Genomic DNA, 56,505 nt, shown 5'->3' on the forward strand with positions numbered 1-56,505 from the left:
GTTTTCATCGGTATATTTCTTGTTGAATTCAAAACCAATAGCTGTAAAAAATTCCACCGATTTATTTAAGTCACGTACAGGAAGATTAATATAGGTTTGGCGTCCTTGAAGTGCCATCATTATCATCCCTTTCTTTTTACCAATCTATAATTCGGTAAAACATTCCAAATTCCTGCTTTTTATAATAAAATTATTGTGTGTCAGATGTATAATTAGACTGGAAAATTACATTTTTGGGTTAGGAGAAAGAATGATGTACATATACATTCAAAAAATGTGTGAAGAAGATGCAAGAGAAGTGTTTAAGTTTGAGTGTGAAAACAAGGAGTACTTGATCTAAAGATTATTTCACATATGAGAGTTACTATTCGATCCATCTAGATTTATTAAAGGAACAAGCAGAAGGATTGTGCCATTTCTATCTAATCAGGGACAATGAACAGGACATAATAGGTAGAATAAACTTGGTTGATATTGATGAAGACAACCAATCTGCTCATCTGGGTTATAGAATTGCTGAGAAATATGCTGGGAAAGGGATGGCAACAGATGCATTAGGTAAGCTGATCGAAGAGGCAAAAACAATTCCAGTAAGAACGATATATGCAAAAACGACAACAACAAATAGGGGATCGCAATTGGTTTTAGAACGAAACAATTTTAGAAAAACAGAGTTAAATGCGAAAGATGTATTAAAATGGAATGGTGAAACACATAAATTTGTGAACTACATTCTCCATCTAGAATAAAAACGCTACCCTTTATGGGAGGCGTTTTCTTTTGAATCACGAAATCTAGCTTATGACCTTCAGGATACATAAAGTTTAGTCAAGCGGACAAAGTATAGGTAAAAAGATTGTGGTGTAGTTGATGGAAAATTATGATGTGATAATTATAGGGGCTGGCCTGGCGGGTTTAACTTGTGCTTTTGAACTAGCTAATAAAGGAAAAAAAGTTATTCTTTTAGAAGCAGAGCCTGTAGTAGGTGGCAGAACCTCCTCTTATCAGGATGATGGAATGGAAGTGGAGTCAGGATTCCACCGATATATTGGTTTTTATTCTGCGATGCCAAAATTATTGAGAAAAGCTGGAATTAAATTAAACGATATTTTCACCTGGGAAGAAAAAGTTGAAATACGCATTAGCCATAGTAAACAAGTCGCGAAAATAGGGTTAGCGCCTTTTTTTGGTCCAATCAAAACAATCCGGGGGATAATAGGGAATAATTCGATCATATCTCCCCGGGATAAAGCTTCGTTGATATCTTTTTTCTTAAGTGGTTATAAGGATTATGTTTTGCACCCAAAAAAGTTAGATAAGTGTAGTGTACGAGAGTATGCCAGTAAGCACGGCGTAACCGAAAAGGCGTTCCAACACTTGTTAGTTCCGCTAAGCTCTGGTCTATTTTTTTTACCACCAGAGCGTTACTCGGCATATGTTTTCTTTGGATTATTCGCACCTGGGATCCCGAAGTTTCCAAAAATGCGTATCGGCGCTTTTTTAGGAGGGATGACTGAGATTATGTGCCAACCAATTGCTAATGCGATTGAAAAACGAGGTGGGATTGTTAAGACAGGACACAAAGTAACACATCTAACTACAGATAATCGACGAGTGGTGGGGGTAGAAACAGAAGATGGAAAAATTATTAAAGGCACTCATACGGTTGTGGCAACAACGTTACATACTGCGAAACAACTGGTGAAGCCTGACTTTGGTGAACATCCGTGGTTTAAGCCAATGCTTCAGTTAGACGTCATGCCTGCGTCAACTCTTCAAATGGATTTAATGCAACCAGCTCTGACGAAGGATATTACGACTTTTGGACCAAATACCTGCTTATCTAGCTTTGCAGAGCAATCTCGAACTACTTTTCGAAGATCTGCTGGTAGGTTATCCGTTATATTAGCAAATCCTGAGAAGTTTTTACAAATGTCAGCAGAGGAGACATTGCAGGTAGTACTAGCCGATGCAAAAAAACTAGGTATAGAACTTGAAGAAAATGTAATCGATTATCGGAAAATTGACCACCACTATGATTTTCATTCCTTGGAGCCAGGAAAGAACTGGTTAAGACCAGAACAACGAACCCCGATTAAAGGACTTACCCTTGCTGGGGACTATACAATGCAACCTTATTTTGCAACAATGGAAGGTGCAGTGGTATCAGGGCAAAAAGCAGCTAAAATTATTTTAAATGAAAAAGAGGAATAGTGAATTTCTCACTTTCCTCTCTTAAAATTACTCTTCTTCTCGATTCTTCTTGGTATTGGGTTCAATTTCCTCGCTAAATTCTGTCTTCAACTCACGGTCATAATAGCCAGGCATGGTTGCCTCTCCATCCATAAATCGTACTTTCATAAACCAATGCACAAGCAGCTCACCAAGTGCCACACCTGTAGATGCCACCAAAGCTGCGTTAACAAGATCTATTGGTTCATCGTATAATACCAATCCTAACAGCCAAATCCCAGTTGCTGTCAGAACAAAGTCCATCATTGCTGAACCTATATTTCCGATCTTAGGTAGCATTACAAGATCGCCCACAACAAACGAAACTGCGGTTAATACGACACTTGTGATAAGGATATTTCCAAACGAAACACCAAATATTAGTCCTAGTGTAACCCAAAGAACTCCTGTCATTAGTACGAATTTAATTAGAATTGCTGTTACATATTTCATTTAAAGTTCACCTCCTGTCTTAATGTAAAATATCGTCGGTATAATCGATTGCTAATGTGCCATCCTTTTGGACCTCTGCATAAAAAACATCTGATACAGAATCAACGCCAGCTAATTTTAGCTGTTCATCCAACCATTTTTTATTAAGGTTTAGTTTACGTAAATTAGCTTGATTTATTTTTCCATCCGCTATAACTTCTGTCTCAATTGGATAACTTCCAGGATGTTTCTGAATGTTCATGTCTGCTTTGGTAACAGGCATTTTTGTTTCTTTTTTCATGACGGATAATTTTCCACTTGTTTCAAAAATAGCGTATTCTACATCGGTAATTGAGAAAACATTTTTTTGACGTAGCAGAGCATTCAACGTGTCTACATTGAGACGTGCTTTTCGTAAAGCACCCTCCATTATTTCACCTTGCTTGACGACAATTAATGGTTGTCCTTCGATTGCATTTCGAGCCGTTTTTGACTTAACATCTAAAATTCCGAGTGCGATAGTAAAAGCACTCCATACACCTAAAGCAATGACCCCATTTTGTATGCTTAACGAAGAATCAATAGCCAAAGAGGCTCCAATTGTACCAATGGCAATACCGGATATAAAGTTAAAAAAGGTCATTTGCGATATTTCTTTTCTCCCCATCAACCTAGTCAAGATTAAGAGAGTGAAAAAAGCAATTGCAAGTCGTAATAGTAAGTATGGTAGATCCATCGTTTAACTCCTTTCCAAGTTTTCATAGGTTAGCTTATCCATTTTACAGCCTTTCATTCTGTACATAAGTTCAGGATGTTTGGTTATTCTAATCATGAATAATCAAATATAGGAGCGTGAAAATATGTTCTATCATAAAAAAGAGCTTCAATACAATGCAAAACCAGAACGTCCTGATCCCGTGTATGCGAAAAAACTTCAAGAGGTACTAGGTGGGCAATACGGTGAAATGACGGTAATGATGCAGTACTTATTCCAAGGATGGAACTGTCGCGGGGAACAAAAATATCGTGACATGTTATTAGATATTGGCACCGAGGAAATTGCTCATGTTGAAATGCTGGCGACGATGATTGCACAACTATTGGACAATGCGCCTGTTCAGGATCAAGAACAAGCTGCCAAGGACCCTGCGATTGGGGCAGTATTAGGTGGTATGAATCCGCAGCATGCGATCGTGTCAGGTTTAGGTGCAACACCTACTGATAGTGCTGGTTACCCGTTTAATTCGCGTTATACCATAGCAAGTGGAAACCTTCTCGCAGACTTCAGGGCGAATCTAAACGCAGAGTCACAAGGACGTCTACAGGTTGTAAGGTTGTATGAAAGTACAACAGACAAAGGCGTACGCGATATGCTTTCCTTCTTAATTGCCAGAGATACCATGCATCAAAATCAATGGATGGCAGCGATTGAGGAGCTTGAGCAAAGTCAAAAGGCACTTGTGCCTGCTACATTTAAACAGCAATTTGAAAAACAAGAGGTTTCCTATTCATTCATGAACTTTTCAGAGGGTGAAGAAAGTAGTAAAGGTCGCTGGGCTAGTGGTAAAAGTATGGATGGACAAGGAGACTTTGAGTATGATGGAGATCCACAAGCAATGGGTCAAAACCCAAAGTTAAATCCAGCACCTCCATACATTCATGGAACTCCTCCAACGAATGCAAATCCAGCTGATTATTAAAGATTTCATAAACAAAAAAGCCCTGGTAGGGCTTTTTTAAATAGTATTTATCTATTCCCTAGATGGAGGGGTATCATGAACGTCAATTGGTGCTGGAGAAAGTGTAGCCTTACTTCCGTACGGTTCAGGCCTAGACACATAATTGAATGTACCTCTTCTGTCTGGTGCTACACCTTGTGCCCAAGGGCCGTCTGCATCTTCATGTCCGATGGAGGTATTATAAAAGTCATACGCTACCTCTTGCTTTTCATATTCTCTAGGGAATGTTGTAGGAACAACGACATCTTGGGCTTCTTCCACTAGTTCCCCAATTGCTTCAATCCATTGATTTTGATGTGCAGTGTCCCGTGCCAAAAGAAAGCTTAATGTATCCTTAACTAACGGATCATCCGATATTTCATATAAACGCGCTACCTGTAGCCGTCCTTGGGATTCTGCATTTAAATTAGCCCGGAAATCAGCCAACAAATTACCACTAGAAATAATATAATCTGCTGCCCATCTATTTCCTACACTATCAGATGGCATAGCACCAAGCCCAGAGACAATCGCATGTTGTGGATTCATCCCACCTAACACTGCTGCCACTGCTGGATCTGTCTTATAAGCGTTCTCTTGTCCTTCCAAAGCTTCGAGTGACGTATCATCTAATAACCGTGCAATTAATGTAGAGAGAATTTCGACATGTGCAATTTCCTCAGTACCTATGTCCAAAAGTAAGTCGCGATACTTTGGGTTAGCCCTTACATTAAAGCCTTGCATGAGATACTGCATCATAACAGATATTTCTCCCCATTGGCCGCCTAGAACCTCCTGGAGCTTTTTTGCGTATTCTGGATCTGGACGGGTAACTCGTGCCTCATACTGCAATTTTTTCGAATGAAAAAACATTACATATTCACTCCTTGTTAAGTACATACATTACAATTGTTACCTTATGTAAGAGGAGTGAAATAGGTGTCTGTCCCGAAAAAAAGTACCTAGCACTTTCCGATATTGGAAAAGTACTAGGCACCATTTACTTTTGGTTATTTTTATTTTTGTTATCTTTTACTTTCTTTTCAAGATCTAGAAGTTCATCTGCAAATTCAACGTTGTCTACCTCTTGGTTTTGCTTGTTATTGTTGTTATTGTTGTTCCGATTTCTTTCTTTGTTATCCATAATTGACCCTCCATTTTTTTATTGGTTAAAATTTGTCGGAGAAATTTTACCGAACTTAGTTTAACTAACTTGCAGGATAGTATGCATAATTAATCTTCTTTCGTTTTTGCCACATGTAACGGTGGATGAATTAACCAACCTTTTTCTTTATTCAATTGTAATAGTTTTGCACCCATTTGTGCTTTTTTCATGTGAAATTGTCCAAACATCATTGCAATATCTTCACGAATGCTTTGTCCAATGACCGTACTGTCTGCGATAAGTCCTTGTGCGATATCTTTAGATAAGGTTGCTGAAATTTCTGGATCCATTATGCGTGCTCCAACTGGAATATCATCGGTGTTTGCTTCTGGACGTTCAGGAGGGCTTGGAGGAAGTCCAATCCCATTTTCTTTTAGCAGTTTTTCTGTTTCTTCTATACCCGGTTTAACAATTGTTTGTAAAATGTTTTCTATAAATTTCTTTAAATCCTTATCTCCTGCATGATTATACAATACTTCATATGCCGCAATCTGCGCTTTTCCCATTGAAAAAGCGTTCCAAATTGCTAACACCTCACCATAGTGCATAGGTTCTTCTTTCGGATTACCACTTAAAATTCCCACAGTTGTTCCTCCTAAAATTTATTTAACTAACAATAGTATCTGATTAGATGTCTTTTTTATTCATTTTTTTAATTCTATCCACCATTGCTTTTACAATAACTCCAATCAGAAAATAAATAGGACCTGAGTACCACAATTCCCATTTTAATGGTATGTACATGTTGAAATGGACAAAAAAAGGTTCAGCTACGTAAACAGCAAATATTGTCAACAAAAACAATACAATTAAATAGGGTTTCCATCTAGTGAAATACTGATATAACAGCATATAAAATACTGGAATAATAGCAATATTTACAGGATATAGACGTGTTGCAAAAGGTACAAGATTATAAGGATAAGACCACAAAGCGAGTGATAGGCCAATATCATCCAAGATGATTGCCCATAAGCTTGTGAATAGTCCAACCAGTAAGATTCCACTCAATCTTTTCTTATCGACAAGGACAATCCATATAATCCATAGTACTACAGTAATAATTACTAAAATCCACCACTGAGGAGAAAATAGCACGTTTTCAAAAAAGTGGTGGGATTTGATTCGAATGTATTGATCTTGTATAGTTAAATACTTATTCATAATGGAAAGAATCATCTTGATTTCTCCCCTCAGTTTAGGGTGTATTAAATAATAGGTTTTGTTCTTATGAAAAAATTATTCAACCATGGAATCTGTTAAGATTGTCTGGGCTAAGTAGTGTGATAATGCCCATTTTATTTAATCTCCACATCTGTCCCTTACTTTCATTAGAATTTTTCATAGTATGTTAGTAGATCAAGAAAAGAGGGGAGGAATTAATCCATGAGTTATGCAGGTGCTGGTAATGGCTTTGCATTAATCGTTGTACTGTTCATTCTGCTTATTATTGTAGGTGCAGGTGGCTACGTAGGCGGATACGGTGGATATTAATTTTTAACCGCTAACTAACACAAAATAATATTCCTCTAATTAATATACGTTCGTTATAAGCTAGTTCCATTTCACTTGGGGCTAGCTTTCTGTTTTTTCAAACCTTAAATCATTAGAGTCCTTCATTTACCTATGATAACCTATTGTTAGGATCAATTTACTAGACATTGATTTAAACAAACAAAAAAGTAAGGTGGAGGAGATCCTATGAAAAAGATTTTGCTCGGTGCATTATGTGGCGCGCTAATTGTTGGCGCTGTATTTTTTGCCCTGAATATGAATCAAGAAGATGCAGAAGCAGACGAAGAAAGAGGGGAGCGAACTGTTTCTTCTAATGCAGAATTAATGAATGAACAACAAACAACCGAGAATCTCATCAAAACAACGTATAGCCAACGGCAGTATAATTTTATGAATCCACTTGTTTTACCTGATCCGTATGGAGCGGCACCACTAACTGCACTTGTAAAATTTGAAACAGAAGAACCAGTTGAAATTACAGTGAGCGTGCAAGGAAAAACAGATGAAACGGATATTGTAAAAACATTTGAAGGCTATAAGACGACACATGAAGTTCCTGTTTTAGGTTTATATCCAGATTATCGTAATACAGTTATCTTAACCGGTGAAACAAAAGATGGACAAGTTATGGAAAAAGAGCTTTCCATTACAACTGAACCGGTTCCAGAGAAATTGTTAACGACAACACTTGTTACATCACAACCATCCAAAATGGAAAACGGTTTAACGTTCCTAATTCCAAGTAGCGATTATCCGTATTCAGTGGATAGTAACGGAGATGTTCGTTGGTATTCAACCTTTCCAAATAGCCACGTGTTAAAACGAATGGAAAATAATCATCTTTTATATGTAACCAAAAAAAGTGACAAGTATAATCAAATCATCGAGATGGATATGCTTGGACAAGTTTTTCATTCATATGTTGTAACGGTGAGCAACTATGAGGGTTGGGGAATCATTCACCACGATGCCATTGAACTAGAAAATGGTAATATACTCGCGACTGCACACGATGGTACACAGTACATTGAGGATGAAATGATTGAAATAGATCGTGAAACGGGGGAGTTAGTGGATCAGTTTAATTTCCGCAAGATCATGCCTGAAGATTTTTATCAAGAATATGATGGACCATCTGCAGAGGATGGAGATTGGTTTCATCAAAATTCAATCTGGTTGGATAAAAAGGAAGGAGATATCCTTGTAACGAGCCGTCATCAAAGCTTAGCGATGGAGATGAGTTATCCAGAAGGCGAGATTGAATGGATATTAGCGGAACATGAAGGCTGGCCAGATAATTATCAAAAATATCTGCTTGATCCTGTAGGAGAAGACTTTAAATTTCCAGGTGGACCGCATTCTATTCAAGTGTTACCTGACTTTGATGATAATGACGCGACAAAAGATATTATGCTATTTGACAATAATATCGCTGTTACCCGTGGCGATGAAAGTGTAAGTGAAGAATATAGTCGTGCAGTTCATTACCGGATCAACACAGAAAAGATGACCGTAAAAGAAATTTGGGCATACGGTAAAGAACGTGGAGAGTCATTCTTTTCGAAATACGTAAGTGACGCTAACTATTTGAATCAAACAGGAAATCGTTTGGTTACATCTGGTTACACATTTGGAAAAGAAGGTAACATGCGCAGTATTGTCGTCGAGGTGACTGGCGGAGAGAATCCAGAAGTAGTGTACGAAATAAAAGTAACAGGATTTGAAAAAGGTAGCCACCGTCAAGTTTATCGTGCGAAAAGAATGCCATTATATCCAGAAGATTGGAGCTATGAAATGGTTTCAAACGAGTAATGCTCATCTTTTTCCGAAAATTAGACAGACTATTGGTGAAGGAGGGTGTTACATGAGTCACAAAGTAAAAAAACAAAACAAAAGTAAAGAAGAATTAAATGGGAAATCACTGAAAAAAGGTGATAAAAAATTAAACGGACCAAATCGTCCGTCAACGTAGGACGTTTTCGCCTGGCACATTTTCAAGTATGTGGGAATGTGCCAGGCATATTTGTTATTTAGTGATCAGAATGGACGGATTTTGAAATACTGACCGATTCCCCAACATACTTTTGTGAAACACGATCCGAATTTCTAATTTACGATCTGTATTTCAATTTTACGCGCCGGATTTTACGATTTACGATCCAGTTCCGAAAAACATGATCCGAATCAATCAGATTACGATCCCAATGCAACTTTTTAAATATTCATGTAAAATAAACACAAAAAGGAGTGTTTTACATGAATAAGCGACAGGAAGTCTTATTTAATCAACTAAGGGAATATCGCGGTTACTTATTAGAGATTGTTGAAGATGTCTCGGACTCCGATGCTGGGATAATACCTTCTGGCTTTAACAACAATATTCGTTGGAATTTAGGACATGTGTATTTAGATCAATATGATTGGATTAATGCTGTTACTGGAGAGAAGGATGGTCCAACAGAGTTCCGGAAATGGTTCGGATTTGGTACAACACCAAAAGAATTTGATGATGCAACCCCTTCTATGGATGAGTTAAAGCGGCTGTTATCTGATCAAATAACAGATATTCAAGCAAAGTATGGAGACAGATTGGACAAGGAGTACCCGCCTACGGAAATGGGAATGCATACGATTGAACAAGTGCTAACACGAACCATTTTTCATGAGGGAATGCATTTGCAAACAATAATGGATATAAAGAAGTTATTGTAAGACCAAAAGCTGTGTATGGAATACAGGAATTGTCAAATACTACAAATAGACTTTGCTTGATTTGGAGGTATAGTGCATGACAAATCCTATTGCTGCAGCTATCAAAACAATTAAAACGCTAGTAGATAATGAACCCAAATCTCCGCTACATGTAGGGGAAGTGATGTCTATATGGACATACTACACCACGATACATGAGTCGGTATTATATATAAAGGCAGGATTAAATACCACAACGGATGATGACTTGGTAAAAATATTGAAGGATAGCAAAAAACAATGCGAGGAAACAACGATAAAAATGAGTGACTTTATGATTAAAGAGGGGGTACCCTTACCTTCGTTGCCACAGGAAAAACCTGATTCGGAGCCACATGCTGTACCATTAGGAGTTAAAATGACTGATGATGAAATAGCCAACGGTGTGTCACTTAAGACAGCATATGCCGTATCAATGTGTGCAACTTCTGCTTCACAAACTGTTCGAAATGATATCGCTTTAATGTTTATGGAGTTCTTAGCTGAAAAGGTTGTGCTTGGTGCCGAATTAAAGACATTGATGCGAAAACGTGGATGGATTCGTGTGCCTCCATACTATTACCCGCCTGGGATGCCAAAAAGTAATTCATAAATCGAAAAAAAAACATCTCCACAGTTATGAGTTGGAGATGTTTTTTTGTTTATTGCATTGGAACTGGATTGAATAGGCTACCCATCGTTTGAATACTTTCCTGTGGTGCAGGTGATAAAGGATAGTAACCCTTTTGCACCATGTATTGCCACATTTCATAAGCATGACGGTTACTGTTCATAAATGCCTTTTCCAAGAAATGGCGAAGTTCAGGATTTGCACATTCTACGGAAGCAGAAGCGTAATTTTTGGCAGATTCCTTCTGATTTAGTAAAAAAGCCGTTGCGATCTCCCGATCTGTATGCGTTTGAACTGCTGTTCTTGGTTGTCCAGGCTGAACTGGGGTAGTTGCAGTCGTAAAGTCAGCTAGCTTTCTCATTTGCTGGTCAGGTTGAAATTTATTTATATCGGGGGTTTGTTCATTCTGTAAAAATTCAACCTTTAAATTGTAATCAGCAACGTGTAGTGGAAACATCCGAGTAAGCATATTCTTGAGCTCTGGATCCTGTGCCTGTTCAATAAAGCTTGCCATACAACCAATTGTATTGTAGCAACCCATCGTCAGCTCTGCTAAATCATGTAATTCGTGTGATGCTAATTGCATTTTTTAATTCCTCCTAGTTGATAATTTAATTTCACCGCCTTATTATGTGCAATTAATCAAGGAATACTATAAAAAATAGCAATTAATAGTCTGTACAAACGGTCTAAATAAAACAAGGTTAACAAATTTCGTTAGCCTAAACTACTGTGCTTTAATCTTTCTTTATCTTCGTACATTTTTTCATCCGTTAGCCTATAAAGTTGTCTGAACTCCTGTGATTTTTCAGTAATTAATACTGATCCCACGGAAGCTGTCAATGAAATCCCAAGTGTTTCACCAGCTTTATGAATATGTTTCTGAATGAAGGAGCTGCTATCTTTTTCTGACAAAATGTTTGTTTGGGAAGCGGGAAGATGGAAAACAAATTCGTCTCCACCAATTCTTCCTAAATAGATTGTTTCGTTCGTTTCCATAAACGACTTGGCTATTTCACGTAATACATTATCGCCAAATTCGTGTCCATAATCATCATTTAATTGTTTAAAATTGTTTAAGTCAAAAATACCAAATACTCCCTGTTTATTAGGAAGTCTATGAAATGATTGAATGAAACCTTCTCGATTAAGCAAACAGGTTAGATAGTCAGTTAGTGCACGTTTTTGCCATCGTGTATATGAATCATCGTAATGATTAACTGCATAGGAAGTCAAAAATCCAACAATGATGGTTAATAGATTTACAACAATCATACTTATAAATATGTCAACTGAGTCAACAAATATGGATGGGAACAAAACGAAACTTAAAATAACTGTAATAATATAGCTGATTGCACCAAACGCATTCAATAAATACGATCCAGATAGTACATTAATCATTAACAAAATACTGATAAAATAAAAGATCGAACTGTTCATACTGGTAGATTGTAATATAGAAGCAGACCACCAAATAAAACAGCTCATTAGATAAAGACAAAGAATTGTTGTATCTTTACGCGTGGCCGTATAGTGTATGATCCAGATGCCGAATAGAACATAGATACTCCATAATATTATGATAAAAGGAGAAAGGTTTAACAAAAAAATACTGTCTACAATTAGCAATATTGAAAATAGGAAATAGATTATATATCCGATTTTAAGTTGGTTCATTTTATGGAATAAGCGAATAATATACAGCAAGCCAGGTGCATGCAAATTACGTTTTACCATTTGTTCTGTTCAACAGTTTCTAAGGGTATTTCTTCGGGTTTACCAAAATAATAACCTTGGAATAGTTCATAACCTAGATCTGATAAATAATCAATATCTTCCTTACGTTCTACCCCCTCTGCCAGGGCTGTTGACTGTATCTCATTGGCAACCTGCAGAACCGATTTTGCCACAACTTGCTTGTTTTCGTCCGTACTTACACCATCAGCATATTCCCGGGCAAGTTTTACAAAGTTTGGTTCCAAATCAGCTAATTTCTTTAAATCGTTGAATCCTGTGCCAACATCATCTAATGCATACTTAAATCCATGCGATTTATAGTAGTTTAAAATTCGTTTTAGATGTTCAATATCACTAACCTCGTCTGTTTCAACAACCTCGAAAACAACTTGTTCTGGATTAATACCTATTTGTTTAATTAACTTAAATGTTGTTGATAAACAATGCTCGGGTACATAAATGGCAGTTGGTATAAAATTAATAAAAATTAGTTTGTCTGTTATTTGGGATGCATTTTTGACAGATTCCATTCTGCATACACGGTCTAAAGCAAAGGTTTTATTACGCACACGTGCTGCTTCAAACATTTTGAATGGTGGTATGATATCTCCATTTTTATCTATGCCCCTCGACAATAATTCGTGACCAACAATAGAAACAGATTTATTATGTAAGCTGACAATTGGTTGATAATGCGTTTTAATCATTCGTTTTTTAATCAACTGGTCTACCCAACTTGTTTCTTTTTGCACGTGCAGCGTATGTAATGGTCTTATGTCATTTGTTTCTATTGATTGTTGCTCACTATTAGTAGGAGCTACAAAAATCTTATTCGTATCATAATGGGCTTCTAGATAATCTATTAAGTCAAAGACGATTGATTCCTCAGCCCAAAAGCTTGTTTCGTTAATAATGAACCAATCTTCATTCGTGTAGGTGGAAAAGTAATCTACCAATTTATCAATTGATTGTTCTTCGAAATAAACAGTATATCCTTGCTTTTTTGGTATACAGATATCACAGCCATTTAACATAATTACGCCCCCCTTTTCGTTCTTTTTTTATATCGGATAGTTTATTGTAGTACTTTAGTCTTATGTAGGAAATAAATAAAAAAACCGAGCAGTACACTCGGTTTTATCTGTTAAAGCTCCAACGTTTTTGGTTCCAATCCTGTTTTGTTCAATAAACGTATCTGCTCTGGTTCAATTTCAAGCACAATATAATTAGGATCTTGTGGTCCTTCAAACCAATTTTCCAAGTATGGGTTCCATAGCTCTTTTTTTAACTCCTCGGAATTGCTTATTTTCGCTTTTCCTTCGTACTCCACATATTCATCACCAAATCCTTCACCTTCATATCCTAATAAAATATGAGTATAAGGATTTGCTTCAATTTCTTCTGCTTTATGTGTTTCCTTGCTTGTTGCTGTAAAAAGCTTCAGACTTTTATTACGAAATGTCATATATCGTGAATGTGGCTTGCTCTGCTGAACAGTAGCCATTGTTCCAACAGCACTATCCGTTATGATTTTTTCAACAGTTTGTTTCAATTCTTGTTGACTCAAAGCGTAAGCACTCCTTTCTAGTTGTACTTACATTATTCCTTTGTTACAGGAAAATAAACTATACGATCTTAATCTTTTTTCTTCCACAGTTTACCTGGCCAGAAGGCAAATCTCCCGAGTACGGTCGTAATAGCTGGTACAAGAAGTGGTCGCACAACAAATGTATCTAACAAGACACCGATTGCCGTTACCGTTCCAAATTGAACAAGAACTTGTAAGGGTAATACCGCCAAAACGGAAAAAGTACCAGCTAATATTAATCCTGCCGAACTGATGACACCACTTGTTTCACCCACTCCTTCTGAAATTGCTTTCTTCATAGACATGTGGTGGCGGTTTTTCCAAATATTTGAGACCATGAAAATATTATAATCTTCGCCAAGAGCGACAAGAAACACAAATGCATATAATGGAATCAAGCCTTGCAAAGCTGATGCTTCAAAACCATAATGAATGACTAACCAACCTAATCCAAGTGCAGATAAATAGGATAAACCAACTGTTAGCAATAGATAAATCATAGCTACAATCGAGCGAAGATATGCGAGCAGTAATGCAGCTATTATAATAAGCACAACTGGAATAATGATCTGTTGGTCTTGCGTTGTAACTTGTTCTGTGTCATAAAGTGTTGCAGTTTCTCCACCAACCCAAACATTATTGGAGGTATTGTTCATACCTGATTCTATAAGCCATTCTTGAACTTTATCCTTGATTTTGGGAATATGATTTATTGCTTCCTCTGAGTAAGGGTCAATCGCTAATGTTAATTCGTACGTTTGGAATTCTGCATTTTTTTCTCCAATTTTAGGTTCACTTACACTTTCTGTTATACTTAAGGAAGCAAGATTATCTTGTAACGAAAAATCATTACCATCTGTATCGACAATCACCTGTACAGGAGCAATTTTTCCAGGTGGATAGTGATCAGCAATAATTTCAAATCCTTCCCGTGACGGCATATCTTCCGGAAACGAATCAAGTATACCGTATGTAAACGAAATTTTCGGTACTACCAGTGCGAAACCTCCTAAGAAAATGGTACAAATTACAATAACCCGCCATGGTTTTTCCGTAACGATTTTACCAACTGCCTTGCTAAAACGACTTCTTGTTTTAGGGTGACGAACTGGTTTACCCTTTTTCTCTTCTAATTCTTCTGCCATTTTTTCCGTGCGAGGAATGAAAGGGAAGAAAGCAATCCTTCCAAATAAAGCCAAAATTGCTGGTAAAAAGGTGAGAACGGCAACTCCCATAATGAAAATAGCTAAACCAAATGGAACTGCAAATCGATCGTAGGATGCATACTGTGCTAATGATAACGATAATAGACCAATAACGGTGGTCAGCGCGCTCATCATTATTGCGCCCCCTGAGTGACCAATAGCTTTTTGTAGTGCCGTGTATTTATTTGTTTCCATTTGCAACTCTTCTCGATACCTAGAAATTAGGAATAAACAGTAATCCGTCCCCGCTCCGAATAGTAAAACCGTCATGATCGAAATAGCCTGTGAATCCACTTCAATCCATCCCTGGTTTGCCATAAATCCAAGTAACGGACTAATTAAGCCATAGGCGATTCCTACGCTAATTAATGGAACGATAGCAAGAATAGGGGAGCGATACAAAACAATTAATAAGACCAATACTAATATAACTGTGGCAATTAATAGCGTGATATCAGCTTGACTAAATAGTTCCGTTGCATCCGTTTGAATGCCAACAGGACCTGTAAGGCGTACATGTAGATTATTACTGGAAATACCTTCACCAAAAGGATTGTCGGTTGGTAATTTTTTAATATCCTTTTTCAACGCTTCTAAAGCCTTTTGTAATTCTTCTGTAGCGGTACCTTTTTCAAAAAATATTGGTGTAGTAAGTGCTTCTCCATCATCGGAAGCTTGTTCTTTCAATGCTTGAATAGGTATATTTGAAAAATCTGGTACCAGTGATTGGTGGTCTAATGGTTCTTGTTTCAATTGCTGATAGACAGTCTTTACAGCTTCGTAATCATTTTCTGTCAAACCACCATTTCGGTACCAAACTACTAATAGTGGCACACCTGTGTTATTTGGAAATTGTTCTTCCATGATTTTTGATGCTTCTACGGACATGGCATCTTCAGGTAGCAAATTTGTGGATGCAGTTTCTTCTTGATTTACCTGTGGCCATATGGATGTCAAGATTCCTATCACAAGAATCCAAATGACAATGGTTGCGAAGCGACTTTTTCTGCCTGCAACAACTTTTCCCCATTTTGTTAATACATTCATCAAATCTTCCTCTCTATCAACTTATTGCCGACTAACAGCTCGCTTAGCACTTGTTGCTGCAAAAAGTATCGTAATCATAGATGTAACCGTAATGACAACAAAAGATTTTACTAAATCTGTCATAATTAAACCGTCAATTAAAAGTGAACGCATTCCTTCGAATATATACGTGGTTGGATTAATTGTTGCAGCAAATTTTAACCAATCGGATTGGATTAATTCATAAGGAACAAATGTAGTGCTCAGGAATAATAATGGGAAAAAGATAAACGTTCCGGCCTGAGCTGCTTGAGCATTCTTTGTCTTTAATGCAAATCCTACTGAATAGCCAGCAAAAGCTAATCCCCAGCCAATTGCTAGTAATAAAAGTAATAAAACGCCTAAAAATCCTGCTTCAATCTTAAGGCCCATTAAAAAAGCAACACCTAAAATCAGTAGTGTCTGTATCAATAATTGGAGCATTCCAGCTATGATCGGTCCTAATACAATAGCCAGCCTAGAGGCAGGAGTTGTTAATAATCTGGAGAAATAACCATTTTCCAGGTCTTTAACCAATGATTGCCCTGAACTGCCCGCTCCACCAATGGCACTGGAGACAATTGATACGGGAAGAATAAAGGCAAGATAACTAGCTCCTTCAAAGGCGGGGAGTTGTGAAATACCACTCAGCCCTGCTTTGTATACCAATAGGAAAAATAAACTAATGATTAAATTTGGTATAAGTGCAAATGGATTACGTAGTGTTGTTATAATACTTCGTTTGGCGAAGATAACTGTATGCAATAGAAAAGTTTTCATTGCATATTCCCCCCTTGATGTACCTCTGGTCTATATTCTTCTCCTGTTAACTTAAGAAAAACGTCATCTAACGTAGGTTTAAGTATATTCAAACCTGCAGGATATATAGAGTGATAATCAAGTAGACGGATAATTTTAGGTAATTCAGCAGAACCATCATCTAAATAAAGTTTCACTTGATTGTTAATGATTTGTTGTTCTTGTGTAAGTTCTAGCAATTTTTTATGTGCTGATTCAGCTTCTTCATTTTGTTCAAATGTTAATACAACCATTTCCTTTCCTGTCATGCGTTTTAGTTCTGTAGCTGTTCCACTTGCAATAATCTTTCCTTTATTTATAATTGCAATTCGATCAGCCAGTTGATCTGCCTCTTCTAAATATTGGGTTGTCAAGAAAATGGTCGTATTGTGTTGTTTGTTTAATTTTTTTATTTCATCCCATATAGCTTTTCGGTTAGTTGGATCAAGCCCCGTAGTAGGTTCATCTAGAAATAATAGTTTTGGTCGGTGCACAAGAGTCATTGCTAAATCTAATCTTCTCCGCATGCCCCCAGAATAATTACCGCATTTACGATCAGCATCCTCTGTCAAATCTACAAGATTTAACAATTCTAAGGTTCGTTCTTTTGCGGCTTGCTTTGAAAAACCAAACAATCTTGCTTGCATGTGTAGTAATTCTCTGCCAGTCAAATCAGGATCAATGCCAGTCTCCTGAAGTGCAACACCAATTTGCTGTCTCACTTTTTCTGGTTCACTAACAATTTCAGATCCAGCAACATTGCCAACTCCTGAGGTGGGTTCTAATAAAGTCGTTAACATCTTAACTACAGTTGATTTTCCAGCTCCGTTCGGACCGAGAAAAGCAAAGAATTCATTTTCGGTAACATCCAATGAAACGCCATCTACTGCTGTTACTGAACCTTTTTTAAAAATCTTTGTTAAATTTTCAACATGAATAATTGGATTTTCCAAAATTACACCTCTTTTCTTTGTTTATAATTATATATACTGGTTAGTTAATTATCAACCAAATAATAAAAAATATGATATAATTTAATAAAGTAAGTGTTCAAGGAGAGAGAATTGTGAAGGGTAAGCAGCAACGTCCGTTAGGTAGACCACGCGTGAGTGAACAAACAAAACCGACAACAGAACTAATAATTGAAGCAGCTACCCGTTTATTTATCGAAAATGGGTATCAACATGTATCTGTAGATGACGTGGCAAAGAAAAGTAATGTTACGAAAGCAACCGTCTATTACTATTATGCTAGTAAAGCTGAATTATTTACGGAAACAATGGTTCAAATGATGATTCGTATCAGGGGCCGTATTAATTCCTTGTTAAAGGAATCAATACCGCTGAAGCAACGTTTGTTAAAAATTACCGAAACACACTTAAAAGCAACAGTAGATATAGACATGGATGGATTTATGAAAGGGGTAAAAAATACCCTATCAAAAGAACAGGAAACAAAAATAAGTAAAGCTGAATCAAAAATGTATCAATCAATTGAACAAGCCTTTGAGGATGCGATAAAGCAGGGAGAGATACGTACAGTAAATCCAAAGTTTGCAGCCCATGCTTATTTATCGCTACTGAAGGTTGGTTATTATAATTCGGAGAAAGAGCAATTATTCCCTTCGATAGAAAAAGTCGCAGAAGAAATTATTGAACTGTTGTGGCAAGGGATTCAAACAAAGGGGGAAAAGTAACATGCGATTATGGCACGAAGACCTTCTCTCAAGGTTACCTCGACAACAGCTTCTTGGACAGCATCGTGAATGCTGTGCATTACGAGGGAATGGATGGGGTAAAAGACATGCAACTGTGAATTATGTGTTTGATTATTCACCATATAAGCTTTACCTTTATCATTTGAAGGTTATGAACGAAATGAAAAGAAGGGGCTATCGTAATGATCCATTATGGGAGGATCCAAACTATCGTGGTAAGATTAGTAACCCCCACAATAATGATAGCTTAGGTGAAAGGGACATGGAAGAACGGTACCCTGAGCATGATGATAACTATTTACAAGAATGCGTAGATAACTTACGTGAAAAAGGAATTGATATCTAAAATCAGCTACTCAGCACAAAAAGGGGCTGATTTTTATTTTTGTATAAGTTGATTTTCTTCCCAAATCAATGAATAAGAAGGGTACATTTCTCCTTCCGCATGCAATCGAATAGGAACTTCGTTAAAAACAGATTTACGGTTCCAGAGCCGACAACTCATGAGATAATCAATTTGATAATACGTCGTATGTTTTTCAAGAGATGCTATCGCGTTTCCTGGATTCTCGACGATTAGATGATTCAAATGGTGGCGATCCTTTCTAGATAATATGTTTTTGAAGTAACCTAGTATATGGTATAGGGCGTTGGAGAGTTCAGGTAGTTCGCTGCTTGAAATGGAATGAAATTCTTTTTCGACTTGTGCTAATAAAATATAGGACATACGTAAATCTGTCGTATCCCTAAAGGATTTTCTAATTTCGCGGTACCAGTTTTGCCCACAAGCCATTACAAAATATTTATTAGCAGCCCACACGGACTCTGCCCCTTTTTTAACATGCTTAGGTATAGTAATTGATTGATTGTTAGTCATATAATTGCCACCAATCTTAATCTGAGTTTTAAAATTTATTCCACATTACAGCTTATTTCAAACGTTTAACTAGTTTGCTTTAGGGAATTTGTTTACCAAATCGTTCAGTTAGTAGAAGGGAAGATATGGATTGAAAATTTATTCGTTTGAAACGACACAACAATTGCCGCTTACATTGGAAGAATCGTGGAAGTTTTTCTCCGACCCAAATCAACTTTCAGACATTACGCCGTCTTGGATGCGTTTTGAAACTAAAGGTGAACCTCCTCAACATATGTATCCTGGTATGATTATTAAGTACCAACTAAAGCCGCTGTTTGGTGTCAAATTGAATTGGGTCACGGAAATCACACATGTATCAGCTCCAAATTATTTTGTGGATGAACAACGATTTGGACCGTATCGATTTTGGCACCATCAGCACCATTTTAAGGAAACGACAAATGGAACAGAGATGAAAGATATTGTCCATTATGCATTACCTTTTTCAGTAATTGGAAGAACCGTGCATAAATGGAACGTCGAAAAAAAGTTGAGAGAAATTTTTCAGTATCGTGAAGATAAATTAAGGCAACTATTCAATAAGTAAAAAGGAGAGTATTGATGTGAATATACTTTTATTGGGTGCAACTGGCAGAGTAGGTAATGTGATCCTGAAAAAAGCGTTGGCCGATGGTCATCATGTTGTTGCTCTAGTGCGTTCTCCTGAAAAGATAGCAGTGTCAGGCGCTAACTTACATGTCATCGAAGGGAATGTGCTAGATAAGGCTGTTTTAAAAAAGGCAATGGGAAGCTATCCTATTGACGTTGTGTTGAGCGCGTTAAACACAGATAAAAATAACACCTTATCACAGTGTGCACCATTATTAATTCAGTTAATGGATAAGCAAAAGATTTCTCGAATTATTACAATCGGAACTGCTGGTATTTTAGATAGCAGAACGGAATCTAATGTATACCGCTTTCAATCGAGTGAATCGAAGCGTAAATCGACCACTGCAGCAGAAGATCATTTAGCAGCATACCATGAACTAGAAAGATCTAACTTAAATTGGACCATTGTCTGTCCAACATACTTACCAGATGGAGAAGAGCATGGGAATTATCGAGTGGAAAAAAATGTTCTGCCCGAAAATGGTAAACAAATTACGGTAGGGGATACGGCTGCTTTTGCTTATGCCCAACTTTCGACTAATGATTTTTTAAAGGTTCGAGTTGGAATTGCCTACTAACTATTGTGTTGGGGTTTTTAGAATTAAGAGCGACGGACACCAGGGCTCTTAATTGTGCAAAAGTAGGTTGAATGTGAGTGTTTCCGGACACAGAATCTCTAATTAACTAAAAAAATAGTAGTTTCGGTGTTTTCTAGCTAAATGAGGTATTCTGTGTCCGCGCAGCTCTCGAAACATGCCTGAAAAGTAAAAATAGCGAATCCTGTGTCCGCTGATATTAAAAACACCGACTAAATGAATCTTGGCCAAGTACCTACGCATGATAAGTACTTGGGCTTTTTTGTTAGAAGGAAAAACGTTATCTTATTGCTACTCTTTTTCAGTCACATTATAAATTTTATGATATGGCTTGTCTTGCAATACTCCCGCTTCCTGATCAATTCCTTTTTTGGTTCCACGGTTCTTATGAGCACTAGAGTACGCGGATGATTGTTGCCAATTTCTGAAAGAATTTTCCGATTCCCACTGGGTAAGGATGACATATGTATTGCCATCAAGTGGTTTCATTACTCTAATAGCTATGAAACCATCCTCATTCTCTATCTTTTTCGGCCTGTTTAAAAACCTTTCTTCAAACTTCATACGTCCTTCTGGTTTGACTGGGACGTTATTTAGGATAATAACGCCATTGTGCTCAAGATTCCCAGTTCTATCAATAATGTGATACTTTTTGTTGTCTATTGTGCAACTTAAATCTTGTTCTTGTAAGAAAAGAGTTTCTGAATCATTTACACTTGCAAGAAATACGTTGATACTATTCACCCCCATATATTGGCAGAAACTTAAAGCGATTGAAATCCAAATTTCTCTATTATTGTATCATGCGGTTAGAAAAAATATAAACATACAAGAATGCTAATAGAACGGTTATAGTTGCATTAATTTATCCAATTTAAGGATAACAAACCTCACTGAGTGTAGTTTAATTTTATAGAATATTTGATTATGTCTAATACTTTTATTGGACATATTTTATATTATAGTTTAATCTATTAATTATACTCAAGAGTATAATTTTTTCGGTTTAGAACGTGTAGTAGATAAAATAACTATTAACAGGAGTTATAAGAATATGAAAAAAACAGTTATCGTTATTGGAGCAGGTGTCGCGGGACTCGCTAGTGCAGTTCGGCTACAGCAGGCAGGATATCAAGTAACCATCTATGAAAAAGAGTCAATGCCCGGCGGAAAAATGCACCGAATTGAAAAAGATGGGTATACATTCGATCTTGGTCCAACTATTGTCATGATGCCTGAATTATACAAAGAAGTGTTTGAGTTGTGTGGACGTGACCCTGACGAATACATACCAATGAAGCAACTTAATCCAATGTATCGTGTTTACTTTGGGGATGATGCGGATAATCCTTACGATATTTCTTCCGACTTAACGGAACTGACAAAAACGATCGAAAAAATTAGTGAGGAAGATGCGAAAGGTTTTTTGGACTATCTGCAAGAAATTTATAAACGTTTCACAGTTGCAAAAAAACATTTTATCCAGCGGCCGTTTCGTAATCAATCAGACTTTTACAACCCTTTCATGCTAAGGCAAGCTTTGAAACTACGAACGTTAGACAGCGCTGACCATTTTATTTCCAAATACATGCGTAATGAACGATTGAAACAAATGATCAGTTTCCAGACTTTATATATCGGCGTCTCTCCATATAATGGTCCTTCTCTTTATACGATGATTCCGATGATTGAATTTTTGTATGGGGTTTGGTTCATTAAAGGTGGCATGCACACGATGGCCACTGCAATGGAGCGTCTGTTTCAGGAACTAGGCGGCGAAATTCATTACAATATGGATGTATCAGAAATAAAAATTCAAAATGGTGCAGCAAAAGGTGTTCGTGTGAATGAAGAAATAATAGAATCTGATTTCGTCATGTGTAACGCTGATTTTCCTTTTGCAATGAAAAATCTCGTTAGGAGTGAAAAAGCAAAAGGGAAATACACGGATAAAAAGGTAGATAGCATGAAGTACTCCTGTTCCTGTTTCTTAATGTACTTAGGGATGGACAGGAAATACGATGAAATCGATCACGTACACAATTTTATTTTTAATGAGGAATTAGATAAAAATCTGCATGACATATTTGCTGGAAACAAGTTGGAAAGCGCATCGTTTTATGTTTATATCGCATCGAAAATGGACCCATCCCTAGCACCGAAAGGAAAAGATGGTCTGTATATTCTAATGCCTGTCTCTGAACTATCGACAGCGAAATACGAATGGAATGAGGACACGATCAACTATTATCGTGATTATATCTTAAATTCTCTGAAAAGAATTAAGGGCTTTGAAAACATTGAGCAGGAAATTGTAACAGAAACCCATATGACTCCAAAAGACTTCGAATCTAAATTCAATGCATATAATGGAGCTTGCTTCGGATTGCAACCAACACTATCACAAAGCAATCATATGCGGCCCCAGAGCAAAGCAACACACTGTGAAAATCTATATTTTACAGGGAGTAGTACACACCCGGGGGCAGGAGTACCTATCGTCTTGCTGTCAGCCAAGATTGCCGTACAAGAATTAATACATGATGACAAGGGAATACTATTTGACTATCAATAGTTCAGGAGGAAATCAATATGGAAGACAAAGAGAGGCAAGCGGACTTTTATTATTGTGAACAAATAATAAAAAGTCGCTCCAAGAGCTTTTATTATGCTTTTTCTCAACTCCCCCAGGAAAAAGCAAATGCTGTCTATGCCATCTATGCTTTTTGCAGAATCGCAGACGATTGCGCAGATGGCAATCAGTCGTCAGTAGAAAGGCTACAGGCATTAAATCAATTAAAAAAAGAGCTGAATTTATTCAAAGATGAGAAAGAACTGAACAAACCGCTATGGCGTGCACTTAGGTATGTGTTTGTTGAATACGACATGGATATTCAGCCGTTTTATGATCAATTAGATGGTCAATCCATGGATGTAGACTTTACCATACCAAAAACGTTACTAGAACTGGAAAAATATAGCTTCTATGTAGCTGGTTCTGTTGGCTTAATGTTGCTACCGGTAATTGCTTCAGAAAATGCTGCTCAATTGCATACTGCAGCAGTCGATCTAGGAATTGCCATGCAACTAACCAATATACTTCGTGATGTTGGGGAAGACTTTCACCAAAAACAACGCATTTATTTACCAAAAGATGAATTAGAACATTTTCACTATACACAAAAAGATCTCCAAAATGGCACCATTAATAAACAATTTATCAATTTATGGGAGAAGTTGGCTATTCGTGCGGAAGCATTGTATGACAATTTTTTGGAAAACACTGAACACTTTGACAGAGATAGTCGTTTACCGGTCTCTTTATCTGCTCAAATTTATCGAGGCATTTTGGACGCCGTGCGGAACAATAATTATGACTGCTTATCTAAAAGAAACTACGTTAGTAAAGAAAGAATGACAGAAATCAGCGCTACTATTAGCAACTGTTCTTAATTTAGGAAAGGTGTTGTGTTAATTGCAGAATAATAAATCCGTACTAATTATTGGCGGTGGACTTGGTGGTCTGTCTGCTGCTATTTCACTAGCACAAAACGGTTATAATGTCTCTTTATATGAAAAAAACGATCATTTAGGTGGAAAAGTAAATCGATTGGAGCAAGACGGATTTGGTTTTGATCTTGGTCCATCTATTTTGACAATGCCAGAAACCTTTGAAAAACTCTTTGTTGCCAGCGGAAAAAGAATGAAGGACTATGTTCCTACTATAAAACTGGACCATCAATGGCGTTCCTTTTTCCCTGATGGTAATATCATTGACTTATATGAAGACTTGGAAGAAATGGAAGCAAAAAACCCGTCACTAAAAAAACGGGATATGCGCCAGTACAGTAAACTACTTAGCTATACAAAGAAGCTTTATGACATGACTGAACAGAGTTATTTTAAAGGAGCTGATAACACGAAAGACATGATGCAATATCATGGAATGTTCAGTGCTTTGAAAAACTTTGATTTATTTTCAACCATGTATCAAGGTATTGATAAGCGAATTAGTAATAAACAACTGAAGCACATGCTGTCTTATTTTATTAAGTATGTTGGCTCTTCACCTTACGAAGCACCAGCAGTCATGAACATGATGATCTATATGCAGCATAAGCAAGGTGTATGGTATGTACCTGGTGGTATGCACATGCTTGCTAATGGTCTAGTGAAGCTAGGAAAGGAAGTCGGTGTGACATTTCATACTGGGAAATGTATCACCAGGGTCGAGAAACAAAATGGTAGAATTACGGGAGCGTTCTTGGAAGATGGAACAGAACTGACTGCAAATTACTATATTTCCAATATGGAAGTCATTCCATTTTATGAGCAACTGCTTCAAGAAAAAAAGCAGTATGTCAAAAAACTGAAAAAAAAGTTTGAGCCTGCAAGTTCTGGACTCGTGATGCATTTGGGTGTGAAGAAAACGTATCCGCAGCTTGCCCATCATAACTTCTTCTTTGCAAAAAATATGAAGCGACAAATGGATAAGATATTCCATCGTCACGAACTGCCAGATGACCCGGTTATTTATCTGGTGAATGTCAATAAAACAGATCCATCACAGGCTCCTGAGGGGTATGAGAATTTAAAAGTCTTACCTCACATCCCATACATACAGGACAAACCATTTACTCCCAAAGACTATGACCGTTTTGCGGAAAAGGTTTTAAACAAGTTAGAGAGAATGGGCTTGGATAATCTTCGAGACAATATTGTTACAAAAGATATATGGACACCAGAAGATATCAAAAGGGTTTATGGTTCTGACCGTGGTGCGATTTATGGTACGGTGTCAGATCGTAAAAAAAATAAAGGGTTTAAACATCCAAAGCAAAGTGAACGCTATAATAATCTATACTTTGTTGGAGGAACGGTAAATCCAGGTGGTGGAATGCCAATGGTCACGTTAAGTGGACAGCAGGTGAGTGATAAAATCGTCAAGCGGGATACATACCATGGCTGACAAGTTAGCACTGGATGCATTACTAGAGAGGCAACGTACCGATTTTCTCAATAAGCCCGTTCCCTCCGCAAAAACACGGAAAAAATTACTCTTGCAGTTGAAAAGGTTACTTTTAGATCATGAAACAGAATGGATAGATGCACTTCTTTCCGACATGGGGAGATCGGCGTTCGAAGCTTATTCTCTTGAAATTGCGGTCTTATTAAATGAAATCGACTATGTTTGCAAGCATATAGAAAGATGGTCCAAACCAAGAAATTCCTGGCATCTAAAGTTTGGTTATATGGAAGCAATCAAAAAAACACGAAAACCCTATGGCAGTGTATTGATTATCAGCCCGTGGAACTATCCACTTCAGCTTGCATTAATGCCTGCCATTAGTGCAATTGCGGCTGGGAACCGTTGTATAATCAAACCATCAGAATATGCACCAGCCATAAGTAAGCTGCTCAAAGAGGTTATCGGTAAAACATTTACACCCGAATATTTAACAGTTGTAACGGGGGATGAACAAACGGGTAAAATATTGACATCATTACCTTTCGATATGATCTTTTTTACAGGTAGTAAACAGGTTGGAAGATTGGTAGTGCAACAGGCAACTAGAACAAAGAATATTCCAGTGCTATTGGAACTTGGTGGGAAAAATCCCTGTATAATGGATGAAACAGGTTTTTCGGAAGCCGCAATGCAAGAAATCGTGTGGGGAAAATTTCTCAATGCTGGACAAACTTGTATTGCTCCCGACACACTTTTTGTGCATACATCCGTTTATGAGAAAACACTTTCACATATTGTTGCAACGGTTAAGGATTTTTACGGTGATCAACCTGAGTTCAGTGATGATTATGGGAGAATCTCACATGCCAGACACTTTGAAAAAGTGGTTGGTTTCATCGAACAGGGCACGATACGGTATGGCGGTACGAACGATAGGCAAAAGCTGTTCATAGCCCCGACGATAGTAACAGATATGAAACCAGGCAGTACCATCTTGCAAGAAGAAATTTTTGGTCCTGTTCTTCCTGTTGTGCCTTACACTGATTTAAATACTCTATTAGCACAGCAGATTATCGAACGTGATGCTTTGACAGGGTATCTTTTTAGTAAAAACAAGCAACACATCAAAACGTTTGAGCAATACATGCGTTCCACATGCATTAGTATTAATCAAGTAATCCATCACGCTGCTAATCCTCGTGTTGCATTTGGAGGGATTGGAGGTAGCGGGCACGGTACCTATCATGGTAAAGCGGGTTTTCGAGCTTGTAGTTATGAGAGGACAGATTACAAGGCATACCATTACAAGCATGTACCAGATAAATTCCCACCTTATTCGGATAAAGATTTGCGGTTCTTGAAAAAATTTCGCAAATGGTTGTTGTAAAAGAAGTGTTAGATATACAACTGACTTAGGAGGATTGCAATGCCAGTAGTTTCCTTATCAGTAATTTGGATCATCGTCATTGATATTTTTGCATGGACTTTTTTTCATTTATTCATTTCGTTCATTTGTTTAAAAATTCCTTTAACTTTTTTTGAAAAGGATAATTTTTGGTTTCAAATCTTCTCTTGGGAAAAATCAGGGAGAATATGGCAACGCCTATTTCACGTAAAATCATGGAAGGAAAAAATTATAGATGGGACTATTTTTCTTCGCAAAGGGTATGAAAAAAAAACGTTACATGGCACTGGGAAAGTGGAATTGAAAACTTTTGCTTCCGAAACCAAACGGGCGGAACTAACACACTGGTTATCCATTCTGCCTGCTCCGCTATTTTTTCTGTGGAACCCGTTTTGGGCAGGGTGTGCAATGATTGTGTATGCCATCGTTTTCAATCTGCCAATTATCATCGTCCAGCGTTATAATCGTGGTCGTATAACTGCAATCATAACTGGAAATAAGATGAAGTAATGGAAAAAATCAATTCTATAACTTCTCTATATTGAAGTTTACTATATCTTTTTAGCAGGTGATAAAGTGAAAGTTGTACTGATAACGGCCATTATTTTACTACCTTTGGTTATGTTTTATGGTCGAAGTCGCTGGGATATCGTAAAGCGGATTTTAAATTTAGCTGCGATTCTGTCACTCGTTATTTTTGGAATTATATCTTCCTTTTCCATCTATAAGATTATTCAAGAAAATACAGTCTTCATGACCACAATTCATGCAGTTTTTTTGAACCCTTATTTTCTCTTTACTGGGGGATACCTCGGTGTTTATTCTTTGTATCTACTTATGAGTTGGAGCTGGAAAGATTGGTGATGAAAAGGTGTTTATGGTATTTAAACAATTAATCTATTTACGTTATTTAGCCTAACGAAAAGAGGGGTATATATGGGAAAGAAGGTAATCGTAATTGGTGCAGGTGTTGCTGGACTAGCTAGTGCAATTAGACTACAGAATGTTGGTTATCAGGTGGAAATATATGAAAAAGAATCAACACCAGGTGGAAAGATGAACCAAATTGAAATGGATGGTTACAAGTTTGATCTGGGGCCGAGTATTGTCATGATGCCTGAATTGTACCGAGAGATATTTGAAATCTGTGGACGTAACCCAGATGATTATATTCCAATGGAAAAGTTAGATCCAATGTACCGGGTATACTTCCGTGATATTCCAGATGAACCTTTCGACATTTCTTCTGATCTCATAGAATTGACAAAAACAATAGAAGCAATTAGTAATGCTGATACAGAAGGATTTTTTCTCTATCTCCATGAAATATATAAACGTTATATGGTTGCAAAACAAGATATTATAGAGAGACCGTTTCGCAAGCGTACAGATTTTTATAATCTGCCTATGTTAAGGAAGGCACTGAAAATGAAGACCTTTGACACGGCTGATTATTTTATCGGTAAATATATTAAGAGCGAACGGTTAAAACAGATTATTGGCTTCCAAACATTATACATAGGGGTTTCCCCATATAAAGGTCCTTCTTTCTATACAATGATTCCAATGATTCAATTCTTATATGGTATTTGGTTTATTAAAGGTGGGATGTACACCATGGCATCATCTATGGAAAGACTTTTCAAGGAACTAGGTGGTAAAATTTTCTATGATAAACATGTTCAGGAAATCTGTATAGAAAACCGAAAGGCAACAGGCATTATTGTAGACGACGAGGAAGTACCAGCTGATTTTGTGCTTTGCAATGCTGACTTCCCATATGCGATGAAAAATCTGGTGAAAGATCCTGTTTCTAAAGGAAAATATACGGACAAAAAGATTGATAACATGAAATACTCGTGTTCTTGTTTTCTATTGTACCTTGGCATGAACAAGAAGTATGAGGAAATCGAACATGTCCATAACTTTATATTTAATGAGAAACTTGAAAAAAACATGCATGATATTTTTGAGGGAAATAAACTGAAACACGCTTCTTTCTATGTATATATAGCATCGAAAATGGACCCTACCTTGGCACCCAAAGGGAAAGATGGATTGTATATTTTAATGCCGGTATCCAATATTGATGTGGCGGACTATGAGTGGACAAATGAAACAATTGACTATTACCGTAGCTACATCCTAAATACACTAAAGAAGATACGTGGGTTTGAAAACATTGATAAAGAAATAGTTACAGAAACCTGTATAACACCAATGGATTTCGAGTCTAAGTTCAATGCATATAATGGGGCTAGTTTTGGGCTACAGCCTATCCTTTCTCAAAGCATCCACATGCGTCCACAAAGCAAGTCAGCTAATTGTTCCAACTTGTATTTTACTGGGAGCAGCACGCATCCTGGTGCAGGGGTGCCAATTGTTTTACTATCAGCTAGGATTGCCGCACAAGAATTAATGGCTGATGATAGAGGGATATTGTTTGACTATTCAGGTGTATGAGATAGCGCTTGACTCTTGATTTTTTATTTAGGCTGTGTTCTAAAGATGTGTTTCTTTTGACACACAATCCGTAGACTGTGAACTAACTGTTGGGAACTAAGACCACCGCTACGGAAAAACATTTCGCTTTCCCGCAGGAGTCTCCGTGAATTTCTTCCGCTAGGTTTGTGTTTCATAACTCTTTTTTCTTTTTTATGCTTGGTGGAAAAATAATTACCTGCTATTTTGGCAGTCGATTGGAGCGGAGGGCAGTCGACTCCTGCGGGAAAAGTACGAGTCTGAAGACCCCGCAGAGTGGTTTTCCCGAGTAGGCTGAAGCCGTGCCTGCGGAAAGCGACTGCCCGCAGCGGAAATCAGCGTTGCTGTTATCATAACCATGAATTTTCTTTAGTACGCAATATACTTCAACTGTAAACTAAAAAATCTGAACGAATAGTACGCCAAGGACACTGCTTGATATCGGACTGACGATGCCTTATTTACCTTTTTTGCCTTTATTTTGAGGATTAACGGACACACGATTCCTTATTTAGCTAGAAGACATTATTTTTAACTGTTTTTACCCAAATAAGGAATCCTGAGACCGATAACAACCGCATTTAACCTTATTTTTCACAAATAAGGAATCGTGTGTCCGCTAGTTGACATTCTGCATGTAATCATTCCAGTACACTTGATTCACTAGCCTTGCCCAAAGCGGAAATCAATGATCTAGATACTATAGGCACTATTCACAGTTTACATTTCGAATTAAAGAAAGCAACAAGTTTTTCGAAAACAAGCTTTGAATTAAAAGGTATTCTTTTCTACTGATAGTAACATTGAAGGAGGGAATTTTATGACAGTATCCATTGCAGTCAATCTTATTTCAGGTCTTATAGCTGTTATTATTGGGGCAACGATGTTCTGGTCATTACCATTGCCCACAAGACAAAATAAGCGTACCCGTTTACCGTTTGTTTCTATTATTATTCCTGCTAGGAATGAAGCTAATCGAATATCCCCATTACTGCAATCATTACAACAACAACATTTCCAGTCATTTGAAGTTTTAGTTGTTGATGACCATTCAACAGATGATACGGTACCTGTTGCGGAATCTTTTGGTACAAAAGTTCTACAGAATAAGACAGAGGAGAATGGATTAGGAAAGTCAATGGCTTGCTGGTATGGTGCAAAACAAGCAAAGGGAGACTGGCTTCTATTTTTAGATGCCGATACTACCTTCACAACTGAAAATAGCCTCGAAGATTTACTCGTTTTCTATCAACAGAAGGGTGCACGGGGAAGTGTATCGTTGCAACCATTCCATAAGATGCACCACCTGTATGAAAACCTCTCTGCAATTTTTAACATTATTGTAATTGCAGGAATGAATATCTATTCGATTTGGGGACGTAAATTTAAAACTGCTGGCTCATTCGGCCCTTGTATCCTATGCAATAAACATGATTATTTTTTATCGGGTGGCCACAAAAAAATTCAAGGAGCAGTTATGGATGATTTAGAACTTGGACAGGCGTTCCTCGATAAGAAAATTCCGGTATATTGTCTAGGAGGTAAGGGCGTCATTTCATTTCGCATGTACCCTGAAGGATTTAAAAGCCTTGCAGAAGGTTGGTGCAAAAGCTTTGCAATCGGATCGAAATCTACAAATTCGTTAATCATGTTGATGATTATTATCTGGATTTCTGGAAGTTTTATTAGTACCGGAGCACTGATATCTTCAATCGAAGTAGCCAATCCTACGGCAATCACTCTAGCAGGAATGTTATATTTTCTCTATACCGTACAGACATTTTATTTTGCACGTAAATGCGGTAATTTCAGATGGTACATTTTCATTTTTCATCCTATTTTGTTTTCGTTTTTTACAATAATTTATATATATTCTCTGTTCCGAGTATATGTTATGCATTCTGTTAAATGGAAGGGTCGTAAAATAGATGTTAAATAGAGTAATTATAGATTTTACTGCACAACACAAAAAACATCGTTTGACTAACAATTATTCAGTAAGATTATTGTGCTGTAAAGGATTTATGCAAAAAACTGATACAGAAAAAGGGGATGCAATTGCCACAAAAAAAAGTATTATACACAATCCTTTATGTCAACATTTCTTTAGCTATCATTGGCATAACTTTATATTTTCTTATCAATTGAAAGTTAAGAGTTCCAGAAATACGTATACAATTGATGGAAAACAATTTTTTAATCAGTTTTAGAGGGGGAATAACAGATGAGAGATGTTAGTTATTCCGAAATAAAAAATAAACTAACTAGGTACCAACAACAACATTTACTTAAGTATTACGCAGAATTAAATGAAAAAGAAAAATTACTTTTACTTAATCAGATAGAATCGATTGATTTCGCTGAGTACGCGTATTTGAAAGAACTTTTACTAAATAGACTTCACAAACAACGTGAAAAATTTAATGTTTCCCCTATAAAGGTTGAAAATTGGGCGAATCTATCAAATAAACAAAAAGAAACAGTTGAAAACAAAGGTTGGGAATTGTTGAGGGATAAAAAAATAGCTGTAGTATTACTAGCTGGAGGACAAGGTAGTCGATTAAGACATAATGGACCAAAAGGAACACTAAATATTGAACTGCCCTCTAGAAAATCATTGTTTCAATTACAATCTGAACAACTGCTACAACTAAAATATAAATTAGGTCACTCTATACCTTGGTATATAATGACTAATCCTTTCAACTATATCGAAACAAAGTCTTTCTTCGAAGTAAATAACTACTTCGGTTATGATAAGTTAAGTGTAACGTTTTTTACGCAAAGAACATTACCAACCATTTCAAGTAGAGGAAATTTAATTTTAGAAGACAAATCAAAAGTATCATTTTCACCAGACGGTAGCGGGGGAGTTTTTGAATCATTATTAAATAAAGGAATTATGAAAGATTTAAGTGATAAAGGCGTAGAATGGATTTTCTTAAATTTTATTGATAATGCTTTGGTTAAAGTAGCCGATCCAAAGTTTATTGGTTTTGCAGCTTTAAATCAATCACTTATCTCAAGTAAATCAGTTAAAAAGAATTATGTAGATGAAAAAGTAGGTATTTTTTGCAAGAAGGAGAATAGGCCATTGCTAATCGAGTACTCGGAGACGACTGAAGAAATTAAGGGGAATAAATGTTATGAAGATGCTAATATAGGAGTTCACTTATTTCATGTTAATTTTATCCAAAAATATCTTGATTCTGGTAAAACACTGCCTTACCACTTTGCACACAAATCTGTTAAAGCAGTTGATCAAGTGGGGAACCAGATTATTCCTGATAAGCCGAATGGATACAAACCTGAAAAATTCTATTTTGATATCTTCCAAGAAACAGACGCTATGTCCATTTTACAGGTAGACCGAAAAGAGGAGTTTGCACCAATTAAAAACAAAAGCGGAAACGACAGTCCTGAGACAGCAAAGAAAATGATTTTGTCATTATTTCAAGGTGATAGATAGGATTGCCGTTAAACTATAATCTCTTGTGAAAAAAATCACTAAGTGAGGATGGGTGCTTAACACCCATCCTCACTGTATTAAGTCGCTTTTACTAACTTTTCATCCGTCATTTACAAGTTGCGACTTGTATCTTTAATTTTTTTCGTGTTGGTTAGTCGTTTTACTTCGTTTATGATGAACATCAACCATGCTATTTCTGCAACAATAAGGCTTGTATAAAACGATATCCATGGAAGTGAGAACACAGAAGGAGGCGTTTGGAACATGGCTGTGAAGTAATAGAGCCACATACCCACCAGAAGAAAAGATTGAATTACCGCATACAACCTATTTCCTATTTGTATAAACAAGAATGGTGTAACTGTTGCCAATACCATGAAAACAAGTATGATATCTATGATAATCATCTCCCAAATATATATTTTTCTTCCTATCAAACAGCAGATTCTTATATCTTAATATGGCTATAAATACAAAAAGTATTAGTTTGAATTACCTAATACGTAATGGTGAATAGGGATATTTCCTTAAGTAGGAGATGACTTCATAAAGGATCTGTGGTAAAAAAAGAAGCCCCGATAGAGGCTTTTTCTTAAGTAAAGTATTCAATTTTAGCTTCTGGAAAGTAATTCTCGATATGGGCACCAAGTGTGTCTTTTATATCTTCCTGTTCCTCATTTGTATATACATATTTTCCAATTCCGTAACGTCCCCATTTCCATTTACGTTTTGACTCATCTAGTTCTAATTTTGTCATCGGATAATTCTCTTGGATTACTCGCTTTGCAGGCTTGGTAAATCGGTGTTGAATCATCTCGAACGTTAAATCTTTTCTTGCTGAAGCAGGCAATGCCGCCTCTAGCTTCTCAAACATTTCTTGGTAACCCGATTTCCATCCTTCATGTAAATAGATTGGTGCTACAATAAAGCCTAGGGGGTATCCTGCTTCAGCAACCTTAACTGCAGCCTCAATCCGTTCATTCAATCGTGATGTTCCTGGTTCAAAGTATTTAATAATATAATCGTCATTTATACTAAATCGAAACCGAGTTCTTCCTTTATGGTCCGCGTCTAAAAGGTGATCAACATGTGCAAATTTCGTAACAAAACGTAAACGGCCATGCTTTGATTTACCAAAAAATTCAATTGCCTTTTTTAGTGTATGGGTTAGATGATCAACACCAACTATATCAGATGTACAAGATGCCTCAAATCTTGTTTGTTCTGGAGCTCGTTCCTCCATATATTCTTCGGCAGCATCAAAAATTTCATCAATATTTACGTATGTTCGTATGTAAGGTTTGCTTCCCATTGTCGTTTGTAGATAACAATAGTGGCAATGACCCATACAACCAGTAGCAAAAGGGATTGCGTATTCTGCAGAGGGTTTGGATGTATCAAATTTTAGAGTTTTTCGTAATCCTACAACAAGCGTTGACTTGGCAGTGCGGTATTTCTGAAAATGATTATCTCCAGGTAAATTTCGAATTTGGTTATGCGAGGTAGTTTCTCTTATTTCTATCCCCATATCTTCAAATTTTGATATTAATTCTTTACCAAGCGGATATTCCAAAGCACGTGGTTCAACGTAAACCAGTTGTGGAACAAAAGGTTTAACCATAAAATTCACCTGTTTCAGGCGTACCAAATGCTTCTTGGTATGCTTGTTCCGCTTCTTGTTCAGTCTTAAACAATGCAAATTCATCTGATAAAGGAAAATACGTTTCATGTGCAAAAACAGCTAGCTCAGAGGGGTTATCGGGATTTTCAACAATAGCCGCTTGTTGAACCTGAGCTACATCTTGTGTATGTGGATTACGAATAATCATATAAACAACCTCTCCAGGATGGTAATTTGAGTCCATGGTAAACACCTTTCTTTCATTTATTTATCTTTTAGTAATCCCACAAAAGAAAGTAATTATGTTAACCATTTGCAAATTTGGTAAGAATATCGATACAAAAGTAGGGGAAATTAAATTTGCGAAAACCATTATAGTGGAGGTGAACATGGATGGAAGAACGAGAGAAAAAGGTAGCTACGGACGAAAATAAACTGTATAACCCGGATGCTGCTTATTACGAAGATCAGGAACTTGAACCAAAATCGTTTAGGGGTGCTAAGGAATCAACTAAAAAAGATGGTACTAACCACTAAAAGTTGTAAAAATTTCTAAGCGCTTTTTCATGTATTTGCCAGACTGGGAGAACACCACGAAATTTCTTACTCAGAATTGAGCTGAGTTAAATCAACTCGTAAATTTCTGCGAATGATTTCAGCTTCGAGTGCCTGAATAAAATCTGGACACAACGATAAACTCTTTGCGCGATAGAAGGTTTGGATTAGTAACTCATCCGATAGTGATTCCATTATTCAACCCCTTTCATAATAGTGTAAAAATGAAGAACATCTTTACACTATTCCTATACCCGAATTTTATATCAATACATCAATCATCACTTCGATTAAATAATACAGTATGAAAAACATTTTACTGCAAACAATAAAGGTGAAACCTGTTCAAACTTTATGAAGTAGTAAGTGAATGCCACAGTACTTGAAAATCAGTAACAGGCATTCATAGTAATAAAAACATGAAACCGATGGTAACAGGTTCAATTAAAGGTTCGGCTTAGGACAAGTTGTTCTGTATTTGATTTGGTCGAACATCGTAAATTGGTAGAAACCATTAATTTTACTCCTTCCTTTATAAATATTGAGGACAGTGATAGGAGGTGTAGGGATGAGCACAATTTCACGAATAGCTTTAGCACTAGTAATTGTAGGTGCAATAAATTGGGGACTAATCGGATTATTTCAATTCGATTTAGTCGCAGCAATCTTCGGCGGTCAAGATGGAGCATTAGCGAGGGTGGTTTACGCTCTTGTAGGTCTTAGTGGTTTATGGTGTATCGGTTTGTTGTTTAAGGATTACCAAGAACATGATTATGACCGTTCTACTGCCTCTAGACCAGGAAAGATGGCATACAGTACTGAATTTGCGGAAGAGACGGATGTTTCCAATACTACAAAAGGAAACGAAAGACCTTCTCGGATTGAAGATTAAGTGTAATTCAAAGCCATGTATATACATGGCTTTGATTTTTCTCTAATGCTAATAAGGATGTGAGTACATGCATAATCAAGAGGTTTCAAACAATTCACTGGAAAAACACATTATCCACTACAAAGAAGGGCTTGCAAAATATGAGCATCACATGCCAGAAGTAGTGCAGACCTATAATGAATTTACTGAGCACTGTTTCAGAGAGGGAGAAATTTCGCTGAAAAATAAACAGTTAATTGCACTCGGAATCGCCGTGTATTCCCAGGATGAATATTGTATTATCTATCACACCAAAGGTTGCTTAGATCAAGGGTGTACCGAAAAAGAAATTTTTGAATCAATTGGAATTTCAACTGCCTTAGGTGGTGGTGCTGCAATGAGTCAAGGCGTAACACTCGTGCAGGATTGTATAAACGAAATGAAGGGAAACGAAATACACTAAAGCGGGCTTTATAGCCTGCTTTTTTCTGAAATAATATGAAGTAATAGTTTGGAATGAGTTGTATTTCTTGCGGTTGATAAGTATGGGCGTTTGAATAACAACAGATTTTATTACAAAGAATAAGGTTATACATAGTAAAATTACTCTTTGGAGGTTTTCAATTATGGCTACAGGACATGATACAAAATTAACATCTTCAGAAATTGCTTCAATATGGACAAGTTACATGAACGATAGTATGTCCAAATGTGTTTTAGCGTATTTTTTGAAACATGTAGAAGACCAAGATATTAAATCTATTTTACAGTATGCATATGATCTGTCAGCTACCCATATTGAGAAATTAACAACCATCTTCCAAGAAGAAAAAATTCCCACGCCAACAGGATTCACATATGATAACGACTTGAATTTAAATGCTCCACGTATGTATACCGATGCATTTATGGTAACGTATGTTAACCATATGGCTAAAGTAGGAATGGTAGGATATAGTGGATTTGTATCATTTAGTGCCAGGAAAGATATGAGAGATTATTACATTGAGGCACTCACAGAAACATCTCATTTATTTGACCGAAGTTTGGATGTTCTACTCTCAAAAGGATTATTTGTTAGACCACCTTATATAGCGTATCCTACCGAAACCGACTTTGTTGACACAAAAAAGTACCTAAGTGGACTGAACCCATTTAGTAGCAAACGATCATTAAATACAGTGGAAATATCTCACCTACATCTAAACATACAAACAAATCTCATCGGAGCTAAAGTTGCGACTAGCTTCGCACAGGCCTCACCAAGAGAAAAAATCCAGAAATGGATGTTACGAGGAAGAGATATTTCATATAAGCATGTTCAGATATTTTCAAAAGTACTTCTAAACAATGATATTCAGCCTCCTGTATCGTCTGACGATTCGATAACCAATTCAACTACATCACCTTTTTCAGACAAATTAATGATGTTTCACATGAGTTTATTAAGTGCGGCAGGTACAGGTAACTATGCTACTGCAGCCGCAGCTAGTCAAAGGAGTGACCTAATTCTTAATTATGAAAGGCTTTCACTTGAGATTGCTCAATATACGAAAGACGGAGCGGACATCGTAATTGATAATGCATGGCTGGAGCAACCACCAGGTACTAAAAGAAAGGATCAACTCACGAGAAAGAAAAGCAGTTTCAAGTAATATTAACAATTAAACAAGAAGGGGAATGAATTAGAGCGGGCTTTAAAACCTGCTTTTTTATTTGACGTATTTCGGTAAAAGTATAATATAGTATTTCTAGTAAATAAATGGAACTTCGGGACATCTATACAAATAAAGAGAGCCCCCGCGCAGAGACTCTCTGTTAGGTCAGTATGGAGACTGGAATTGTTCAGTTGACCTGTGGTAACATCTTCTCCTGATATAGTAAAGTTTATACAATGGGTTGGAGAAAAAGTAGAGTTGACTAGCTTATACCCTTTGTAGGTTAAAGAGGTGAAGGCATTTAATATCTTCCCCTCTAAATTGCCTAAAATTATTGATTTTGCTGTAGCTGTTGTACAAGCTGTTGAATTTGTTGTAATTGTTGTGCAGCTGTTTGTTCACGTTGGGCCATTTGCTGCTGTTGTTGTGTATCTGCTTGAGCACCAGCTTGTTGTCCTTGCTGGAGTTGTTGAGCGTTTTGTTGCTCCTGTTGTTCTAGTTGTTGAGCAATCTGTACAATTTGACTTAATACTTGTGCTTGGTTTTGTGGCATAGTAATGCCCTCCTTTAATTGTTGTCATTCTGTATTAGTATGCGACAAATACGAAACGCCTATGTATTAAAATTAAGGTTTTTTATTATTAGCTGAAACAAAGAGGAAAACAAAAGTTTAACCTCCTTACATAGGGAAAATGGGAGATTAGATGAAAAAGCATAAAAGTTAATGATAATGGCGTTTGGGAATATTTTTAGCTCACTGGTAGAAACTAGGAGTAAACGAAAAAGGATTGGTGTATATGGAAGAATTTAAAAATAATACAAAACTCACAGCTGCAGAATTATCGCAACTTTGGACAGCCTATATCAACGATACACTCTCAATTTGTGAAGTAACATATTACCTCAAAATAGTTGAAGACCCTGCAATTAAGGAACTTCTGTTGTTATCCCTCCAAGAATCAGAAACACATATTCAACAACTAACGACTATTTTCAATGATAATCAATACCCTGTTCCAAAAGGTTTCACATTAAAAGAAGATGTCATGTTAGACGCACCGCGTTTGTTTTCTGATATTTTTATATTAAATTGGTTAAATCAGTTCGGTAAATTAGGTGCTACTGCCTATGCTGTGTCTGTTACGGTCGTAACCCGTCAAGATATACATGCATACTTCAGTAAATGCTTTACACAATCTAATAACATGATTGAGAAGACAAACGCGCTTATGCTTGCAAAAGGTATTTACATGCGGCCACCTACAGTACCAACACCTGACAGTGTGAATTTTGTCCAGTCCCAGCATTTCCTTGCCGGATGGTTCGGTGATATTCGCCCTTTAACGGCAATTGAAATTTCCAATTTGCATGCAAATATACAACGTAACGCTATGGGAGTGGCTTCGTTAATTGGATTTTCCCAAACCACTGAATCAAAGGAAGTAAGACAGTACTTGATTCGAGGCAAGGAGATTGCTGACAAGCACATTGAAATATTTGGTTCAATCATGCGGAAGGATAACCTTCCTGTGTCGAGTACTATTGATTCAGAAGTTACTACCTCAACCACCAAGACCTTTTCAGATAAATTAATGATGTATAAGTCAACGGTTTTAAATAGTATGGGAATAGGCTTTTATGGAGCAAGTATGGGGTCCAGCTTGAGACGCGATGTAAGCACAGTTTACGGTCGTCTTATTACTGAAGTTGCCAAATTTGCTGAGGACGGAGCTAATATTATGATTAAAAACCAGTGGATGGAAGAACCGCCACGTGCAGCAGACAGAGATGATTTGAGTAATAAGTAGTGAGTATTCCTAGAAGTAATGCTAACGAAAAGTTATTTTGGAGTATTGCGGTCCCGGGTTTCGGTCAATTATTAAATAGGAAGTATTTTAAGGGCGCTGTGTTAATCATTCTTGAAGTCATCATTAATGTGCAGGGAAATTTGAACGAAATATTGATTTTTAGCTTCCAAGGTAATATTGATGCGGCAGTTGAACATGTTAACTATGGATGGATCATGTTCTATCCATGTGTATACTTCTTCGCAATGTGGGACGCCTATAAAGACGCCAGTAAGAAGGTATCAGCCTATTCATTTTTACCATTTGTATTTAGCGCTTACTTTATGACTGTAGGTGTTATTTATTCATCGAAATTAACTTTATTCGGAGTGTTGTTGGGACCAGTCTGGCTACCGTTATTATGTATCTTACCAGGTTTGTTCGTTGGGTTTAGCTTGAAATGGTTACTGACAAAGAAATTTATATAGCTTCAATTCAGTAAATGCAAGGAATAATTTATGTTAATAGAAAGTTTAAAAATATCACATAAAACTTTCTTGGAAATATCTTATAAAAAGGGCGGATTTAGTAAAAAAAAAACGGAGTGGTGTATTAATACCTCTCCGTTTTTAGTTTTAATTTTGATGTAACTTTTTGACTAGATTTGTTATGAAATTCAAAAAAGGGAGGTGAAAATAAGCAAACTAACTAATAATATATTTGGTATCTTAGTAAGTATTAGCTATTCCGATTAAAAAACGGTTGTACAAATAGTCGGTGTCCATCGGTCCATTCTGCGTAAAAGACTTGTTTTACTGAAGTGATTTCTTGCTTTTTTAATTCGGATTTTAACCACTCTTCTGTTAAGCCTGCTTCTTTTAAATTGTCCCAAATGATTTCGCCATCATTAATGAGTGTTGTCGTTAGGCGAATAATTTCTGGTTGCAGATTCAAATCACCACGGGTTGGGAACTGGTAGTTGGATTTTTTCATTACTGAAACAGTACCATCAGTCTCTAAAATGGCATATTGAACCTCTTGTATAGAAAAGACGTCTTTTGAACGTAACATGTGTTGAAGCTGGTTGATATCTAAGTTACTTTTTTTCATCTCGTCTCGAATTAATTTCCCTTGGTGAATAATTATGGTTGGTTGTCCCTCAAGTAGCTCACGTGACCCTTTATATTTTTGGGTAATAACCTCTGTAATATAAAGGATGACACCCCAAAGGGCAACTGCAAAACCTATCTCCAATATACCGTTTTCATCGTCAAATAGTGCATTTCCAACTAGTTCACCAAGTACTAACGCTGCAATAAAATCGAAAGGTGTAATCTGAGACATTTGCGTTTTACCTAATATTTTTGTTAAAAGAAATAATGCTAAAAACCCAAATAACGTTTCGATAAATATAGGAAATAAATTTTCCATCGAAGAACAACCCCTTTAAGCACATATCCATGCTTATGTTGTCCCAAAAATCGAAATTACATTCACTTTGATGTATTCTAACATGTAAAAAGCCAGTGTAAGAGAACGTAAAAATACCGTCCAACACACTGGCTTTAATTTATATGCAGTAGACTTTTTGCTTTTCTATAAATCCTTAATCATCGTAACATGTGGGATACCTGCATCCATGAATTCATCGGATACAGTTTTGTAACCGAGTCGTTTATAAAATGCCTCGGCATGGGTTTGGGCATTGAGCTTTGATTTTTTATATCCACGATTATTAATCTCAGCTTCCATACGTTTAATCATTTCTTTACCGAAGGATTTCCCACGTTCACTTTCCAATACGCATATGCGCTCAAGTTTTCCGTAAGTATCAACAAACCGAAGTCTACTTGCTGCAACGGCTTCATCTTCAATATAACCCACAAAATGAACTGCAACTTCGTCGAATTCGTCAAGTTCTAATTCTGGAGGGACATTTTGTTCATCTACAAATACGACTGTTCGAACATGATATGCATGTTTGAGTTCGTCTTTCGTTTCAACAATTTTAATATCCACTAGACTTACTCACCTTTTCCAAAAACAAATGATTCATAAACGGTCCAAGAACCATTTTCAAGTTGATACATTAACTGGAATCGATCTACTTTATCCTCTAGTTGAATGTCTTTCATTGTCAAGCTACCGTATACATCTGCATATTCCTGATCCGATAGTTTTTGAGCAATTGTGATATGTGGTACAAACGCATATTCTTTATTGTCAGGGAACTTGCCACTTTGCATTTTTTCGTATAATTTCACGATTTCATCTGATGCTTCAACCTTTAAATAAATCGTATTCGTTACTGGTGCAAACGTGCTAACCTTATTAATATGAATAGAAAGAGGTTCTGTTTCCTTTGCAATTTCGCGTAACTCTTTTACAAGCTGATGGATCATATCATCATCGGCTTCAAATGCTTCCTTCAACGTGATATGTGGCGGAATTAATGCATAATGAGGGTCATAACGCTTCCTGTATGAATTTGCTTTATCTTGAACTGGTTTAGATGGAAAAATTGCAATACCGTATTTCATAATTGAAAACCTCCTAATTTTAGTTTTGCATCTATTACTATGATGATGATAATCTGCTAGACCAATGATGATAGATAAATTATAGGCTTTACTCTTTATTATAACAAAATTCAAATGAAAATAGGTGAATTTTTTGAAAAAATTAATGGAACATCGTAGTTAATGCTCGTTTTAAGTCTTTTTGCCACGCTTTCCACGTATGTTCGCCTTCTAGTTCGTGGTAGATATAGCTAACTCCTGTTTCCTCTAATACTGCATTTAGTTCTCGGTTCGGTGTAAGGAAGTCTTGTTTCTTCCCATCGGTTGTATCCACTTCGGTTTCATCCAAACCAATTGTATGATAAATATCAATTGAATGAATATCCTTTGCTTCTCGTACCGCGTTCATTACTTTATCATCGACATATGGTGACTGCATAATTACCTTGCCAAAAGTATGCGGATAACGTAGAGCTGTCATGAGGGCAAGTGTACCCGCAAGGGAATCACCCATTAAGGCACGAGACTGTCCCATATGATATGTTGGAAGGATGTCATCAAGCAGCGGAACCACTTCATATACTAAAAACTTAATGTATGCGTCTTGCTTTTCACCATTTGGATGATACTTGTCTCGCCGATCATATTTGTCATTATAATGTATTCCAACAAATACGGTATTTTCAATTTCTTCCTTATCATGTAGGCGATCACTGAGTGTAGCTGCTCGCCCGAGTTGATAATAATCATTTCCATCTTGCATAATGCAAATATGATATTTATATAATGGAGAAAATGATTCCGGCTGATAGATTTTCAGTGTCATCATTTCATTTAAGTACGTACTATTTATTTCTTGTTCAACCATTGTTCCTTTTCTACCCAATTTCGTACACCTCTTTTTCTAATTACAAATTCCATTTAACTGGAAAAGTGCTCATTATCTTCATCATATCAAAACTGTACCCGTTTTACTATGCTACGAAGCGCATTGTAAGGTTAAATTTCTGTTAACTGTCCCTGAAATAGATGAAAATAATGTCCTTTACGTTTTAATAGTTCATCGTGACTTCCTTTTTCGACAATTCGTCCATGCTCAAGCATAATAATTTTATCCGCTTCTTGAATTGTATTTAATCGATGCGCAATGACGAAGCTAGTTCGTCCACGCATTAGTCTTTTCAATGCATCTTGAATCTTTACCTCGGTAATCGTATCAATATTACTTGTTGCTTCATCCAAAATTAGAATGGAAGGATCAGCTAATATTGCCCGGGCAATTGTTAGTAACTGTTTTTGTCCTTGGCTTATCCCACTGCCTTCCTGATCTAAAACTGTTTGATAACCATTTGCCATCCTTGATATAAATTCGTGGGCGTTTGCATTTTTTGCAGCCTCAATCACTTCTGCATCCGTTGCATTGAGTCGACCATAACGAATATTTTCTAAAATGGTTCCTTTAAACAAAAAAGAATCCTGTAAAACAAATGCCATATGCTGGCGTAAGCTAGAACGCTTGATATCCTTTATATCCATACCATCTATCGCAATTTCACCATTACCATAATTATAAAACCGTGCAATTAAATTAATAATCGTTGTTTTACCTGCCCCGGTATGGCCAACAAAAGCAACTGTTTCACCAGGATTTGCCTCGAAAGAAATATGATGCAGTATCGGTGTATCCTCATAGGCAAACGAAACATTGTTGAATGTGACATGCCCATTTGTTTCTGGCAAAACTTCCGCTGAACGCTCATCAAATTCTTCTTGATTTTCATCCATCACGTTAAAAACACGCTCCGCACCGGCAACAGCTGACAACAGAATATTAAATTGATTGGAGAGTTCGTTCAAGGGGCGAGTAAATTGTCGTGCATATTCGGTAAAAATAACAATGACACCTACCGACACCATTCCATTTACAGCAAGAATCCCACCAACGAGCGCAACCAAACCGAAGCTTAAGAAGTTTAGCATGTTCATTACTTTTGGAATAAAACCAGAAATCGTCATTGCCCAAAAACCAGTATGACGAAGCTTTTTATTTCGTTCCTCAAATTCATCGATTACACGTTTTTCTTGAGAGAACGTCTTCACGACATGCTGTCCAGAAATCGTCTCCTCAACGTATCCATTCAAATCACCCAAGTCACGCTGTTGCAGTTTATACAAGGGTCCAGTCCGTTTTGTAATCCACTTCATCCCTAAGAACATCAGTGGAATAATTGTCATCGTTACAACGGTAAGAAGGGGACTAAGTAAAAGCATCACTCCTACTGTTCCAACAAGTGTGAGGACACTAGAAAATATCTGAATTACGGATTGATTTAACGTATTATTAATATTATCTATGTCATTTGTTATTCGACTCATTAATTCCCCGTGCTGACGTTTGTCAAAATAGGATATTGGTAAGCGGTGGAATTGCTTAAAAAGACCATCACGCAACGAGTACACAGTATTTTGTGCGATTCCAACCATCCAATAATTTTGTAAGAAAATCGATAGAGAGTGAAACAGGTAAATTACGATGAGCCAAATAAGCAACATTCCAAGCCCGGCACTATTTTTCGTGACAATATAATCATCAATCGCCATACCGATTAGATACGGTCCGAGAAGGGCCAGGCCAGAGCTGATTACCACCATAGCTATTACTAGGCTTAGCGTTATTTTTTCCCGTAGCAAATATGCCCAAATGCGTTTGACCGTCCCAGCGGTGTCATGTGCTTTCTTCGTTTTTTTACCGGACATATCTGTGAGTGGAATTCGTTCCTGTTGAAAAGGCTCCTTTAGTTGACTAATTGGCATGCTGAACATACTCCTTTCCAAACTGCGATTCCACAATCTTGCGGTAAAGAGTTGATTCCGTAAGTAATTCGGTATGCGTACCGTTTGATATGATCTCCCCGTGATCCATGATCAGTATTTGGTCAGCGTCCATTGCAGTTGTAACTTTTTGAGTAATCATTAATATCGTGCACTGATAGGCTTCAATAGCTTCGAGTAATCGAGATTCAGTTTCTAAATCGAGTGCACTAGTACAATCATCCAGCATTAAAATTTTCGGACGGCGAATGAGTGCTCGCGCAATCGAAAGTCGCTGTTTTTGGCCACCAGACAAATTGACACCTTTTTGACCAATTTTTGTATCGTATCCATCTGGCAATTCCATAACGGTATCATGAATCTGCGCATCTTGAGCAGCTTGAATTATTTCTTCTTTTGTCGCATTTTCTTTGCCCCAAGCAATATTATCAAATATCGATCCACTGAAAAGAAGTGGATTTTGTGGGACGTAACCAATCGCTAGTCGCAAATGATCCAACGTATAGGCAGTAAGTGGTTTATCATCGATTTTAATTTCACCTGCTGTCACATCATACAACCTTGGCAATAGCTGAAACAAAGATGTTTTTCCAGAACCTGTTGCCCCAAGTATTGCTACTGAATCACCAGCATCCACTGAAAATGACACGTTTTCTAACACTTTTGCACCGTCATCCGTATAGGAAAAGTCAACATTTTTCACGTTAATTTTTCCATGCTGAACAACGTTTCTAGCCTCCGCATCAGCTGATTCGTGCAAGTCAACTTTGACGTTTATCACTTCACCAAGTCGATGGGCTGACGCACGTGCCCTAGAAAACGCTAATGTGATAAATGTAAACATCGAAATCGCCATAGAGACACGAAGCGCATAATGAACTATCGCAACGATATCTCCAACCGAGGTGGTACCAGCAAGCACCTGATTGTTCCCGAACCATAAAATTGAGATCAAACTCATGTTCATAACGAAGAGGAGTACTGGCATGGATGCTTCGACAAACCGAAACGTGTAGCGGGTTTCAGAAGCAAGATCCTTATTTGCTTTCATGAAGCGTTTTTCCTCATGATCACGTCGTAGGAAGGCTTTGATCAAACGCATTCCAGCCAAGTTTTCCTGCATGACACGGTTTACATTATCGACATAACGTTGAACGCGTTCGAATAAACGACTCGCGCGCTTAAGTACCCAAAATAAAAAACCAACTAATAGTGGCACAGTAATAAGGAAAATAAGCGCAAGCCGCCAATTCACGATAAACGCCATTACCACGCCACCTAGCACAATAAGCGGAGCTTTCACCATAATACGAAGCCCCATAAACAATGTATTTTGAAGTTGTCGAACATCATTTGTAAACCGTGTCATCAGGACAGACGTCGGATATTGATTTAGATTTCTGAACGAAAATTCCTGCACCTTTTTAAACAGTTTTTCACGAATGTCATATCCAAACCCATAGCTAATATGTGATGCATAGAATGAATTAATAATTCCAGCAATAAACGCACTAAACGCAAGACCAATCATTATGCTGCCCCACATCACAATGTTTCCAATATCCTTTTGGAGCACGCCCTCGTTAATCATCATTCCAAGGAAAAAGGGAAGGAGTAGCTCCGTTGCAAGCTCAATCATCGTCAATGTATATGCAACCCAAATAGGGATTTTATAGGGTTTTAAAAAAGAAAGTACACTTTTCACAATAGACCTCCGAGTATGTAGTAATTCTATTATATAGGTAAACAACGCTATTATCTATGGAGGAGGGTTGGGCTAGCTGATTAATTTCCAGCGAAATGGTAATACGAGCCGAATTTATAAAATACAAGCCGAATTTGATACAATACTGGCCAGATTACGAAAATACGAGCGAAATCCTGTAATATACTGGCCGAATAAAGAAAATACGAGCGGATCATAAATCACAAAAAAAGCTATCCTTTATTCGGGATAGCGACTCTTGTTTTTAGTTCCATTAATTCCAAAATATGTTCTTCTGATAAACCTGTTAAAATGCTAATATCGTGCACGGAAAACCTTCTAGATGATGACCTGTAAAAAACAATAGCTTGTACAATTTGTTCATAATACACGTCTTCCCGTGAAACTTCTACGACCATACCACCATCTCCAATCATTTGTAATTAAATGTCATAGGAGAAAATGTGAATTTTGTTATTTTTATTATACCTAATAGTATGAATTAATAATACAGTTTTAAGACTATTTTTATTATGGCATTCGCCATAAATTGAATCTAATAAACAACTTTTTGCTAACCAAGCTAACAAATGTAAATAAAATGGTATTTAGACTCAATAATTTCGTTTAAAATGGTAAAATTAGGAATAGAGATAGTTAAACGAAAGGGGGAAGTTGAGGGATGAAGCTAGAAGCTCCTTTAGACAGAATGTGGTATCTCTCTAAAATCGGCTTTTTCGAATTTCTTTCAGGAGATGATATCACAAGATTTTCAAAGATTATCGAGCACCAAACTATTAAAAAGAACCAAGTTATTCAAACTCCAGGTTCGAAGACTGGGAAATTGTTTTTTGTAAAAGAAGGGGCGGTAAGAATTTATGATATTAACGAAGAAGGACGTACATTTACTATTAGTTTGTTAGGACCATACAGCACATATGGATCCATTAGTGCTTTTTCGTTAGGCACAGAAGATGTTTATGTGGAAACAATATCAGATATTCATTTATGTTCCATTACAGAAGAAAACTTTACGAAATTGTTAAAGGTGCATCCAGATTTGGTTTTTAAGGCGCTTGAGATTTTATCAGACAGATTGTGTAAAAGAGAGAAAATGCTACAAATCATTGCAACTGGAAGTGTAAAGCAACAAATTGAACATCTACTTATTTCTATGGCAGATACATATGGAAAAAAAGACAAGGATTTTGTTGATATTCCGATTCCATTAACACATCAAGAAATTGCCGATATGCTTGGTGTGACCAGGGAATCGGTTTCAATGAATATGCAACGTCTTAAAAGCGAAGGATTTATCCGTAGCACCGGAAGAAAAACGATACAGGTAAATCAATGTCTTCAAAATATGTGAACTAGATTACAGAAATAAACAATGAACTCGCTGTATGATTACTTTAGAACAAACGTGTGAAGTTAAAGGAGGCATGCTGCGTGTCTATGGAAAGGATGGATGATCAACAGGAAAAGCAAACCAAGAATATTGATAAAGAATGGATGTACTTAATTAATGAAGCTAGGGAATTGGGGGTTAGCAAGGAAGAAGTCCGCAATTTTTTATTAAAAAATGAAAGAAAACCTACATCATGAATACTACTGTTTTCTGATCCACAATCTCAACTGTAAAAGGTATACTCAGCTCTGAAGCCCCTTAGAATTTGGTGTTTATTTCATATTTTATGCTTAATTCCAGAATGTATAAATCCTCCTAAATTACTCATCTTAACTGTAGGAGGTGCATACAATGTCAAAAGACCGCCAAGAAAAAAAGTTGCGCGAGAGTGGGCGTGTGGAATCTGATCGTGACGTTGGGTTACGTTACAAAGGTTCTACAAAAATGTCCAGCCCTGAAGAAGCTAGAAGATTGAATGATGGAAAAAAATAAACTAGAAAGCGATCGTCTTGAATAGAGATGATCGCTTTTTTAGATATTTATTTGTGATAAAATAAAGAAAAGACTGTTAATTCACGTAGAGAAAAAGCATCATTAAACATGTAAATCAATCTAGATTTTATTGAAAGGTATCTAGAATAAATGAAGTGGAGGGTTATTTATCAATGGTTGAACTTTTTATAACACTTTTGTTTACCGTAATCCTTAGTTTTATACAATGGTTGCGGTATAAGGATAAAGAAAAAGTCGATAAAGGATTTGTTTTGAACTATTACCGTCTCAGTGATCGAAGGAAATTACTTCGAAACATATATATGCTTCCTGTAATAGTAGCAATGTGTTATCCAATTTTTTTCATGCAAAATTTGTATCCGGATTACCTTCAAGTTGTATTGATTGCAGTTTTATTTTTTGATGTATACCAAATTGTTTATCTTTATTTCAAATGGAAAACAAAAGAGGTAACAGGAGTTTAATTACTGCAATAAGGATACTGTTAATAGGGCGGAACTATCGAAGCCAACGAGGGTGGATATACAGTAGAGACTACAAGTTTACTAGCGAAAGCGGCTGTGTAGCAAAAAGGTATGGAAAACGAACTTATCAGAAGGTGAGGTGTAAAAAATTAGTTTCAAGGAGTATATTTTTGAGGAAGCACTTATTAATGTTGTTATTATATTTCTATTGATGGGAATCATTCAATTCATCCTTTAGACAAGGGCAAGAGGAAAAGAAAAAGTCGATAAAGGCTTTACATTGAATTACTACAGGCTAAGCTATAGGAGGAAAATGCTTCGAGGACTAATTGCACTTCCAATCACTTTCATCTTTTACATACCAATTTTACTTCTTTGGGGTTTTTATCCTGAATTTGTTCGGTTAATCGTGGTAGGTGCATTCTGTTTAATATTAGGCTCCATCGCTTATAACTATTTCAAGTGGAAGACGACCGAGAAAGATTTGGTATGAAAATGAAAAAAGTAGTATTGATTTTGATCGTGTTTATAGGTTTAGTTGCTTGTAATGATTCAGAAGAAACATCTACTGACAACCTTGCCCCACCGTATCCAGTTATTACAATAGATGATGTGAAAGTTTCGTATAAAATTGGAACCTATTCTTGGTCTTCCGGATCCAAAACAGTTCATTCTGATTCTGCAGAACCACCTCAATTAAATTGAGGGTATGACGTATTATAAAACTTACCCAAACGCAAAGTTAACTATCCAGTTTGCTGATGAACCTATTATCTTGGAGGGGGGGTCTTTGGGAAGAGGGAATTGATTTCATTATAAGCAAGAATGGTACCTTCGATCTCCAGAGCGAAGCGGGTAAATATATTTATGTGATTTATGCCGGCTGGGATGAGGGTGATGGTACATATGTGATTCCCATTGAAGTTACTAATTAAGGAGAAAATATGCGAAATAGATCTGCAGTAATTATCATTGAAAAAAATAAAATCCTTCTAATCAAACGAACCCGAAATGGATCGGTTTACTATGTTTTCCCGGGTGGTGGAATTGAAAAGGGCGAAACATCTGAAGTGACTGCCAAGCGTGAAGCGTTTGAAGAGCTAGGTGTACAGATAAAAATTAAGGATTTCTTTGCGGTAGCACAGTATAACGGCATGCAGTACTTTTACGTATCTGAAATAATAAGTGGTAAAGTTGGTTCAGGGAAGGGAGATGAATACAAAGATGAATCAAGGAATCGCGGTACATATGAACCAGTATGGATAAACATTAATAAACTATTATCACTAGATGTTAGACCGAGTGCGGTTGCGAAGAAAATAGTAGAAGGTGAATTAGAGTATGAAGGCTTTAATAGGATTTAATAGGATTATTGGTATCTTGGTAATAGGTGTTTTTGGATATTATCTATTCGGGGATTTTAATCCACTATAGAAATTCTTTTTACTTTAGTGGGTTTACAGTTTTTTCTCTTAGGGCTAAAAAATGTCATAAATAAAGAAAAGCATGAGGGTTATTTATATTTAATCACAGGAATATTTGTAGGGATAGGAACTGTTGTATTCGTTTAGTCTCCAAAATGTAATATAGAAAAAGAGGGAAAATTGATGCTTAACATGAAAGAACTTAATACTGTAGGAAAAGTAAATTTTGTAATGGGAATTTCTTTTTTCTTGCTCGGTCTTTATTTATATATTAAAAATTTTGATGGGGACATAATCACTACTAAACAGTACTTATCAATAACTTTTCTATGTATTGGGTTATCACTTTTTATCAGTACTTATTTTTATCAGAAGGATAACATCTAAGGTAAAAAACAAAAGAGGTAGTTGAAACTGACCATGAAGATTCTAGATATAACTAAATTGTTTATGGCAATGTCAGCTGGAATAGTTGCTATTTTATATTTTGTTGGAGTGTCCGATATACCGCTAAACTTTTATATGCCTTTTATGGGAATGTATTTTTTGTTATCTGGAATTGAAAAAATTTTGAAGAAAGTTAAAATTGATGGTTATATCTTCTTTGTAACAGGCCTTATTGTTACAGTAGTGTCAATGTACATTCTCGTTTTTAGATAATTGAAGCATTGATAGAGGTGAAAAGCTGGATATGAAATTTTTTGAAAAAGCGACCATGCTTATAGCAATTATAATGGCAATATTTTTTATCTTATATATCTTGGGTATTTACAGAATGCCAGAAAATGTTATGTTTTCTATTTTGGGCCTGTATTGCTTATTATCAGGCATCAGACAAATCAACAATAAAGAGAAAGTGTGGGGATATATTTATGTTGCTATAGGATTAATTATGTCGCTAGGAACGCTTTGTATTATCTCAACAACATAAAATACATAGTGATATTATAATTAACCTGGTTCATAAGGAAGATAAACCAGCTACATTAATTATTTTTGTTTCTTACTTCAATCGAATAAAGTTTATCCACTATCCACTTAATTAAAATGGTTAATAGGATGTATATTGGAAAAGAATAGATGGATTTCCATGCATATGGCTTATAAATATCCATATAAACCAACAACGGTTCCAGCACGAAGGAAAAAATAAGGGAGAGTATTACAGAAACAATTATGTAATTTTTCCAATTAGGGAAGCGTTGATACAGATACATGAAAATGATGGAAGCCATTATATCCACAAAAATAATACGTGGCCCCCATGGTAATACCATCGCTGGATAATCCCAAAGTGTAAATTCTGCCCCTAGAATATCCAGATACATAATGATTGGTAAAATAATAAAGCCGTATAGAAGGTTTTTTGTGAGCATAGACCGATCTACTAGCTTTAGCCATAGGTAAAAAACCAACAATGTACATGCAAATAATATACACCATTGAATGGAAAAAACAACTTCTTCTATCCAGTACCTTTCCCTTAGGGAACTTAGTTTTTCTTGTACTTCTTTAATTTTTAACATATTGACTGAGGAATAAAACATTATAGTAACTTTCCTTTATTCTTTTTTATTATTTTTTACTAAAATCAAATTTATAAACATGTACAGTGGATTAAATTCTTTTAACCTTCCATTTGGTCAATTTGTCGCTGCATTTTCTCCATTTTTCGTTGCAGTTTTTCCGTTTCTTTGGTCATCTTAACAATTTGTTTATGCAAATCACTTTCTCGTCGGTTTCGAGGTTGCAGATTCACTTTTTCTTGCTTAGCTTGTTCACGTGCTAATGTAGCACCATACATGGCTAATAGACTTGCTATTGTATTCAAAAATAGTGCAATGTATTCTAGTTTTGCCGGAAGATCTTCGTCATCAAAATCATTGTCTATTATTATTCCTTCAATTCGATTAGGCAAAATACTCCCTCTTTTCATTACAGTGTTCTACTCATTGTATTCAGAGTCAGAGCATTTGTCCCAGCGTTAAATAAATTTAGAAAATTGGAACTTTTGGCAGCCTTGTATCGTACAAAAATTAGTAGGAGGTTACTTAAGATGAAAAAATATACGATAATTGCTTTTTTTCTTATTTTGGCGATTCTGATTGTCTTGCCGTTTACCAAGATTGGAAGACCAGATCCAATTGAATTAACTGTTACTACAGAAGATGGTAAAGAATTTCCGATTGAAATGGGTATGTTTTGTGCTGAAAGTTTTCTTTTTAGGCAATGCGAATTTTTAGATGAGAATTCAAATGTTCCACCTAAGCCAGTAACCGTTTCCGTTGTTGAAGTTATTGCGTTTCGCTTTGCAGAAAGTCCAGATAACTTACAACTGCAGCGACAAAATATTGATGGAGACCTTACAGAAGGTAGAGATTATATGGATGATGAAAGGAAAGAAATTATTGTACCAAAGAAAAAAGGAATTCATGTGTACGAAATAAAGGCAGAATGGGGGAAATACGACATGACTGCAATTTATAAATTTTCCATTAAAGTTCAGTAAAAATGTCTCCGAGTTATTATAGGGAGAATGAAAAATACCTTGCAAGAAATTTTAGTGAAGGATATAATAGGAGAAATTATCTTCTACACGAGCCGTTAGTTCAGCGGGAGAATACTTGCTTGACAGGCAAGGGGTCACTGGTTCAAATCCAGTACGGCTCATTAAGAGGAAAGCCACTTTCTTTTATGGAAAGTGGCTTTAGTAGTATTTATTTAGTAGGAACTACCTTCCTTGTGATGCTATAAATCAGCTAACCCCGAGACCAAAATACTTTAAAGCATCCTTAACAGATGTCAATGTTGGAGTGGAATCAAAATGAATGCCTTGTTTGGCTGCGGTTAAGGCTAATTCTGGTCGAAGCCCTGTCAGGATTGTTTCTACTCCTATTAATGACAATACACTCGTAATTCGAAAAATGTATTCTGTAACAATGTTATCTAATTTATGAATTCCTGAGAAATCAATAATCAAATGTTCTATGTCCTGCTTTTGAACATTTTCTGGTACATTCATGAGAATTTGGGTAGCTCTTTCTTCGTCTATAGACCCCATTAAAGGTAGTACAGCAATTTTATCCATAAGTGGCACCAATGTGGAAGAAAGCTTATTTATTTCCTTCAGCATTTCGTTCTGCTTGTTTTCCGTTGTTTTTTTCCCTGTTATATCACGTATATAGCTTTGAATAGCCTTTGTCTTGCCAATTTGCACTGGATGGCAGTAAAGTTCTACTTGAGTTGTTGTTCCATCCTTTTTATAAACGAACTCTTCAATCACATTTGCTGGTTGGTTGTAAGCAGAATCAATTCTGGTTTCGATTGCCGATTTAGATGAATCTCTAAAAATATCAAGTGGATTTTCGCCAATAATTTCTTCTTTGGAAGTTTTAAAAAATTTTTCAGCTGCACGATTAACATAGAGGATTTTTAGTTTTGTGTGGATAATCAACGGTTCTAAAGCATACTCCATTACTTGCTTATAGTCAATATTTGATATATTTTCTTCACTCATCCTGATTCCTCCTTACGTCTAAGCTTAGAATAACGCTACAAATTAAGCAAGAATTCTACTATTTTTTTCTGAATAATGTATTTCAGATAACATATGTAGTATTATATTACTAGATTTATACAATAAAAACGGTACATCACTAGAAAGGCATGATCATCGTGCATCTAACGAGTCAATACAATACTTCACTTGTCCTTCTTTCGATAGTAATTGCAATAATATCTTCCTATACCGCTCTTAGTCTAGCAAACCGACTAATTGTCGCTAAAGGGTACATGCGAAACGTCTGGGTGGTAGCTGGTGCCATTTCACTTGGGTTTGGAATATGGTCCATGCACTTTATTGCAATGCTCGCCTTTCATCTGGAGATACAGGTAACCTACAATCTTATTCTTGTGATTTTATCTATTATTCTAGCGGTAATATCTTGTGGAATTGCTTTTTTTATTGTTAGTAAAGGATTACGGCAAAAAATACATATGAGTATCGGAGCATTTTTTATTGGAACAGGTATTGTTTCCATGCATTATGTTGGAATGGCATCCATGCAAATGAATGCAACGATCGCATACAATTTAGTACTATTACTATTATCATTTTTAATCGCTTTCGGGGCTGCATTTGTAGCTTTATATTTATTATTCTATTTTCAAACCGATTCAAATAAACTAGGTGTCCAAGTGAGAAAAGTCGGAAGTGCGGTCATCATGGGAATAGCAATTGCCGGAATGCATTATACCGGTATGGCAGCCGCTAGCTTCCACTCACAATCGAACCATACGGAACATACCTTTGGGCTTGCCGTTAACAATACTGCAATGGCCTATGGTGTCGGTCTTGGGATGTTTGTTATTCTAGCATTTGTTGTAACTGGAATATACTCAGATAAACGGTTTCAATTAAAGTCATCTGAACTCGAGTTTATCGACAATATGTATCAAACCGTTGTAATGAGTGCTAATGATGCCGTAATGTTGTGTGACGCTCAAGGAATTATTATTGCTTGGAATTCTGGTGCGGAAAAAATTTTTGGATATAAAGCAACGGAAGCTATTGGACAAAATTTACAAATCATCATTCCAGAGGATTACCGAGAAGCACATGAAAAAGGAATGAAGCGCTATATAGAAACAAAAAATACACACGTAATTGGTAAGACAGTAGAATTACAAGGTTTACGAAAAAATGGAAATGTTTTTCCAATCGAATTGTCCATCTCCACTTTTAACAAAGATAAGGAAATATTTTTCAGTGGGATTATACGAGATATATCCGAACGAAAAAAAGCAGAAGAAAAGATTACAGAATTGGTCTACCGTGATCCACTAACCAATTTACCGAATCGTCGTTTTTTAAATAACCATTTAGTGATGTGTATCGAACAGGCTGCAATCAATGATCAACTTTTAGCAGTGATGTTTATTGATCTAGATCGTTTTAAAACAATAAATGATACATTAGGACATGGTGCAGGTGACCGTTTACTTGTAGAAGTCGCCAAACGAATGGAGTCCTGTATTGCAAAAAAAGACATGCTTTCACGTCAAGGTGGAGACGAATACATCTTGGTATTTCCTAACACGACTCACAAAGAAGTAGCAAATGTTGCGAAAAAACTTTTAGAAACACTTAGCCATTCGTTTGTACTAGATAACAACGAATTATTTATCTCAGGCTCCATCGGAATTAGTATGTATCCAGAAGATGGGACAGAAGTTGATGTGTTAATTAAAAATGCAGACACCTCCATGTATCGGGCGAAGGAGCTTGGGAAAAATAATTATCAGTTTTTTACCGCAGATTTAAATAATATTATTGCGGACAAAATGAATCTGGAAATGGGATTGCGCAAAGCGCTAGAGAAAGAAGAATTTGAGTTATACTATCAACCACAAGTTCACGTGAAAACTGGAAAAATAAAAGGAGTAGAGGCACTACTTAGATGGAATCATGAAGAACTTGGTTTAGTTTCTCCAAATGATTTTATTCCACTAGCGGAGGAAACTGGCCTCATTGTCCCAATTGGTAAATGGGTAATGAAAGAAGCATGTAGACAAGCTACTATTTGGCAAGAAGATGGTCATACAAAACTAAGGGTAAGCTTAAATATATCAGCATTGCAATTTCAGCAACCTGATTTTGTGGAAACCGTAGAAGAAATATTAAATACAACGGGATTAGAAGCATGTTATCTAGAATTAGAACTAACCGAGAGTATTGTCCAAAATCCTGTCTATGCTTTACCAATTATGGAAAAATTAAAAGCCATGGGCGTAACTTTGTCACTCGATGATTTTGGTACTGGCTATTCTTCATTAAGCTATTTACGATCTTTTCCACTGGATACGTTAAAAATTGATAAATTATTTATTGATAATATCCATGATCACAAAGACGCAGCTATTGTCAAAACCATTATTAGTATGGCAAATAGTCTGAACCTGAATGTTATAGCAGAAGGTGTCGAAACACCTGATCAGCTAAATTCACTTTACCAATATGAAGGTGATGAGTATCAAGGGTATTTGTTCAGTAAACCTGTATCATCTACAGAGTTCCAAAAATTGATAGAGAAACGTGTAAAAGTATGATGACAGTAGAGAATTTTGTTAAAAAATACAGTAGTTCTATTAAATAGGAC

At 36.5% G+C, this 56,505-nt stretch carries 69 protein-coding genes and 1 tRNA gene (1 of these 70 cut by a window edge); 39 read left to right on the forward strand and 31 right to left on the reverse strand.

Annotated features, from left to right (window positions below):
* Positions 1-117, reverse strand: partial view of a VOC family protein gene (locus ACY9Z2_RS11900; RefSeq protein WP_463609864.1) — the beginning only. Its footprint begins 291 nt before the window's first position; only the first 117 of its 408 coding nucleotides appear in the window; the start codon lies at positions 115-117; its stop codon lies beyond the left edge, outside the window.
* A 254-nt stretch (positions 118-371) separates the two neighbouring features.
* On the opposite strand from ACY9Z2_RS11900, the gene ACY9Z2_RS11905 reads away from it, so the two are divergent.
* Positions 372-749 (forward strand): GNAT family N-acetyltransferase, encoded by a 378-nt coding sequence (locus tag ACY9Z2_RS11905; RefSeq protein WP_463609955.1) that lies wholly within the window; start codon positions 372-374, stop codon positions 747-749.
* A 121-nt stretch (positions 750-870) separates the two neighbouring features.
* Positions 871-2,214 carry a hydroxysqualene dehydroxylase gene (locus tag ACY9Z2_RS11910; protein ID WP_463609865.1) on the forward strand — a complete coding sequence of 448 codons (1,344 nt, stop codon included), beginning with the start codon at positions 871-873 and terminating at the stop codon, positions 2,212-2,214.
* A 27-nt stretch (positions 2,215-2,241) separates the two neighbouring features.
* Here ACY9Z2_RS11910 and ACY9Z2_RS11915 read toward each other — a convergent pair whose 3' ends face one another.
* The gene (locus ACY9Z2_RS11915) at positions 2,242-2,685 is read right to left on the reverse strand and encodes a YndM family protein (protein WP_463609866.1); all 444 of its coding nucleotides are present in this window, start codon (positions 2,683-2,685) and stop codon (positions 2,242-2,244) included.
* A 19-nt stretch (positions 2,686-2,704) separates the two neighbouring features.
* Entirely contained in the window at positions 2,705-3,400 is a 696-nt protein-coding gene (locus ACY9Z2_RS11920) for a YetF domain-containing protein (RefSeq protein ID WP_463609867.1), read from the reverse strand.
* A 124-nt stretch (positions 3,401-3,524) separates the two neighbouring features.
* On the opposite strand from ACY9Z2_RS11920, the gene ACY9Z2_RS11925 reads away from it, so the two are divergent.
* On the forward strand, positions 3,525-4,364 hold the full coding sequence (locus tag ACY9Z2_RS11925; protein ID WP_463609868.1) for a manganese catalase: 840 nt from the start codon (positions 3,525-3,527) through the stop codon (positions 4,362-4,364).
* Positions 4,365-4,415: 51 nt separating this feature from the next.
* Here the strand turns inward: ACY9Z2_RS11925 and ACY9Z2_RS11930 are convergent, their stop codons facing one another.
* The 4 genes from ACY9Z2_RS11930 to ACY9Z2_RS11945 form a co-directional block, all read right to left on the reverse strand.
* Entirely contained in the window at positions 4,416-5,255 is an 840-nt protein-coding gene (locus tag ACY9Z2_RS11930; protein ID WP_463609869.1) for a manganese catalase, read from the reverse strand.
* Positions 5,256-5,382: 127 nt separating this feature from the next.
* Entirely contained in the window at positions 5,383-5,526 is a 144-nt protein-coding gene (locus ACY9Z2_RS11935; protein WP_463609870.1) for a hypothetical protein, read from the reverse strand.
* An 89-nt stretch (positions 5,527-5,615) separates the two neighbouring features.
* On the reverse strand, positions 5,616-6,131 hold the full coding sequence (locus ACY9Z2_RS11940) for a DUF3231 family protein (protein WP_463609871.1): 516 nt from the start codon (positions 6,129-6,131) through the stop codon (positions 5,616-5,618).
* Between the two features lie 43 nt (positions 6,132-6,174).
* Positions 6,175-6,711 (reverse strand): CBO0543 family protein, encoded by a 537-nt coding sequence (locus tag ACY9Z2_RS11945; protein ID WP_463609872.1) that lies wholly within the window; start codon positions 6,709-6,711, stop codon positions 6,175-6,177.
* Between the two features lie 222 nt (positions 6,712-6,933).
* Here ACY9Z2_RS11945 and ACY9Z2_RS11950 point away from each other — a divergent pair, with 222 nt between their 5' ends.
* From ACY9Z2_RS11950 to ACY9Z2_RS11970, 5 genes are all read left to right on the forward strand, one after another.
* Complete coding sequence (locus ACY9Z2_RS11950; RefSeq protein ID WP_463609873.1) at positions 6,934-7,041, forward strand: YjcZ family sporulation protein; 108 nt, start codon at positions 6,934-6,936, stop codon at positions 7,039-7,041.
* Between the two features lie 207 nt (positions 7,042-7,248).
* Positions 7,249-8,874, forward strand: coding sequence for an aryl-sulfate sulfotransferase (locus tag ACY9Z2_RS11955; RefSeq protein ID WP_463609874.1), 1,626 nt, complete (start codon positions 7,249-7,251; stop codon positions 8,872-8,874).
* Between the two features lie 52 nt (positions 8,875-8,926).
* Complete coding sequence (locus tag ACY9Z2_RS11960; RefSeq protein ID WP_463609875.1) at positions 8,927-9,034, forward strand: acid-soluble spore protein SspM; 108 nt, start codon at positions 8,927-8,929, stop codon at positions 9,032-9,034.
* Between the two features lie 284 nt (positions 9,035-9,318).
* On the forward strand, positions 9,319-9,774 hold the full coding sequence (locus ACY9Z2_RS11965; protein WP_463609876.1) for a DinB family protein: 456 nt from the start codon (positions 9,319-9,321) through the stop codon (positions 9,772-9,774).
* 76 nt (positions 9,775-9,850) lie between these two features.
* Complete coding sequence (locus tag ACY9Z2_RS11970; RefSeq protein ID WP_463609877.1) at positions 9,851-10,405, forward strand: DUF3231 family protein; 555 nt, start codon at positions 9,851-9,853, stop codon at positions 10,403-10,405.
* Between the two features lie 49 nt (positions 10,406-10,454).
* Here the strand turns inward: ACY9Z2_RS11970 and ACY9Z2_RS11975 are convergent, their stop codons facing one another.
* The 7 genes from ACY9Z2_RS11975 to ACY9Z2_RS12005 form a co-directional block, all read right to left on the reverse strand.
* Positions 10,455-11,009: a spore coat protein gene (locus tag ACY9Z2_RS11975; RefSeq protein WP_463609878.1), complete on the reverse strand. Its 555-nt coding sequence runs from the start codon at positions 11,007-11,009 to the stop codon at positions 10,455-10,457.
* 131 nt (positions 11,010-11,140) lie between these two features.
* On the reverse strand, positions 11,141-11,866 hold the full coding sequence (locus ACY9Z2_RS11980) for a GGDEF domain-containing protein (protein ID WP_463609879.1): 726 nt from the start codon (positions 11,864-11,866) through the stop codon (positions 11,141-11,143).
* A gap of 290 nt (positions 11,867-12,156) precedes the next feature.
* A complete protein-coding gene (locus ACY9Z2_RS11985; RefSeq protein ID WP_463609880.1) occupies positions 12,157-13,197 on the reverse strand; it encodes an EAL domain-containing protein in 1,041 nt (346 codons plus the stop codon).
* Positions 13,198-13,307: 110 nt separating this feature from the next.
* Positions 13,308-13,730, reverse strand: coding sequence for a pyridoxamine 5'-phosphate oxidase family protein (locus tag ACY9Z2_RS11990; protein WP_463609881.1), 423 nt, complete (start codon positions 13,728-13,730; stop codon positions 13,308-13,310).
* A gap of 68 nt (positions 13,731-13,798) precedes the next feature.
* Positions 13,799-16,003 carry an MMPL family transporter gene (locus tag ACY9Z2_RS11995; RefSeq protein WP_463609882.1) on the reverse strand — a complete coding sequence of 735 codons (2,205 nt, stop codon included), beginning with the start codon at positions 16,001-16,003 and terminating at the stop codon, positions 13,799-13,801.
* A gap of 21 nt (positions 16,004-16,024) precedes the next feature.
* A complete protein-coding gene (locus ACY9Z2_RS12000; RefSeq protein ID WP_463609883.1) occupies positions 16,025-16,801 on the reverse strand; it encodes an ABC transporter permease in 777 nt (258 codons plus the stop codon).
* Entirely contained in the window at positions 16,798-17,772 is a 975-nt protein-coding gene (locus ACY9Z2_RS12005; RefSeq protein WP_463609884.1) for an ATP-binding cassette domain-containing protein, read from the reverse strand. Before ACY9Z2_RS12005 ends, ACY9Z2_RS12000 begins: the two co-directional genes overlap by 4 nt.
* Before the next feature lie 113 nt (positions 17,773-17,885).
* On the opposite strand from ACY9Z2_RS12005, the gene ACY9Z2_RS12010 reads away from it, so the two are divergent.
* On the forward strand, positions 17,886-18,515 hold the full coding sequence (locus ACY9Z2_RS12010) for a TetR/AcrR family transcriptional regulator (protein WP_463609885.1): 630 nt from the start codon (positions 17,886-17,888) through the stop codon (positions 18,513-18,515).
* Between the two features lies 1 nt (position 18,516).
* Positions 18,517-18,882 carry a TIGR02328 family protein gene (locus ACY9Z2_RS12015; protein WP_463609886.1) on the forward strand — a complete coding sequence of 122 codons (366 nt, stop codon included), beginning with the start codon at positions 18,517-18,519 and terminating at the stop codon, positions 18,880-18,882.
* A 33-nt stretch (positions 18,883-18,915) separates the two neighbouring features.
* Here ACY9Z2_RS12015 and ACY9Z2_RS12020 read toward each other — a convergent pair whose 3' ends face one another.
* A complete protein-coding gene (locus ACY9Z2_RS12020) occupies positions 18,916-19,413 on the reverse strand; it encodes a DUF1722 domain-containing protein (protein ID WP_463609887.1) in 498 nt (165 codons plus the stop codon).
* A 130-nt stretch (positions 19,414-19,543) separates the two neighbouring features.
* Here ACY9Z2_RS12020 and ACY9Z2_RS12025 point away from each other — a divergent pair, with 130 nt between their 5' ends.
* Both ACY9Z2_RS12025 and ACY9Z2_RS12030 read left to right on the forward strand, forming a co-directional pair.
* Positions 19,544-20,002, forward strand: coding sequence for an SRPBCC family protein (locus ACY9Z2_RS12025; protein ID WP_463609888.1), 459 nt, complete (start codon positions 19,544-19,546; stop codon positions 20,000-20,002).
* A gap of 16 nt (positions 20,003-20,018) precedes the next feature.
* A complete protein-coding gene (locus tag ACY9Z2_RS12030; protein WP_463609889.1) occupies positions 20,019-20,645 on the forward strand; it encodes an NAD(P)-dependent oxidoreductase in 627 nt (208 codons plus the stop codon).
* A 309-nt stretch (positions 20,646-20,954) separates the two neighbouring features.
* On the opposite strand, the gene ACY9Z2_RS12035 is transcribed toward ACY9Z2_RS12030, so the two are convergent.
* On the reverse strand, positions 20,955-21,413 hold the full coding sequence (locus ACY9Z2_RS12035) for an antibiotic biosynthesis monooxygenase family protein (RefSeq protein WP_463609890.1): 459 nt from the start codon (positions 21,411-21,413) through the stop codon (positions 20,955-20,957).
* 304 nt (positions 21,414-21,717) lie between these two features.
* Here ACY9Z2_RS12035 and ACY9Z2_RS12040 point away from each other — a divergent pair, with 304 nt between their 5' ends.
* From ACY9Z2_RS12040 to ACY9Z2_RS12080, 9 genes are all read left to right on the forward strand, one after another.
* Positions 21,718-23,238, forward strand: a complete 1,521-nt coding sequence (locus ACY9Z2_RS12040) for a phytoene desaturase family protein (RefSeq protein ID WP_463609891.1) — start codon at positions 21,718-21,720, stop codon at positions 23,236-23,238.
* 17 nt (positions 23,239-23,255) lie between these two features.
* Entirely contained in the window at positions 23,256-24,116 is an 861-nt protein-coding gene (locus ACY9Z2_RS12045) for a phytoene/squalene synthase family protein (protein WP_463609892.1), read from the forward strand.
* 22 nt (positions 24,117-24,138) lie between these two features.
* Positions 24,139-25,632, forward strand: a complete 1,494-nt coding sequence (locus ACY9Z2_RS12050) for a phytoene desaturase family protein (protein WP_463609893.1) — start codon at positions 24,139-24,141, stop codon at positions 25,630-25,632.
* Positions 25,625-27,019 (forward strand): aldehyde dehydrogenase family protein, encoded by a 1,395-nt coding sequence (locus ACY9Z2_RS12055; RefSeq protein WP_463609894.1) that lies wholly within the window; start codon positions 25,625-25,627, stop codon positions 27,017-27,019. The genes ACY9Z2_RS12050 and ACY9Z2_RS12055 overlap by 8 nt, the downstream gene beginning before the upstream one ends.
* A gap of 39 nt (positions 27,020-27,058) precedes the next feature.
* Positions 27,059-27,547: a glycosyl-4,4'-diaponeurosporenoate acyltransferase CrtO family protein gene (locus ACY9Z2_RS12060; protein ID WP_463609895.1), complete on the forward strand. Its 489-nt coding sequence runs from the start codon at positions 27,059-27,061 to the stop codon at positions 27,545-27,547.
* 66 nt (positions 27,548-27,613) lie between these two features.
* Positions 27,614-27,901, forward strand: coding sequence for a transposase (locus tag ACY9Z2_RS12065; protein ID WP_463609896.1), 288 nt, complete (start codon positions 27,614-27,616; stop codon positions 27,899-27,901).
* Positions 27,902-27,973: 72 nt separating this feature from the next.
* Entirely contained in the window at positions 27,974-29,500 is a 1,527-nt protein-coding gene (locus ACY9Z2_RS12070) for a phytoene desaturase family protein (protein WP_463609897.1), read from the forward strand.
* An 838-nt stretch (positions 29,501-30,338) separates the two neighbouring features.
* The gene (locus tag ACY9Z2_RS12075; protein WP_463609898.1) at positions 30,339-31,457 is read left to right on the forward strand and encodes a glycosyltransferase; all 1,119 of its coding nucleotides are present in this window, start codon (positions 30,339-30,341) and stop codon (positions 31,455-31,457) included.
* Between the two features lie 285 nt (positions 31,458-31,742).
* Positions 31,743-32,987: a UTP--glucose-1-phosphate uridylyltransferase gene (locus ACY9Z2_RS12080; RefSeq protein WP_463609899.1), complete on the forward strand. Its 1,245-nt coding sequence runs from the start codon at positions 31,743-31,745 to the stop codon at positions 32,985-32,987.
* 110 nt (positions 32,988-33,097) lie between these two features.
* Here the strand turns inward: ACY9Z2_RS12080 and ACY9Z2_RS12085 are convergent, their stop codons facing one another.
* From ACY9Z2_RS12085 to ACY9Z2_RS12095, 3 genes are all read right to left on the reverse strand, one after another.
* On the reverse strand, positions 33,098-33,394 hold the full coding sequence (locus tag ACY9Z2_RS12085) for a spore morphogenesis/germination protein YwcE (protein ID WP_491737604.1): 297 nt from the start codon (positions 33,392-33,394) through the stop codon (positions 33,098-33,100).
* A 185-nt stretch (positions 33,395-33,579) separates the two neighbouring features.
* Positions 33,580-34,608: a spore photoproduct lyase gene (gene splB / locus ACY9Z2_RS12090; protein ID WP_463609901.1), complete on the reverse strand. Its 1,029-nt coding sequence runs from the start codon at positions 34,606-34,608 to the stop codon at positions 33,580-33,582.
* Positions 34,601-34,852, reverse strand: coding sequence for a transcriptional regulator SplA domain-containing protein (locus ACY9Z2_RS12095; protein WP_463609902.1), 252 nt, complete (start codon positions 34,850-34,852; stop codon positions 34,601-34,603). The genes splB and ACY9Z2_RS12095 overlap by 8 nt, the downstream gene beginning before the upstream one ends.
* Before the next feature lie 149 nt (positions 34,853-35,001).
* Here ACY9Z2_RS12095 and ACY9Z2_RS12100 point away from each other — a divergent pair, with 149 nt between their 5' ends.
* Positions 35,002-35,145: a hypothetical protein gene (locus ACY9Z2_RS12100; RefSeq protein ID WP_463609903.1), complete on the forward strand. Its 144-nt coding sequence runs from the start codon at positions 35,002-35,004 to the stop codon at positions 35,143-35,145.
* A 66-nt stretch (positions 35,146-35,211) separates the two neighbouring features.
* Here the strand turns inward: ACY9Z2_RS12100 and ACY9Z2_RS12105 are convergent, their stop codons facing one another.
* Complete coding sequence (locus tag ACY9Z2_RS12105; RefSeq protein ID WP_463609904.1) at positions 35,212-35,358, reverse strand: sporulation histidine kinase inhibitor Sda; 147 nt, start codon at positions 35,356-35,358, stop codon at positions 35,212-35,214.
* 373 nt (positions 35,359-35,731) lie between these two features.
* Here ACY9Z2_RS12105 and ACY9Z2_RS12110 point away from each other — a divergent pair, with 373 nt between their 5' ends.
* From ACY9Z2_RS12110 to ACY9Z2_RS12120, 3 genes are all read left to right on the forward strand, one after another.
* Entirely contained in the window at positions 35,732-36,055 is a 324-nt protein-coding gene (locus tag ACY9Z2_RS12110; RefSeq protein WP_463609905.1) for a DUF378 domain-containing protein, read from the forward strand.
* Between the two features lie 67 nt (positions 36,056-36,122).
* Entirely contained in the window at positions 36,123-36,497 is a 375-nt protein-coding gene (locus tag ACY9Z2_RS12115) for a carboxymuconolactone decarboxylase family protein (protein ID WP_463609906.1), read from the forward strand.
* Positions 36,498-36,660: 163 nt separating this feature from the next.
* Positions 36,661-37,689 carry a DUF3231 family protein gene (locus ACY9Z2_RS12120; RefSeq protein WP_463609907.1) on the forward strand — a complete coding sequence of 343 codons (1,029 nt, stop codon included), beginning with the start codon at positions 36,661-36,663 and terminating at the stop codon, positions 37,687-37,689.
* Positions 37,690-38,023: 334 nt separating this feature from the next.
* On the opposite strand, the gene ACY9Z2_RS12125 is transcribed toward ACY9Z2_RS12120, so the two are convergent.
* The gene (locus tag ACY9Z2_RS12125) at positions 38,024-38,245 is read right to left on the reverse strand and encodes a hypothetical protein (RefSeq protein WP_463609908.1); all 222 of its coding nucleotides are present in this window, start codon (positions 38,243-38,245) and stop codon (positions 38,024-38,026) included.
* Positions 38,246-38,489: 244 nt separating this feature from the next.
* Between ACY9Z2_RS12125 and ACY9Z2_RS12130 the strand changes: the two genes are divergently transcribed.
* A complete protein-coding gene (locus ACY9Z2_RS12130; RefSeq protein ID WP_463609909.1) occupies positions 38,490-39,500 on the forward strand; it encodes a DUF3231 family protein in 1,011 nt (336 codons plus the stop codon).
* 5 nt (positions 39,501-39,505) lie between these two features.
* Positions 39,506-39,967, forward strand: a complete 462-nt coding sequence (locus ACY9Z2_RS12135) for a hypothetical protein (protein ID WP_463609956.1) — start codon at positions 39,506-39,508, stop codon at positions 39,965-39,967.
* A gap of 250 nt (positions 39,968-40,217) precedes the next feature.
* Here ACY9Z2_RS12135 and ACY9Z2_RS12140 read toward each other — a convergent pair whose 3' ends face one another.
* From ACY9Z2_RS12140 to ACY9Z2_RS12170, 7 genes are all read right to left on the reverse strand, one after another.
* Positions 40,218-40,910, reverse strand: a complete 693-nt coding sequence (locus ACY9Z2_RS12140; protein WP_463609910.1) for a DUF421 domain-containing protein — start codon at positions 40,908-40,910, stop codon at positions 40,218-40,220.
* A gap of 165 nt (positions 40,911-41,075) precedes the next feature.
* Positions 41,076-41,498, reverse strand: a complete 423-nt coding sequence (locus ACY9Z2_RS12145; RefSeq protein ID WP_463609911.1) for a GNAT family N-acetyltransferase — start codon at positions 41,496-41,498, stop codon at positions 41,076-41,078.
* Between the two features lie 5 nt (positions 41,499-41,503).
* Entirely contained in the window at positions 41,504-42,019 is a 516-nt protein-coding gene (locus ACY9Z2_RS12150) for a YjcG family protein (protein ID WP_463609912.1), read from the reverse strand.
* 142 nt (positions 42,020-42,161) lie between these two features.
* A complete protein-coding gene (locus ACY9Z2_RS12155; RefSeq protein WP_463609913.1) occupies positions 42,162-42,884 on the reverse strand; it encodes an alpha/beta hydrolase in 723 nt (240 codons plus the stop codon).
* 113 nt (positions 42,885-42,997) lie between these two features.
* The gene (locus ACY9Z2_RS12160) at positions 42,998-44,812 is read right to left on the reverse strand and encodes an ABC transporter ATP-binding protein (protein WP_463609914.1); all 1,815 of its coding nucleotides are present in this window, start codon (positions 44,810-44,812) and stop codon (positions 42,998-43,000) included.
* Positions 44,802-46,535 carry an ABC transporter ATP-binding protein gene (locus tag ACY9Z2_RS12165; RefSeq protein ID WP_463609915.1) on the reverse strand — a complete coding sequence of 578 codons (1,734 nt, stop codon included), beginning with the start codon at positions 46,533-46,535 and terminating at the stop codon, positions 44,802-44,804. Before ACY9Z2_RS12165 ends, ACY9Z2_RS12160 begins: the two co-directional genes overlap by 11 nt.
* Positions 46,536-46,768: 233 nt before the next feature.
* Entirely contained in the window at positions 46,769-46,954 is a 186-nt protein-coding gene (locus tag ACY9Z2_RS12170) for a hypothetical protein (RefSeq protein WP_463609916.1), read from the reverse strand.
* 263 nt (positions 46,955-47,217) lie between these two features.
* On the opposite strand from ACY9Z2_RS12170, the gene ACY9Z2_RS12175 reads away from it, so the two are divergent.
* From ACY9Z2_RS12175 to ACY9Z2_RS12215, 9 genes are all read left to right on the forward strand, one after another.
* Positions 47,218-47,907 carry a Crp/Fnr family transcriptional regulator gene (locus tag ACY9Z2_RS12175; RefSeq protein ID WP_463609917.1) on the forward strand — a complete coding sequence of 230 codons (690 nt, stop codon included), beginning with the start codon at positions 47,218-47,220 and terminating at the stop codon, positions 47,905-47,907.
* A gap of 86 nt (positions 47,908-47,993) precedes the next feature.
* Entirely contained in the window at positions 47,994-48,143 is a 150-nt protein-coding gene (locus ACY9Z2_RS12180) for an anti-repressor SinI family protein (RefSeq protein ID WP_463609957.1), read from the forward strand.
* A gap of 154 nt (positions 48,144-48,297) precedes the next feature.
* Positions 48,298-48,438, forward strand: a complete 141-nt coding sequence (locus ACY9Z2_RS12185; RefSeq protein ID WP_463609918.1) for a YpzI family protein — start codon at positions 48,298-48,300, stop codon at positions 48,436-48,438.
* Positions 48,439-48,611: 173 nt separating this feature from the next.
* On the forward strand, positions 48,612-48,923 hold the full coding sequence (locus ACY9Z2_RS12190; RefSeq protein WP_463609919.1) for a hypothetical protein: 312 nt from the start codon (positions 48,612-48,614) through the stop codon (positions 48,921-48,923).
* Between the two features lie 313 nt (positions 48,924-49,236).
* Positions 49,237-49,416 carry a hypothetical protein gene (locus tag ACY9Z2_RS12195; protein ID WP_463609920.1) on the forward strand — a complete coding sequence of 60 codons (180 nt, stop codon included), beginning with the start codon at positions 49,237-49,239 and terminating at the stop codon, positions 49,414-49,416.
* 2 nt (positions 49,417-49,418) lie between these two features.
* Complete coding sequence (locus ACY9Z2_RS12200) at positions 49,419-49,628, forward strand: hypothetical protein (RefSeq protein ID WP_463609921.1); 210 nt, start codon at positions 49,419-49,421, stop codon at positions 49,626-49,628.
* Between the two features lie 239 nt (positions 49,629-49,867).
* Entirely contained in the window at positions 49,868-50,287 is a 420-nt protein-coding gene (locus ACY9Z2_RS12205; RefSeq protein WP_463609922.1) for an NUDIX hydrolase, read from the forward strand.
* A 516-nt stretch (positions 50,288-50,803) separates the two neighbouring features.
* Positions 50,804-51,007, forward strand: coding sequence for a DUF3953 domain-containing protein (locus ACY9Z2_RS12210; protein ID WP_463609923.1), 204 nt, complete (start codon positions 50,804-50,806; stop codon positions 51,005-51,007).
* A gap of 31 nt (positions 51,008-51,038) precedes the next feature.
* The gene (locus ACY9Z2_RS12215) at positions 51,039-51,278 is read left to right on the forward strand and encodes a hypothetical protein (protein ID WP_463609924.1); all 240 of its coding nucleotides are present in this window, start codon (positions 51,039-51,041) and stop codon (positions 51,276-51,278) included.
* Positions 51,279-51,333: 55 nt separating this feature from the next.
* On the opposite strand, the gene ACY9Z2_RS12220 is transcribed toward ACY9Z2_RS12215, so the two are convergent.
* Both ACY9Z2_RS12220 and ACY9Z2_RS12225 read right to left on the reverse strand, forming a co-directional pair.
* Positions 51,334-51,873 (reverse strand): CBO0543 family protein, encoded by a 540-nt coding sequence (locus ACY9Z2_RS12220; protein WP_463609925.1) that lies wholly within the window; start codon positions 51,871-51,873, stop codon positions 51,334-51,336.
* Between the two features lie 101 nt (positions 51,874-51,974).
* Entirely contained in the window at positions 51,975-52,265 is a 291-nt protein-coding gene (locus ACY9Z2_RS12225; protein WP_463609926.1) for a hypothetical protein, read from the reverse strand.
* A gap of 138 nt (positions 52,266-52,403) precedes the next feature.
* Here ACY9Z2_RS12225 and ACY9Z2_RS12230 point away from each other — a divergent pair, with 138 nt between their 5' ends.
* Together ACY9Z2_RS12230 and ACY9Z2_RS12235 are read left to right on the forward strand one after the other, a co-directional pair.
* A complete protein-coding gene (locus tag ACY9Z2_RS12230; protein WP_463609927.1) occupies positions 52,404-52,856 on the forward strand; it encodes a hypothetical protein in 453 nt (150 codons plus the stop codon).
* Between the two features lie 89 nt (positions 52,857-52,945).
* Positions 52,946-53,017, forward strand: a tRNA-Val gene (locus ACY9Z2_RS12235).
* A gap of 85 nt (positions 53,018-53,102) precedes the next feature.
* On the opposite strand, the gene ACY9Z2_RS12240 is transcribed toward ACY9Z2_RS12235, so the two are convergent.
* Positions 53,103-53,864, reverse strand: a complete 762-nt coding sequence (locus ACY9Z2_RS12240) for a PAS domain S-box protein (protein ID WP_463609928.1) — start codon at positions 53,862-53,864, stop codon at positions 53,103-53,105.
* 158 nt (positions 53,865-54,022) lie between these two features.
* Between ACY9Z2_RS12240 and ACY9Z2_RS12245 the strand changes: the two genes are divergently transcribed.
* Positions 54,023-56,455, forward strand: coding sequence for an EAL domain-containing protein (locus tag ACY9Z2_RS12245; RefSeq protein ID WP_463609929.1), 2,433 nt, complete (start codon positions 54,023-54,025; stop codon positions 56,453-56,455).
* The last annotated feature ends 50 nt before the right edge of the window (positions 56,456-56,505 follow it).

It is taken from the genome of Virgibacillus sp. GM2-2, from assembly GCF_055329585.1.

Bases quoted from the DNA above. Each gene is read 5' to 3' on its own strand.
- ACY9Z2_RS12115 (WP_463609906.1), top strand. From the start codon at position 36,123: ATGCATAATCAAGAGGTTTCAAACAATTCACTGGAAAAACACATTATC.
- ACY9Z2_RS12020 (WP_463609887.1), bottom strand. From the start codon at position 19,413: ATGACTAACAATCAATCAATTACTATACCTAAGCATGTTAAAAAAGGG.
- ACY9Z2_RS12060 (WP_463609895.1), top strand. From the start codon at position 27,059: ATGCCAGTAGTTTCCTTATCAGTAATTTGGATCATCGTCATTGATATT.
- ACY9Z2_RS12075 (WP_463609898.1), top strand. From the start codon at position 30,339: ATGACAGTATCCATTGCAGTCAATCTTATTTCAGGTCTTATAGCTGTT.
- ACY9Z2_RS12150 (WP_463609912.1), bottom strand. From the start codon at position 42,019: ATGAAATACGGTATTGCAATTTTTCCATCTAAACCAGTTCAAGATAAA.
- ACY9Z2_RS11925 (WP_463609868.1), top strand. From the start codon at position 3,525: ATGTTCTATCATAAAAAAGAGCTTCAATACAATGCAAAACCAGAACGT.
- ACY9Z2_RS12185 (WP_463609918.1), top strand. From the start codon at position 48,298: ATGTCAAAAGACCGCCAAGAAAAAAAGTTGCGCGAGAGTGGGCGTGTG.
- splB (WP_463609901.1), bottom strand. From the start codon at position 34,608: ATGGTTAAACCTTTTGTTCCACAACTGGTTTACGTTGAACCACGTGCT.
- ACY9Z2_RS12125 (WP_463609908.1), bottom strand. From the start codon at position 38,245: ATGCCACAAAACCAAGCACAAGTATTAAGTCAAATTGTACAGATTGCT.
- ACY9Z2_RS11980 (WP_463609879.1), bottom strand. From the start codon at position 11,866: ATGAACAGTTCGATCTTTTATTTTATCAGTATTTTGTTAATGATTAAT.
- ACY9Z2_RS12100 (WP_463609903.1), top strand. From the start codon at position 35,002: ATGGAAGAACGAGAGAAAAAGGTAGCTACGGACGAAAATAAACTGTAT.
- ACY9Z2_RS12040 (WP_463609891.1), top strand. From the start codon at position 21,718: ATGAAAAAAACAGTTATCGTTATTGGAGCAGGTGTCGCGGGACTCGCT.
- ACY9Z2_RS11915 (WP_463609866.1), bottom strand. From the start codon at position 2,685: ATGAAATATGTAACAGCAATTCTAATTAAATTCGTACTAATGACAGGA.
- ACY9Z2_RS12055 (WP_463609894.1), top strand. From the start codon at position 25,625: ATGGCTGACAAGTTAGCACTGGATGCATTACTAGAGAGGCAACGTACC.
- ACY9Z2_RS12095 (WP_463609902.1), bottom strand. From the start codon at position 34,852: ATGGACTCAAATTACCATCCTGGAGAGGTTGTTTATATGATTATTCGT.
- ACY9Z2_RS12230 (WP_463609927.1), top strand. From the start codon at position 52,404: ATGAAAAAATATACGATAATTGCTTTTTTTCTTATTTTGGCGATTCTG.
- ACY9Z2_RS11935 (WP_463609870.1), bottom strand. From the start codon at position 5,526: ATGGATAACAAAGAAAGAAATCGGAACAACAATAACAACAATAACAAG.
- ACY9Z2_RS11930 (WP_463609869.1), bottom strand. From the start codon at position 5,255: ATGTTTTTTCATTCGAAAAAATTGCAGTATGAGGCACGAGTTACCCGT.
- ACY9Z2_RS11975 (WP_463609878.1), bottom strand. From the start codon at position 11,009: ATGCAATTAGCATCACACGAATTACATGATTTAGCAGAGCTGACGATG.
- ACY9Z2_RS12045 (WP_463609892.1), top strand. From the start codon at position 23,256: ATGGAAGACAAAGAGAGGCAAGCGGACTTTTATTATTGTGAACAAATA.
- ACY9Z2_RS12195 (WP_463609920.1), top strand. From the start codon at position 49,237: ATGCTTCGAGGACTAATTGCACTTCCAATCACTTTCATCTTTTACATA.
- ACY9Z2_RS12175 (WP_463609917.1), top strand. From the start codon at position 47,218: ATGAAGCTAGAAGCTCCTTTAGACAGAATGTGGTATCTCTCTAAAATC.
- ACY9Z2_RS12140 (WP_463609910.1), bottom strand. From the start codon at position 40,910: ATGGAAAATTTATTTCCTATATTTATCGAAACGTTATTTGGGTTTTTA.
- ACY9Z2_RS12000 (WP_463609883.1), bottom strand. From the start codon at position 16,801: ATGAAAACTTTTCTATTGCATACAGTTATCTTCGCCAAACGAAGTATT.
- ACY9Z2_RS11945 (WP_463609872.1), bottom strand. From the start codon at position 6,711: ATGAATAAGTATTTAACTATACAAGATCAATACATTCGAATCAAATCC.
- ACY9Z2_RS12190 (WP_463609919.1), top strand. From the start codon at position 48,612: ATGGTTGAACTTTTTATAACACTTTTGTTTACCGTAATCCTTAGTTTT.
- ACY9Z2_RS12105 (WP_463609904.1), bottom strand. From the start codon at position 35,358: ATGGAATCACTATCGGATGAGTTACTAATCCAAACCTTCTATCGCGCA.
- ACY9Z2_RS12120 (WP_463609907.1), top strand. From the start codon at position 36,661: ATGGCTACAGGACATGATACAAAATTAACATCTTCAGAAATTGCTTCA.
- ACY9Z2_RS12080 (WP_463609899.1), top strand. From the start codon at position 31,743: ATGAGAGATGTTAGTTATTCCGAAATAAAAAATAAACTAACTAGGTAC.
- ACY9Z2_RS12015 (WP_463609886.1), top strand. From the start codon at position 18,517: ATGCGATTATGGCACGAAGACCTTCTCTCAAGGTTACCTCGACAACAG.
- ACY9Z2_RS12200 (WP_463609921.1), top strand. From the start codon at position 49,419: ATGAAAAAAGTAGTATTGATTTTGATCGTGTTTATAGGTTTAGTTGCT.
- ACY9Z2_RS12205 (WP_463609922.1), top strand. From the start codon at position 49,868: ATGCGAAATAGATCTGCAGTAATTATCATTGAAAAAAATAAAATCCTT.
- ACY9Z2_RS11950 (WP_463609873.1), top strand. From the start codon at position 6,934: ATGAGTTATGCAGGTGCTGGTAATGGCTTTGCATTAATCGTTGTACTG.
- ACY9Z2_RS12240 (WP_463609928.1), bottom strand. From the start codon at position 53,864: ATGAGTGAAGAAAATATATCAAATATTGACTATAAGCAAGTAATGGAG.
- ACY9Z2_RS11965 (WP_463609876.1), top strand. From the start codon at position 9,319: ATGAATAAGCGACAGGAAGTCTTATTTAATCAACTAAGGGAATATCGC.
- ACY9Z2_RS11960 (WP_463609875.1), top strand. From the start codon at position 8,927: ATGAGTCACAAAGTAAAAAAACAAAACAAAAGTAAAGAAGAATTAAAT.
- ACY9Z2_RS12085 (WP_491737604.1), bottom strand. From the start codon at position 33,394: ATGATTATCATAGATATCATACTTGTTTTCATGGTATTGGCAACAGTT.
- ACY9Z2_RS11985 (WP_463609880.1), bottom strand. From the start codon at position 13,197: ATGTTAAATGGCTGTGATATCTGTATACCAAAAAAGCAAGGATATACT.
- ACY9Z2_RS11970 (WP_463609877.1), top strand. From the start codon at position 9,851: ATGACAAATCCTATTGCTGCAGCTATCAAAACAATTAAAACGCTAGTA.
- ACY9Z2_RS11920 (WP_463609867.1), bottom strand. From the start codon at position 3,400: ATGGATCTACCATACTTACTATTACGACTTGCAATTGCTTTTTTCACT.
- ACY9Z2_RS12170 (WP_463609916.1), bottom strand. From the start codon at position 46,954: ATGGTCGTAGAAGTTTCACGGGAAGACGTGTATTATGAACAAATTGTA.
- ACY9Z2_RS12070 (WP_463609897.1), top strand. From the start codon at position 27,974: ATGGGAAAGAAGGTAATCGTAATTGGTGCAGGTGTTGCTGGACTAGCT.
- ACY9Z2_RS12215 (WP_463609924.1), top strand. From the start codon at position 51,039: ATGAAATTTTTTGAAAAAGCGACCATGCTTATAGCAATTATAATGGCA.
- ACY9Z2_RS11995 (WP_463609882.1), bottom strand. From the start codon at position 16,003: ATGAATGTATTAACAAAATGGGGAAAAGTTGTTGCAGGCAGAAAAAGT.
- ACY9Z2_RS12130 (WP_463609909.1), top strand. From the start codon at position 38,490: ATGGAAGAATTTAAAAATAATACAAAACTCACAGCTGCAGAATTATCG.
- ACY9Z2_RS12160 (WP_463609914.1), bottom strand. From the start codon at position 44,812: ATGCCAATTAGTCAACTAAAGGAGCCTTTTCAACAGGAACGAATTCCA.
- ACY9Z2_RS11910 (WP_463609865.1), top strand. From the start codon at position 871: ATGGAAAATTATGATGTGATAATTATAGGGGCTGGCCTGGCGGGTTTA.
- ACY9Z2_RS12110 (WP_463609905.1), top strand. From the start codon at position 35,732: ATGAGCACAATTTCACGAATAGCTTTAGCACTAGTAATTGTAGGTGCA.
- ACY9Z2_RS12210 (WP_463609923.1), top strand. From the start codon at position 50,804: ATGTCAGCTGGAATAGTTGCTATTTTATATTTTGTTGGAGTGTCCGAT.
- ACY9Z2_RS11955 (WP_463609874.1), top strand. From the start codon at position 7,249: ATGAAAAAGATTTTGCTCGGTGCATTATGTGGCGCGCTAATTGTTGGC.
- ACY9Z2_RS12180 (WP_463609957.1), top strand. From the start codon at position 47,994: ATGGAAAGGATGGATGATCAACAGGAAAAGCAAACCAAGAATATTGAT.
- ACY9Z2_RS12220 (WP_463609925.1), bottom strand. From the start codon at position 51,873: ATGTTAAAAATTAAAGAAGTACAAGAAAAACTAAGTTCCCTAAGGGAA.
- ACY9Z2_RS12035 (WP_463609890.1), bottom strand. From the start codon at position 21,413: ATGGGGGTGAATAGTATCAACGTATTTCTTGCAAGTGTAAATGATTCA.